65 protein-coding genes (1 of these 65 cut by a window edge) are annotated in these 52,921 nt (G+C 64.3%); 34 read left to right on the top strand and 31 right to left on the bottom strand.

Annotated elements, in window-relative coordinates:
• The 3 genes from DPM33_RS26965 to DPM33_RS26955 all read left to right on the top strand — a co-directional run.
• Positions 1 to 122, top strand: partial view of a hypothetical protein gene (locus DPM33_RS26965; RefSeq protein WP_245442412.1) — the end only. It extends 160 nt beyond the left edge of the window; only the last 122 of its 282 coding nucleotides appear in the window; the start codon falls outside the window, past its left edge; the stop codon is at positions 120 to 122.
• 95 nt (positions 123 to 217) lie between these two features.
• Positions 218 to 1,174, top strand: a complete 957-nt coding sequence (locus tag DPM33_RS26960; RefSeq protein WP_112100441.1) for a DMT family transporter — start codon at positions 218 to 220, stop codon at positions 1,172 to 1,174.
• A gap of 9 nt (positions 1,175 to 1,183) precedes the next feature.
• The gene (locus DPM33_RS26955; protein ID WP_112100440.1) at positions 1,184 to 1,720 is read left to right on the top strand and encodes an imm11 family protein; all 537 of its coding nucleotides are present in this window, start codon (positions 1,184 to 1,186) and stop codon (positions 1,718 to 1,720) included.
• Positions 1,721 to 1,837: 117 nt separating this feature from the next.
• Here the strand turns inward: DPM33_RS26955 and DPM33_RS37515 are convergent, their stop codons facing one another.
• Complete coding sequence (locus DPM33_RS37515) at positions 1,838 to 1,969, bottom strand: hypothetical protein (protein ID WP_281004823.1); 132 nt, start codon at positions 1,967 to 1,969, stop codon at positions 1,838 to 1,840.
• Positions 1,970 to 2,234: 265 nt separating this feature from the next.
• Between DPM33_RS37515 and DPM33_RS26950 the strand changes: the two genes are divergently transcribed.
• Positions 2,235 to 2,429: a hypothetical protein gene (locus tag DPM33_RS26950; RefSeq protein WP_146770331.1), complete on the top strand. Its 195-nt coding sequence runs from the start codon at positions 2,235 to 2,237 to the stop codon at positions 2,427 to 2,429.
• A gap of 75 nt (positions 2,430 to 2,504) precedes the next feature.
• A complete protein-coding gene (locus tag DPM33_RS26945) occupies positions 2,505 to 2,696 on the top strand; it encodes a hypothetical protein (RefSeq protein ID WP_112100438.1) in 192 nt (63 codons plus the stop codon).
• 6 nt (positions 2,697 to 2,702) lie between these two features.
• Here DPM33_RS26945 and DPM33_RS26940 read toward each other — a convergent pair whose 3' ends face one another.
• Entirely contained in the window at positions 2,703 to 2,894 is a 192-nt protein-coding gene (locus DPM33_RS26940) for a hypothetical protein (RefSeq protein ID WP_112100437.1), read from the bottom strand.
• A gap of 457 nt (positions 2,895 to 3,351) precedes the next feature.
• Here DPM33_RS26940 and DPM33_RS37130 point away from each other — a divergent pair, with 457 nt between their 5' ends.
• A complete protein-coding gene (locus DPM33_RS37130) occupies positions 3,352 to 4,911 on the top strand; it encodes a bifunctional AfsR/SARP family transcriptional regulator/alpha/beta hydrolase (protein ID WP_245442410.1) in 1,560 nt (519 codons plus the stop codon).
• A 19-nt stretch (positions 4,912 to 4,930) separates the two neighbouring features.
• Here the strand turns inward: DPM33_RS37130 and DPM33_RS26930 are convergent, their stop codons facing one another.
• The 8 genes from DPM33_RS26930 to eglC all read right to left on the bottom strand — a co-directional run bounded on the left by DPM33_RS26930 (position 4,931) and on the right by eglC (position 13,752).
• Positions 4,931 to 5,404, bottom strand: a complete 474-nt coding sequence (locus DPM33_RS26930) for a MaoC family dehydratase (protein WP_245442409.1) — start codon at positions 5,402 to 5,404, stop codon at positions 4,931 to 4,933.
• Positions 5,401 to 6,678 carry an NAD(P)/FAD-dependent oxidoreductase gene (locus DPM33_RS26925; RefSeq protein ID WP_167449239.1) on the bottom strand — a complete coding sequence of 426 codons (1,278 nt, stop codon included), beginning with the start codon at positions 6,676 to 6,678 and terminating at the stop codon, positions 5,401 to 5,403. Before DPM33_RS26925 ends, DPM33_RS26930 begins: the two co-directional genes overlap by 4 nt.
• 11 nt (positions 6,679 to 6,689) lie before the next feature.
• Complete coding sequence (locus DPM33_RS26920) at positions 6,690 to 7,910, bottom strand: flavin-containing monooxygenase (RefSeq protein WP_112100434.1); 1,221 nt, start codon at positions 7,908 to 7,910, stop codon at positions 6,690 to 6,692.
• A gap of 58 nt (positions 7,911 to 7,968) precedes the next feature.
• Entirely contained in the window at positions 7,969 to 8,547 is a 579-nt protein-coding gene (locus tag DPM33_RS26915) for an OsmC family protein (RefSeq protein WP_245442408.1), read from the bottom strand.
• 245 nt (positions 8,548 to 8,792) lie between these two features.
• On the bottom strand, positions 8,793 to 9,041 hold the full coding sequence (locus DPM33_RS26910) for a DUF1127 domain-containing protein (RefSeq protein ID WP_167449238.1): 249 nt from the start codon (positions 9,039 to 9,041) through the stop codon (positions 8,793 to 8,795).
• Positions 9,042 to 9,236: 195 nt separating this feature from the next.
• Positions 9,237 to 10,556: an HlyD family type I secretion periplasmic adaptor subunit gene (locus DPM33_RS26905; protein ID WP_112100431.1), complete on the bottom strand. Its 1,320-nt coding sequence runs from the start codon at positions 10,554 to 10,556 to the stop codon at positions 9,237 to 9,239.
• A gap of 3 nt (positions 10,557 to 10,559) precedes the next feature.
• The gene (locus tag DPM33_RS26900; protein ID WP_112100430.1) at positions 10,560 to 12,314 is read right to left on the bottom strand and encodes a type I secretion system permease/ATPase; all 1,755 of its coding nucleotides are present in this window, start codon (positions 12,312 to 12,314) and stop codon (positions 10,560 to 10,562) included.
• 13 nt (positions 12,315 to 12,327) lie between these two features.
• Positions 12,328 to 13,752, bottom strand: coding sequence for an endo-1,3-1,4-beta-glycanase EglC (gene eglC / locus DPM33_RS26895; protein ID WP_112100429.1), 1,425 nt, complete (start codon positions 13,750 to 13,752; stop codon positions 12,328 to 12,330).
• Between the two features lie 227 nt (positions 13,753 to 13,979).
• Here eglC and DPM33_RS26890 point away from each other — a divergent pair, with 227 nt between their 5' ends.
• A complete protein-coding gene (locus DPM33_RS26890) occupies positions 13,980 to 14,531 on the top strand; it encodes a hypothetical protein (RefSeq protein ID WP_112100428.1) in 552 nt (183 codons plus the stop codon).
• 88 nt (positions 14,532 to 14,619) lie between these two features.
• Here DPM33_RS26890 and DPM33_RS26885 read toward each other — a convergent pair whose 3' ends face one another.
• Positions 14,620 to 15,345 (bottom strand): haloacid dehalogenase type II, encoded by a 726-nt coding sequence (locus DPM33_RS26885; protein ID WP_112100427.1) that lies wholly within the window; start codon positions 15,343 to 15,345, stop codon positions 14,620 to 14,622.
• Positions 15,346 to 15,404: 59 nt separating this feature from the next.
• Entirely contained in the window at positions 15,405 to 16,349 is a 945-nt protein-coding gene (locus DPM33_RS26880; RefSeq protein WP_112100426.1) for a DMT family transporter, read from the bottom strand.
• Between the two features lie 203 nt (positions 16,350 to 16,552).
• On the opposite strand from DPM33_RS26880, the gene DPM33_RS26875 reads away from it, so the two are divergent.
• Positions 16,553 to 17,443: a LysR family transcriptional regulator gene (locus tag DPM33_RS26875; RefSeq protein WP_112100425.1), complete on the top strand. Its 891-nt coding sequence runs from the start codon at positions 16,553 to 16,555 to the stop codon at positions 17,441 to 17,443.
• 38 nt (positions 17,444 to 17,481) lie between these two features.
• Here the strand turns inward: DPM33_RS26875 and DPM33_RS26870 are convergent, their stop codons facing one another.
• The gene (locus DPM33_RS26870) at positions 17,482 to 18,273 is read right to left on the bottom strand and encodes a pyrroline-5-carboxylate reductase family protein (protein ID WP_112100424.1); all 792 of its coding nucleotides are present in this window, start codon (positions 18,271 to 18,273) and stop codon (positions 17,482 to 17,484) included.
• Positions 18,274 to 18,397: 124 nt separating this feature from the next.
• Between DPM33_RS26870 and DPM33_RS26865 the strand changes: the two genes are divergently transcribed.
• The gene (locus tag DPM33_RS26865) at positions 18,398 to 18,841 is read left to right on the top strand and encodes an SRPBCC family protein (RefSeq protein WP_112100423.1); all 444 of its coding nucleotides are present in this window, start codon (positions 18,398 to 18,400) and stop codon (positions 18,839 to 18,841) included.
• A gap of 84 nt (positions 18,842 to 18,925) precedes the next feature.
• Positions 18,926 to 19,165: a hypothetical protein gene (locus DPM33_RS26860; RefSeq protein WP_112100422.1), complete on the top strand. Its 240-nt coding sequence runs from the start codon at positions 18,926 to 18,928 to the stop codon at positions 19,163 to 19,165.
• 17 nt (positions 19,166 to 19,182) lie between these two features.
• Here the strand turns inward: DPM33_RS26860 and DPM33_RS26855 are convergent, their stop codons facing one another.
• The 5 genes from DPM33_RS26855 to DPM33_RS26835 form a co-directional block, all read right to left on the bottom strand.
• On the bottom strand, positions 19,183 to 19,887 hold the full coding sequence (locus tag DPM33_RS26855; RefSeq protein ID WP_112100528.1) for an SDR family oxidoreductase: 705 nt from the start codon (positions 19,885 to 19,887) through the stop codon (positions 19,183 to 19,185).
• 120 nt (positions 19,888 to 20,007) lie between these two features.
• On the bottom strand, positions 20,008 to 20,373 hold the full coding sequence (locus tag DPM33_RS26850) for a GFA family protein (protein ID WP_112100421.1): 366 nt from the start codon (positions 20,371 to 20,373) through the stop codon (positions 20,008 to 20,010).
• 355 nt (positions 20,374 to 20,728) lie between these two features.
• Positions 20,729 to 21,979, bottom strand: a complete 1,251-nt coding sequence (locus tag DPM33_RS26845; protein ID WP_112100420.1) for a patatin-like phospholipase family protein — start codon at positions 21,977 to 21,979, stop codon at positions 20,729 to 20,731.
• Between the two features lie 113 nt (positions 21,980 to 22,092).
• Entirely contained in the window at positions 22,093 to 23,355 is a 1,263-nt protein-coding gene (dinB, locus tag DPM33_RS26840) for a DNA polymerase IV (protein WP_112100419.1), read from the bottom strand.
• A 262-nt stretch (positions 23,356 to 23,617) separates the two neighbouring features.
• Complete coding sequence (locus DPM33_RS26835) at positions 23,618 to 23,998, bottom strand: cupin domain-containing protein (RefSeq protein ID WP_112100418.1); 381 nt, start codon at positions 23,996 to 23,998, stop codon at positions 23,618 to 23,620.
• Between the two features lie 406 nt (positions 23,999 to 24,404).
• Here DPM33_RS26835 and DPM33_RS26830 point away from each other — a divergent pair, with 406 nt between their 5' ends.
• Positions 24,405 to 24,590, top strand: a complete 186-nt coding sequence (locus tag DPM33_RS26830; RefSeq protein WP_112100417.1) for a hypothetical protein — start codon at positions 24,405 to 24,407, stop codon at positions 24,588 to 24,590.
• Positions 24,591 to 24,745: 155 nt separating this feature from the next.
• Here the strand turns inward: DPM33_RS26830 and DPM33_RS26825 are convergent, their stop codons facing one another.
• Positions 24,746 to 25,033 (bottom strand): hypothetical protein, encoded by a 288-nt coding sequence (locus DPM33_RS26825; RefSeq protein WP_112100416.1) that lies wholly within the window; start codon positions 25,031 to 25,033, stop codon positions 24,746 to 24,748.
• 282 nt (positions 25,034 to 25,315) lie between these two features.
• On the opposite strand from DPM33_RS26825, the gene DPM33_RS26820 reads away from it, so the two are divergent.
• Entirely contained in the window at positions 25,316 to 25,561 is a 246-nt protein-coding gene (locus DPM33_RS26820) for a polymerase (RefSeq protein WP_112100415.1), read from the top strand.
• A 71-nt stretch (positions 25,562 to 25,632) separates the two neighbouring features.
• Positions 25,633 to 25,869, top strand: a complete 237-nt coding sequence (locus tag DPM33_RS26815) for a hypothetical protein (RefSeq protein ID WP_112100527.1) — start codon at positions 25,633 to 25,635, stop codon at positions 25,867 to 25,869.
• A gap of 21 nt (positions 25,870 to 25,890) precedes the next feature.
• Here the strand turns inward: DPM33_RS26815 and DPM33_RS26810 are convergent, their stop codons facing one another.
• Positions 25,891 to 27,108 (bottom strand): TadE/TadG family type IV pilus assembly protein, encoded by a 1,218-nt coding sequence (locus DPM33_RS26810; protein WP_112100414.1) that lies wholly within the window; start codon positions 27,106 to 27,108, stop codon positions 25,891 to 25,893.
• Positions 27,109 to 27,385: 277 nt separating this feature from the next.
• Between DPM33_RS26810 and DPM33_RS26805 the strand changes: the two genes are divergently transcribed.
• The 9 genes from DPM33_RS26805 to DPM33_RS26760 all read left to right on the top strand — a co-directional run bounded on the left by DPM33_RS26805 (position 27,386) and on the right by DPM33_RS26760 (position 34,936).
• Positions 27,386 to 28,648, top strand: coding sequence for a pilus assembly protein TadG-related protein (locus DPM33_RS26805; protein WP_112100413.1), 1,263 nt, complete (start codon positions 27,386 to 27,388; stop codon positions 28,646 to 28,648).
• A gap of 5 nt (positions 28,649 to 28,653) precedes the next feature.
• On the top strand, positions 28,654 to 29,091 hold the full coding sequence (locus tag DPM33_RS26800; RefSeq protein WP_112100412.1) for a TadE/TadG family type IV pilus assembly protein: 438 nt from the start codon (positions 28,654 to 28,656) through the stop codon (positions 29,089 to 29,091).
• Between the two features lie 16 nt (positions 29,092 to 29,107).
• Positions 29,108 to 29,563 carry a TadE/TadG family type IV pilus assembly protein gene (locus DPM33_RS26795; protein ID WP_245442407.1) on the top strand — a complete coding sequence of 152 codons (456 nt, stop codon included), beginning with the start codon at positions 29,108 to 29,110 and terminating at the stop codon, positions 29,561 to 29,563.
• Between the two features lie 235 nt (positions 29,564 to 29,798).
• Complete coding sequence (locus DPM33_RS35935) at positions 29,799 to 30,005, top strand: hypothetical protein (protein ID WP_167449237.1); 207 nt, start codon at positions 29,799 to 29,801, stop codon at positions 30,003 to 30,005.
• Positions 30,006 to 30,237: 232 nt separating this feature from the next.
• Positions 30,238 to 30,543, top strand: a complete 306-nt coding sequence (locus DPM33_RS26785) for a hypothetical protein (protein ID WP_112100409.1) — start codon at positions 30,238 to 30,240, stop codon at positions 30,541 to 30,543.
• 336 nt (positions 30,544 to 30,879) lie between these two features.
• On the top strand, positions 30,880 to 31,689 hold the full coding sequence (locus DPM33_RS36390) for a hypothetical protein (RefSeq protein ID WP_167449236.1): 810 nt from the start codon (positions 30,880 to 30,882) through the stop codon (positions 31,687 to 31,689).
• Between the two features lie 335 nt (positions 31,690 to 32,024).
• On the top strand, positions 32,025 to 32,750 hold the full coding sequence (locus tag DPM33_RS26770; protein WP_112100406.1) for a class I SAM-dependent methyltransferase: 726 nt from the start codon (positions 32,025 to 32,027) through the stop codon (positions 32,748 to 32,750).
• Between the two features lie 196 nt (positions 32,751 to 32,946).
• Positions 32,947 to 34,491, top strand: a complete 1,545-nt coding sequence (locus tag DPM33_RS26765) for a winged helix-turn-helix domain-containing protein (RefSeq protein ID WP_112100405.1) — start codon at positions 32,947 to 32,949, stop codon at positions 34,489 to 34,491.
• A gap of 151 nt (positions 34,492 to 34,642) precedes the next feature.
• Positions 34,643 to 34,936: a hypothetical protein gene (locus tag DPM33_RS26760; RefSeq protein ID WP_112100404.1), complete on the top strand. Its 294-nt coding sequence runs from the start codon at positions 34,643 to 34,645 to the stop codon at positions 34,934 to 34,936.
• A gap of 302 nt (positions 34,937 to 35,238) precedes the next feature.
• Here DPM33_RS26760 and DPM33_RS26755 read toward each other — a convergent pair whose 3' ends face one another.
• Positions 35,239 to 35,781, bottom strand: coding sequence for a DnaJ domain-containing protein (locus DPM33_RS26755; protein WP_112100403.1), 543 nt, complete (start codon positions 35,779 to 35,781; stop codon positions 35,239 to 35,241).
• A gap of 529 nt (positions 35,782 to 36,310) precedes the next feature.
• On the opposite strand from DPM33_RS26755, the gene DPM33_RS26750 reads away from it, so the two are divergent.
• The gene (locus DPM33_RS26750) at positions 36,311 to 36,718 is read left to right on the top strand and encodes a heme-copper oxidase family protein (protein ID WP_112100402.1); all 408 of its coding nucleotides are present in this window, start codon (positions 36,311 to 36,313) and stop codon (positions 36,716 to 36,718) included.
• Between the two features lie 57 nt (positions 36,719 to 36,775).
• Here the strand turns inward: DPM33_RS26750 and DPM33_RS26745 are convergent, their stop codons facing one another.
• A complete protein-coding gene (locus tag DPM33_RS26745) occupies positions 36,776 to 37,123 on the bottom strand; it encodes an exopolysaccharide production repressor protein (protein WP_245442406.1) in 348 nt (115 codons plus the stop codon).
• Between the two features lie 298 nt (positions 37,124 to 37,421).
• On the bottom strand, positions 37,422 to 38,342 hold the full coding sequence (locus tag DPM33_RS26740) for a DUF1236 domain-containing protein (RefSeq protein ID WP_112100401.1): 921 nt from the start codon (positions 38,340 to 38,342) through the stop codon (positions 37,422 to 37,424).
• A gap of 225 nt (positions 38,343 to 38,567) precedes the next feature.
• Between DPM33_RS26740 and DPM33_RS26735 the strand changes: the two genes are divergently transcribed.
• The gene (locus DPM33_RS26735) at positions 38,568 to 38,867 is read left to right on the top strand and encodes a DUF1236 domain-containing protein (RefSeq protein WP_112100400.1); all 300 of its coding nucleotides are present in this window, start codon (positions 38,568 to 38,570) and stop codon (positions 38,865 to 38,867) included.
• 218 nt (positions 38,868 to 39,085) lie between these two features.
• Complete coding sequence (locus DPM33_RS26730) at positions 39,086 to 39,307, top strand: hypothetical protein (protein ID WP_112100399.1); 222 nt, start codon at positions 39,086 to 39,088, stop codon at positions 39,305 to 39,307.
• Positions 39,308 to 39,475: 168 nt separating this feature from the next.
• On the opposite strand, the gene DPM33_RS26725 is transcribed toward DPM33_RS26730, so the two are convergent.
• Positions 39,476 to 39,823: a DUF982 domain-containing protein gene (locus DPM33_RS26725; protein WP_112100398.1), complete on the bottom strand. Its 348-nt coding sequence runs from the start codon at positions 39,821 to 39,823 to the stop codon at positions 39,476 to 39,478.
• Positions 39,824 to 40,091: 268 nt separating this feature from the next.
• On the opposite strand from DPM33_RS26725, the gene DPM33_RS26720 reads away from it, so the two are divergent.
• The 3 genes from DPM33_RS26720 (at position 40,092) to DPM33_RS26710 (ending at position 41,090) form a co-directional block, all read left to right on the top strand.
• Positions 40,092 to 40,391, top strand: a complete 300-nt coding sequence (locus tag DPM33_RS26720) for a DUF1236 domain-containing protein (RefSeq protein WP_112100397.1) — start codon at positions 40,092 to 40,094, stop codon at positions 40,389 to 40,391.
• Between the two features lie 82 nt (positions 40,392 to 40,473).
• Positions 40,474 to 40,728 carry a hypothetical protein gene (locus tag DPM33_RS26715; RefSeq protein WP_245442404.1) on the top strand — a complete coding sequence of 85 codons (255 nt, stop codon included), beginning with the start codon at positions 40,474 to 40,476 and terminating at the stop codon, positions 40,726 to 40,728.
• A 107-nt stretch (positions 40,729 to 40,835) separates the two neighbouring features.
• Positions 40,836 to 41,090 (top strand): DUF2934 domain-containing protein, encoded by a 255-nt coding sequence (locus DPM33_RS26710; protein WP_112100524.1) that lies wholly within the window; start codon positions 40,836 to 40,838, stop codon positions 41,088 to 41,090.
• 231 nt (positions 41,091 to 41,321) lie between these two features.
• Here DPM33_RS26710 and DPM33_RS26705 read toward each other — a convergent pair whose 3' ends face one another.
• The 6 genes from DPM33_RS26705 to DPM33_RS26675 form a co-directional block, all read right to left on the bottom strand.
• Positions 41,322 to 41,528 carry a hypothetical protein gene (locus DPM33_RS26705; RefSeq protein ID WP_112100396.1) on the bottom strand — a complete coding sequence of 69 codons (207 nt, stop codon included), beginning with the start codon at positions 41,526 to 41,528 and terminating at the stop codon, positions 41,322 to 41,324.
• A 202-nt stretch (positions 41,529 to 41,730) separates the two neighbouring features.
• The gene (locus DPM33_RS26700) at positions 41,731 to 42,075 is read right to left on the bottom strand and encodes a hypothetical protein (RefSeq protein ID WP_112100395.1); all 345 of its coding nucleotides are present in this window, start codon (positions 42,073 to 42,075) and stop codon (positions 41,731 to 41,733) included.
• A 356-nt stretch (positions 42,076 to 42,431) separates the two neighbouring features.
• Positions 42,432 to 43,304: a DUF2167 domain-containing protein gene (locus DPM33_RS26695; RefSeq protein WP_112100394.1), complete on the bottom strand. Its 873-nt coding sequence runs from the start codon at positions 43,302 to 43,304 to the stop codon at positions 42,432 to 42,434.
• Positions 43,305 to 43,438: 134 nt separating this feature from the next.
• The gene (locus DPM33_RS26690; protein WP_112100393.1) at positions 43,439 to 45,871 is read right to left on the bottom strand and encodes a tetratricopeptide repeat protein; all 2,433 of its coding nucleotides are present in this window, start codon (positions 45,869 to 45,871) and stop codon (positions 43,439 to 43,441) included.
• Entirely contained in the window at positions 45,781 to 46,617 is an 837-nt protein-coding gene (locus tag DPM33_RS35930; protein WP_146770327.1) for a tetratricopeptide repeat protein, read from the bottom strand. The genes DPM33_RS26690 and DPM33_RS35930 overlap by 91 nt, the downstream gene beginning before the upstream one ends.
• A 348-nt stretch (positions 46,618 to 46,965) precedes the next feature.
• On the bottom strand, positions 46,966 to 47,595 hold the full coding sequence (locus DPM33_RS26675) for a LexA family transcriptional regulator (protein WP_245442402.1): 630 nt from the start codon (positions 47,593 to 47,595) through the stop codon (positions 46,966 to 46,968).
• Positions 47,596 to 47,792: 197 nt separating this feature from the next.
• Between DPM33_RS26675 and DPM33_RS26670 the strand changes: the two genes are divergently transcribed.
• From DPM33_RS26670 to DPM33_RS26645, 6 genes are all read left to right on the top strand, one after another.
• Positions 47,793 to 48,020, top strand: coding sequence for a hypothetical protein (locus DPM33_RS26670; RefSeq protein WP_245442400.1), 228 nt, complete (start codon positions 47,793 to 47,795; stop codon positions 48,018 to 48,020).
• The gene (locus DPM33_RS26665; RefSeq protein WP_112100391.1) at positions 48,017 to 48,328 is read left to right on the top strand and encodes a hypothetical protein; all 312 of its coding nucleotides are present in this window, start codon (positions 48,017 to 48,019) and stop codon (positions 48,326 to 48,328) included. The genes DPM33_RS26670 and DPM33_RS26665 overlap by 4 nt, the downstream gene beginning before the upstream one ends.
• Before the next feature lie 104 nt (positions 48,329 to 48,432).
• Positions 48,433 to 49,275 carry a GcrA cell cycle regulator gene (locus tag DPM33_RS26660; protein ID WP_112100390.1) on the top strand — a complete coding sequence of 281 codons (843 nt, stop codon included), beginning with the start codon at positions 48,433 to 48,435 and terminating at the stop codon, positions 49,273 to 49,275.
• Between the two features lie 271 nt (positions 49,276 to 49,546).
• Complete coding sequence (locus DPM33_RS26655) at positions 49,547 to 50,221, top strand: hypothetical protein (RefSeq protein ID WP_112100389.1); 675 nt, start codon at positions 49,547 to 49,549, stop codon at positions 50,219 to 50,221.
• Positions 50,142 to 50,516, top strand: a complete 375-nt coding sequence (locus DPM33_RS26650) for a hypothetical protein (RefSeq protein WP_146770326.1) — start codon at positions 50,142 to 50,144, stop codon at positions 50,514 to 50,516. Before DPM33_RS26655 ends, DPM33_RS26650 begins: the two co-directional genes overlap by 80 nt.
• A gap of 178 nt (positions 50,517 to 50,694) precedes the next feature.
• On the top strand, positions 50,695 to 51,291 hold the full coding sequence (locus tag DPM33_RS26645; protein ID WP_112100387.1) for a DUF6456 domain-containing protein: 597 nt from the start codon (positions 50,695 to 50,697) through the stop codon (positions 51,289 to 51,291).
• Between the two features lie 270 nt (positions 51,292 to 51,561).
• On the opposite strand, the gene DPM33_RS26640 is transcribed toward DPM33_RS26645, so the two are convergent.
• A complete protein-coding gene (locus DPM33_RS26640) occupies positions 51,562 to 52,827 on the bottom strand; it encodes a DUF763 domain-containing protein (protein ID WP_112100386.1) in 1,266 nt (421 codons plus the stop codon).
• Positions 52,828 to 52,921 lie beyond the last annotated feature (94 nt).

The following is a 52,921-nucleotide window of genomic DNA, read 5'->3' as shown; positions in this document are numbered from 1 at the left end:
TCGAGGCGCTCGTCGACGACGGCCTCGAAGACGTCGAGGCCGAAATCTTTGCTTCGCAGCTCGATGGCCGCGTCGGCTCGGCCTGGGACCTGCTTCATCCGGCCAGCGAAACGCCGCACTGATCCACCCGATCACCTGCCATCGCGGGCCATATGGAACATTCCCTTTGTGAGGTAGACTGCTGCTGAGCTGACGTTCATCGAACGGGGGGCATGCGATGCAGGCGATACCGATAGCGCATCCGGCGGAGCAACCTGCCGCGATCTCGATACCTTCGCTTGGCGGCTATCCCACCGCCGTGCTGTGCTGGCTGCTGTCGGCGGGCGTCTATATCGCGGCCAAATGGGTGGCGCCGGAAATGCCGCCCTGGGGGCTGTGCTTCTGGCGGCTCCTGCTCGCCTGCGCCATCCTGTTGCCGATCGTGCACCGCCATCACGGCGCGATGATTGCGCTGCTCAAATCGCGGCCGCTGGAGATCGCCGCCGTCGGCGCCATCGGCCTGACGCTCTGCCAGGGCATGATCTATCGCGGCCTGAACGACACCGACGCGACCACGGCCGGCATCATCATGGCGATGTCGCCGATCATGACCATGGTGCTGGCGCGCCTGGTGCTTGGCGAGCCGCTCGGCCTCTGGAAGGCGCTCGGCGCGGTTGCGGCACTGGCCGGCATGCTGGTCATCGTCGCGCATGGTAATATCGAGGCGCTGGTGCGGCTGCGCTTCAATCTCGGCGAATTGTGGATCGTCGGCAGCGCCTTCTGCTGGGCGCTCTACACGGTGCTGCTGCGCCGCTCCAAATTCGGCCTCGAACTGCTGCCGCTGGTCGTGCTGCTGCTCGGCGCCGGCGCGCTGGTGGCGCTGCCGTTTCACCTGTGGGAAATCGTCAACGACGAACGCTCCGCCCTGAACGGCAACGGCCTGCTGGCGCTCGCCTACCTGGCCGGCCCCGGCGGCGCGCTGATGTATTATCTCTACAACAAGAGCGTCGAGACGCTGGGCGCCAGCCGGGCAAGCATGCTGCTCTATCTGCAGACCTTGTTCGTCGCCATCCTCGCCTATCTGCTGCTCGACGAAAGCCTGCACGACTACGACCTGATCGGCGCGGCCTTCATCGTCGTCGGCGTCGTGCTGGCGACGGTGATCAAGCCGAGAGCGGCTCTGGCAAAGGTGTGAACGACTACGATGAAGTATTGGCGCGTGGAACAAGATGCTAGAAATTTCGCCATCCTTGCCGATGACGGGAATGACTATGGGTCGCAGGATTTTCTCGAGATGGAAGGTGCGCGGAAGATCGATCCAAGGAAATTACAATTCATCTTTGACGACGAGCGTCCTCTCCCCATTGGAGATTTCGTGCCGACCTTCCAGCTTGGCGTCTTGTTTGCCAAGCGTGAGGTGTTCGATCTTTTTGGCCCCTCTATTCTAAGCGGCCGGCACGCCTTGTATACGGCGCGAACCGATAAGTACGACTTGCAGATATATGTTCCAATGGAAGAAGTTTCCGGATTCGATTTTGAGAGATCGTCATATGATACGTTTGACGACGGAGATGTCTGGCGCATGTATGAATTGAAGCTAGCGGAAGGATTTTTCACCGACTTTGATATATTTCGGTTGAATGATAATCCTGGCACGAGATTTCATGTAATAGTGTCGGATAACTTCAAGGAGATATACGACTCAAACAAGTTGACAGGTCTGCGTTTCACTGCGGTGTGACGCGCCTGAGGCTGGCTACGCCTATTGACGGGTCTAGAGACAGGAACTGTCTGAGGCTGGCCACTGCCGTCCATCAGGAGTGGCCCAAAACGAGTTTCATCGAACAGTCAGGCCGGGTCAAATAAGCCCCGTCATGCTGACGAGATGCATAAGCCGAGTGCCGATCGCGAGGACGAATTGGCCGTCATTGGCGGCTAAATCCCAGCCAAAGAATGCGATCCAGCAGAACATCAGGACGGCGAAGCGCATTAGGAGATTCTAATATTCGTCCGTTGCGCAAATCTTAAGATGGCAATGAAAAAGCCCGCTATCGGTTTGAGGGCCCGCCGGCGGGCTCGCGCGAATGGTCAGCCTCGAGGGGGCTGAGGACTTCATACTCCAACTCCTGACACGGCAGGAGTTTCGAACTGCCTCGCCACCCCCGAGGCGGTAGTGGGTCTGTTTGAAACTTAACCGCCTCATGAAAGCTTCATGAATGTTTGCTAATAACTCACGGATTCGTGGGGAACAATTGGTGGACGAAGACAGCCCGTACCGGGAAGCCTACCGGTTGCAGCGCGTGGTTGATGGCAGCGCCACGACCATAGCGACCTTCCATTCGGCCAAGGAAGCTCTGGCGATCACGCCCAGCTTGGACGAGAGCTATAGGCTCATGCGCGGCGACGAGCAGATATGGCCGAATGAGGCGTCGTCCGGCCGCGCTTCCTAGTCGCCAGCTTAGCCGCGCTCATGAAACCGTCATCAAAAGCGGCTAGCTTACCTGTGAACAGGTAACGACAAGCCCATGTACCAGACTGCGCCATTCGTGCCGACGGAAGTTCATGTCGGGACGGTTGATGACGAAAACGGTGCTCTTCTCGTCCTAACGGTCCGGACAACCGAAGGCCTGTTCGATATCGCTCTCGACGGCGAAGCCGCGGATGCCATCGTGAAGGCCATTGGCACGATCCGTTCCAAGATGGAGCCTGGCACCTAAGGTGCGTTAGTCCAGCTTGGATCGTATGGCTTCGATGGCATGGACCATGGCGTCGGCGGACTCTCGATCGAGCGCAACCTCCACGATTCCTTCCGTGGTTTTGATCGACAGAATACCGAACGCGCCTTTCGCGTCCTCGACCGTCAAGACATGGATTTCGGTCGGCACGAAAGGCGCTGCCTTGTCTTTAGGCTTCATCGTTCACCCGTTCGGAGGCGACGACAATTGCCGAAAGCCGGCGTCATATTCAAGCCCGCCGGCTGGCCGGTGCGCACGGGGTTCTTCTTGAGGGTTTTATGCGGCACCGGCCAATGCGGGTTTAAGGTGGCAACTTTCCTCCCGCGACCGCAATCTAGGCGCGCATCCGCAACCGCTCAATCTGGACCGAGTACCCTATGACTGACGGGCCAAAAGGCTCAAGTAGCCGCGCCATTTTTGTTGGGGGCCGCGCACCAAAGGCTTCTCGGCTTCCTACGCCTCGATCGGCGCAACGATGTCCGAGAAACCGCTATTGTGATCGGTCGGAATTTCAAACTGACCCACTGCCCCCAAGGCACCAAGCTTTCCTAAATTAGCCGATTTTGCTATTGGCTGCCCTTCGGAGCGCCGGCCAGGACCGAAGGGGGATCATGGCGATCGACAAGCGCGTGGACGCATGAACGACAGTCCGCACATCGGAGTGCTGGAACTGCGCGTGCTTGGCGATTTTCAGGTGACGCGCGACGGCAAGCCGCTCGACCTGCCGCCGTCGCGCAAGACGCGGGCGCTGCTCGCTTACCTCGCCGTCACCGCCAGACAGCACCAGCGCGAGCGGCTGTGCGAGATATTCTGGGACATTCCCGACGATCCGCGCGGCGCCTTGCGCTGGAGCCTGTCCAAGATCCGCCAGGTGCTGGGCGCCGACGAATCCGCCCTCGTCGCCGATCGCAACGCCGTCGCGCTCGAGATCGAGACGGACTATGCGCGCCTGGCGCCGTTGGTGAAGGCCGACCTTTCGTCCCTCCCGATCGAGGAGTTCGAAGCCGTCCTGGCCTCGATCCGCGGAGGCTTTCTCGCCGACCTCTCGCTCGAGCGCTGCTTCGAGTACGAGGCATGGCGGCAGGCGATCGCCAGCGAAGTGGAGATCGTCGAGCTCGGCATCCTGCGCGAGCTGGTCGAGCGTCTGGCGGACCAGCCGCGACGGGCGCTGCCCTTCGCCCAGCGCCTGCGCCGCCTCGTGCCCGACGATGATAGGCTCGCCGCCGAGACTGAGGCGCTGGAGGAAAAGGTCCGCTCTGTCACCGCTCGGGCCACCGGCCGGGCGCCGCAGCCTGCTTCGCCAACGCCAGCGCAGGCGCCGCCGAAACCCGCCGCGTCGGCGCAGGATCCCGGCCGTGCCGTGCAATTCTGCCGGGCTCTCGACGGCACCAGGCTCGCTCATGCCAGCACCGGCAGCGGCCCGGCGATCCTGCGCGCCGCGCACTGGATGTCGCATCTCACCTTCGACTGGGACAGCCCGATCTGGCGGCACTGGATGCGGGAACTGTCGCGCCGGAACCGGCTTGTGCGCTATGACGAGCGCTGCAACGGCCTGTCGCAGCGGCACGTCGTCGATATCTCTTTCGAGACCATGTTGTCGGACCTCGAATGCGTGGTCGAGGCAGCGGGGCTAGACCGCTTCACCTTGCTCGGCCTGTCGCAAAGCTGCGCGGTTTCCATCGCCTATGCCATCCGCCATCCCGAGCGCGTCTCGGGCATGATCCTCTATGGCGGTTACGTCAAAGGCTGGCGCGCGCGCGGCGATGCCGGCGAGATCGCGACGCGCGAGGCCGCCGCGACGCTGATGCGGGAGAACTGGGGCAAGCCGAACCCGATGTTCCGCCAGGCCTTCTGCTCCATGTTCATCCCCGGCGCCACGCACGAGCATTTCGCCTGGATGGATGATCTGATGCTGCGCACCGTCTCGCCCGACGATGCCTGGCGCCTTCAGAACTCCTTTTCGGTGATCGACGTCAGCGACTTGCTGGAGAAGGTGAGCGTGCCGACGCTGGTGCTGCACGCGCGCGACGACAACGTCGCGCCCGTCGAATCCGGGCGCACCATGGCGGCCGGCATTCCGGGCGCCCGCTTCATCGAACTCGAGAGCCAGAACCACATCCTCCTCGAAGGCGAGCCCGCCTTCGAGGAGTTCATAGACCATGTCCGCGCCTTCATCGCCGAGACGGCGCGCGCGTAACCAAGGCGCCGAGAAATCCTCAGCCCCTGGCCAGCGGCACGGTGAACACCGTCGCGGTGCCGGTCAGGCAAAGCTCGCCGGCTTGGTTGCGCACCGATGTCTCCAGCTTGGTGATCGGCTTGTCGGCGCGCACCTCCTTGACCTCGACGCGGCCGGTGATCAATTCGCCGACGCCGACCGCCTTGACGAATTTCCACGACACTTCGAGGAACACCGAGCCGGGGCCGGGGAGGTCTTCCGCCACCACCGCGTTCAGGATGCCGGAGGTGACGCCGCCCTGCACGATCAGCTTGCCGAACACCGAAGCCTCGGCCAGCGCCTTGTCGTAGTGCAGCGGGTTGCGGTCGCCGGTCATCTCGGCGAAGGCGTCGATATCCTGTGGCTGCGTGCGCCGCGAACGCTCGGCGAACGCGCCCACCTGCGGCCGGCCCTTGATGACGCCGACCCAGCCGTCCTGCATCAGATGTCCATCCTTCCTCAACTGCAAAGTCATGGTCTTGCTCCGGTTCGGTTGCGGGAAAGATCGGCCGGCGGCTTGTCCTGGTTGGCCGGCGCCCGATAGGTCGCGGGTTTCGACTTGGCCGCGCGGCGGGCCGGCATCGGCTGGCCGGCCAGCGCCTGCACCTCGGCCTTCAGCACGGCGCTGAAGCGGCGATGCCGTTCGCCGATGTCGTCGAGCGTCCAGTCGAAGCCGGCGACGGCGTCGGTGATGTCGAGGATCTGGTTGGCGATCAGGTCGCGATGCTGCTGCCAGACCGCGAATGCCGCGTCCGAGCCGCCGAGGATGGCGCGCGCCAGGCTCTCGGCGTCACGCAGCGCATCGGAAATGCCGTGCGAGGTGATCGGGTCGCGGAAGAAGCCGGCGTCGCCCACCAGCGCCCAGCCAGGACCGTGCGCCTGGCGGATATAGCCCAGCACGCCCCGGAAGGCCTGCAGGCGGGCATCCTTCGGCGCGCGCGCCGCCTGCGCGGCCAGCGCCGGCGACAGCGCCTCGAGCACATCCATGCGGGCCCGCGCGTGGCCGAGGCGGAAGCGCTGGTCGAACAGGCCCGTCGGCACCGAGGCGACGATGCAGGCGAGGCCGTCATTGGTCGGGATGAACGAGCCCGCGATGCCGTCGCGGAAATACCAGTGGTACCCTTCGCCTGGCTCGACCGGCGCGTAGCCATAGACATGGGCGGCCGACACGGCGCCGCGCCGCAGAAGCTGGGCGTCGACGCATTTCGCCACCAGCGAGCCGATGCCGTCGGCGCCGATCACGATATCGGCGCTGACCCGCAGCGCTGCGCGGCCGGCGGCGCGGATTTCGATGCCGCGCACGCGGCCGTGCGTGTCGGCGAAGAGGTCGCTGACCGCCATTTCGTGCAGGATCTCCGCGCCGGCCTTGCGCGCCGCGTCGACAAGGATACGGTCGAGCACCGTGCGCCGTGGCGCGATCAGGCCGGGAAGGTCCGAGCCGGAGACGAGCGGGATGGTGATCTCCTCCTCGCCATAGTGGAAGGTCGTCGTCTCGACGAGCGGCGTGCCGGCCTCGAGCAGCGGCTCGAGCAGGCCCCAGCGCCACAATTGCAGCACGGCGGGCCGCATCAGCGCATGCGTCGACAGCGTGTCGGAGCCATAGGGCTTGCGATCGATCGCCAGCACCTCGAGGCCGGCGCGGGCGAGCAGCATCGCGGTCGCGGCACCCGCGCAGCGCGCGCCGACGATGATGGCGTCGTAATGGCCGCGCCTGGGCGCGGCCATGAGGGGAATCGGGTTGCTTGCCATGGTCATGATCCTCAGGCCGCCTTGCGACCGCTGCGTTCGAGATGACGCGAAACTTCGCCGGCGATCGCTTCCGCGTCCGCGCCGACACCGCCTATGAAGTTGGAATCGCGCTTGCGCAGGAAGCGGAAGCCGAGCGCGTAGAGGCCGGGCACGCTGGTGACGCCGCCCTGATGCGCCAGCTCGCCATCGGCGCCGAGCGCCAGCGGCTCCAGCCAGTCGAACGAGCGCGCATAACCGGTCGCCCAGATGATGGTGCGGATCGCGCTCAGCGGCAGCCGCTCCATGCCGGCCGCCGGCACCGCCACCGGCTCGGGCCGGTACGGCGTCGTCATGCCTGTGAAACGGTCGATCTGGTCGAGCAGGCGCGCCTGCTTCGCTTCCGCCGCCGCGATGTGCTGGCCGAGATCGCCGGCGAAGGCGATCTCGCGGTCGCCGACGCCGCGCACCCGCCCGGCCAGTTGCACGCCGAGCGCCTGCAGCGTGGCGAGGTCGACATCGGCCCTGTCCGGCCGGCCGGCGAGCTGCAGCGAAGGCTGGCGCCGTGCGGCTTCCGGGTTGGCGAGGTCTTCCTGGCGCTGCGCCATCAGGCCCATTGCGCTGAGCCAGAAGAAGATATCCTGGCCGCGCCATGTTCTGGGCAGCCGCGTATGCTTGCCGACAGAAAGCACGACGCGCCGCCCGGCGCGGGCGAGCTCGTCGGCGATCTGCACGCCGGAGGACGAGGCGCCGACGACCAGCACGCCGCCGCCCGGCAGCTCGCCGGGTGAGCGATATTGCGAGGCGTGAATACTGAGCGGTGCGCGAATGGTTTCGGCCCCAAACGGGATGACCGGCCGGTCGCAATGTCCCGTCGCGACGACGACCGCGCGCGCCGCCCAGTCGCCGGTGTTGGCGCGCAAGGCAAAGCCGTCGGCGGTCCGCTTGGCGGAAATGACCTCGATATTGGTCTCGACCGGCGCATGCCATTGCCAGGCATAGCGCTCCAGGCTTTCCACGAACGCCGCTTTGCTCATGAAGCCGTCGGGGTCGCCGCCCTTGTAGGGCGAGCCGGGCAGGGCGTTCAGCCAGTTGGGCGTCAAGAGCCGCAGCGAGCGCCAGCTCTGCGAGCGCCAGCGCTCGCCGATGCGGCCGCGCTCCAGCACGACATGGTCGATGCCGGCCTGGCCGAGGCAATGGCTGAGCGCAAGGCCGGCCTGGCCCGCGCCGATGATGACGACGTCCGCGCGTCTCATGGTTCTGTTCCGTGTGGGAGAAGGAGGCGGCCCGGATCTGATCCGGACCGCCAGCGGCCTACTGGATGGTCTTGATGCCGACGGTGACCGGCACACCCTTGGTCAGCACGTCGAAGACGGCCGAGCGGCTGCGCGACTGCTCGACCAGTTGCTGGAGCTTCTCGGCCGGCGCATCGCCTTCGATTTCGAACGACACCTGGATGTTCTGGAAGCCGTTGCGGGCCTCGTCGGAAATGCCGAGGATGCCACGCAGGTCGATGTCGCCGTCGACCGAGCATTTCACCCTGCTGAGCTTGATGCCGCGCGCGGCGGCGATGTTGGCGACGCCCGCCATCAGGCAGCCCGCCAGCCCGTGCAGCAGCCACTCGACCGGGGTCGGCGCATTGTCGGAGCCGCACAAGATTGCCGGATGATCGGCGTCGGCATAATGCGGCTTATCGTGCTTCTGCTCGTTGCCGGCGCCGAAGAAGCCGTTCATGACGGTCTTGCTGTGCGTGCCTTCGATCCACTCATTGTGGGCGCGGAACTGGAACTTGGCGAGCTCCGGCTGCCCGGCGACGAAATTGATCGTCGCCATCAGGTTCGGCGTGTCGACGCCATTGAGCGGAAGCCGTGCAGGTTTGGTGTTGGGTTGCATCTTCATCTCCAAGGTTGGTTTTGCGGCTTGGTTGCCGTGACCCGCTTTGTTTGCCGGTCGAACGTTTGAACGAGAGTGGATGCGAGCGTGGAATTTTTCATACGCCGACCGTGGAAATGGCGTTGGACGTATCGTTTGAAACGGCTGGCCCAGCGCCTGAGCCGAATGCGCCGGAACGAAAAAACCCCGGGCCTTGGGAGGCGCGCGGGGCTTGTCGACGGCGTGGCCGCGATCGCCATCGGCGGTCATCCGATGGTGCGGATGTCCGTCACGTCGGTATCGGGCGTGGCGTAGCGCACCGAGGTGTAGTAGTCGATTCCCGAACGGGTGATGCCCATGTCCTTGAGCAGATGGTCGGGCATGGCCCGCAAGGCGGCGCGATCGCTGCGCGTCCTCATCGCATGATTGAAAAGCCTGAGCGCGCGGCCGGCAAAGCCGATCGGGCCGAAGCCCGCGCGGCCAGTGTCATAGGCGCTGTGTTCCAAAGTCGTCATCGTCGTCTCCATCCATTGCGGCGCGACCATTTCGCGTCGTCGATGGCGGGACTTGTGGCTTACGACCGGGGGAGCCAGCGTTGGAGCGGGCGTCGAAATTGCCGTGGAAATCGCGGTATTCGGCCGTTCCCACGCCGATGCGACAAAGACGGACTGGCCGCCCGAAATACGGCTACGCGAATGGGCGCAAAACCCCTACCGCTCCCTGAACGCCCGCGCGAACGAGTCCATCATCGGGCGCACCAGATACTCGAAGAAGGTCCGGTCGCCGGTGGCGATGAAGGCGTCGACCGGGGTGCCGGGATAGAGCTGTTCGGCTTTCACGCCGGGGGGCAGGGGATCGGCGATCTTCAGCTTGGCGCGGAAATAGGGTTCGTGGGTGGCTTGGTCGATCAGCCGGTCGGCGGAGATCTCGCTCACCGTGGCCGGGACTTCCGGCGTGAGCCGCGTGTTGAGCGCCGAGAGACGTAGCTTTGCCGGCTGACCGACATGCACCGCGTCGATGTCCTTCGGCTTGAGCTTGGCGTCCACCACCAGGCCCGATGACGTGGGCAGGATCTCCATGATCTTTTCACCGGGCGCGACCACGCTGCCTTGCGAGTTGTAGATCGAGGAGACGACGACGCCCGCCGCAGGCGCGGTGATCGTCGTGCGCTCGAGCACCGCTTGCGCCGCGCGCATCTGCTCCTCGATGTCGGCGAGGTTGGTGCGCACGTCGTCGAGCTTGGTCAGCGCTTCCTCGACGCGCTGGGTGGTGGCGCGTTCGGTCTGCGCCTGCGCCTCCACGATCTGCGTGTTGGCCGAGGCGAGGTACGCCTCGATCGCTCCGGCCTGGCCGACCAGGTCGGCCTCCGAGCGCAAGAGCTGCGAATACTCGGTGCGGTTGGTGAGGCCCTTGCCCAGAAGATCGGTCTTGATGCCGAGCTCCTTCTTCACCACCTCGGTCTGCTGCTCGATTGCCGCCTTCTGCGCGTTCAGGCCTTTGACGGACTCGCGATGCATGGCGACGCGCTGCGCCAGGATCGACTGTTCAGTGCGGAAGCGCGCCAGCCTGGCGTCGAACTCCTTCTGCTGTTCGCGGATCAGGGTTTCGAAGTCCTGCCGGAACGGTACTGGAGCGGGCTCGGCGATCGGCGCCAGCGTGGCGAGACCGTCGCGCTCGGCTTCCAGCCGCGCCGCACTTGCCTTGAGCGCGATCCATTGCCTCGTCAGCCGGTTGAGATCGGCCTCCGGCGCGGTCCGGTCGAGCAGGATGAGCTCCTGGCCCTCGCGCACGCGGTCGCCCTCATGCACCAGCAACTGCCTGATGATGCCGCCCTCGCGATGCTGGATGAGGATGTTGCCGCCGGTCGCCGCGATCGTGCCCTGCGTGATCACCGCGCCGGCGAGCGGCGCTCGAGCCGCCCAATAGCCGAAGCCGCCGACGAGAAGCGCGATTGCCGCGTAGCCGGCAAAGGCGGTGCGCCGGAAGTCGGTGCGCGGCCGGTCGTCGAAGGCGAGGGATGGCGTCGACATCGGCTAGGACCCGTGGCGGATGGTCTGCGAGGCGCGGATGGTCGGCGCGAACGATCCGGTCACCACCGTGCTCCGCAGCGCGCCTTTGCCCTTGTCGACAGTCGACTGCCGCAGCACCTCGGCGCTCGGTCCGAACGCCTCGATGACGCCGCCGCGCAGAACCATCACGCGGTCGCAGGCCGAGGCGATCGCGGGCCGATGCGTGATGACGATCGTGGTGACGCACGCGGCGCGCGCGGCCGCCAGCACCGCTTCGAGCGCGGCTTCGCCGGCGCCGTCGAGATGCGTGCTCGGCTCGTCCAGCACCAGGATGCGCGGATTGCCGTAGAAGGCGCGCGCCAGCCCGATCCGCTGCCGCTCGCCGCCCGACAGCGTCCCGGCCACCATCGTCTGGTAGCCGTCGCGCAGCGAAAGGATCAGCTCATGCGCCTCGGCGCGCTTTGCCGCTTCGACGATTGCCGCATCGTCGGCGTCTTCGTCGAAGCGGGCGACATTGTCGGCGATGGAGCCTGGAAAAAGCTCCACCTCCTGCGCCAGATAGCCGATATGCCGGCCAAGCTGGTTTGCGTCCCAGGTCCTGAGCTCGCCGGCGTCGATCCGGATCGAGCCGCCGCTCGGCTGCGCGGCCCCGACCAGCAGCCGCGCCAGCGTCGATTTGCCGGCGCCGCTCGGGCCGACGATCGCCACCGCTTCGCCGGGCTGAATCGCAAAGCTCAGCCGCTTGAGGATGGGCTCGGCGCCGAAAGTGGCATTCGGCGCGATGAAGAAAAGATCCTGCGCTGAAATCGCGCCGGTCGGGTCGGGCAAGGTGAGCTTGCGCGCTTCTCCCGGCTGCGCCGCAAGCGTCCCCCGCAGCCGCGTCCAGGCGTGCCTGGCCTCGCCGATCTGCCGCCAGGAACCGATCAGCTGGTCGAGCGGCTGCAGGGCGCGAGACGACACCAGCGAGGAGGCGAAGATCATGCCGGCAGTCATCTCGCCTTTCAGCACCAGCCAGGCGCCGGCCCCGAGGATCGCCAGCTGCAGCATCATGCGCAGCGCCCGGGAAGCGCCGCTGAAGATCGCATTGGCGCCGGCCGAACGGTCGTGCAGGACGAGCGCTTCCGCCACATGCCGGCCCCAGGCGCGCGCGGCGTTCTCCACCATGCCCATGGCGCGCAGCGTCTCGGCGTTGCGGGCAAAGGCCTGCTCGGCATTGCTGGCCAGAGCCGAGCGCTCCGCCGAAAGCGCGTCGTTCCTGCCGATGGCGAGCTGGTTGGCCACGACCAGGATGACAAGCAGCGCGGCACCGCCGAGCGTCACCCAGAACAGCACTGGATGGATCAGATAAAGCAGGCCGAGGAAGGCCGGCGCGAAGGGCAGGTCGAACAGCACCGAAACACCGCGCGAGCGGATGAAGGCGCAGACCGAGGCGAGGTCGGTGAGCGGCGACTGCGCACTTTTGGCGCCGAGCGAAGCGGCGAATGTCGTGGCACCCAGCTTGCCGTCGACGGTGGCGGCCACGCGCTGCGTATAGACGGCGCGGATGGCGTCCAGGAAGCCGAGGAAGCCGAGTGCGGCGACGGCGATCACCGACAGATAGATCAGCGTCTCGACGCTGGAGGAGGGCAGCACCCGGTCATAGACCTGCAGCAGGTAGAGCGGGATCACCAAAAGCAGCAGGTTGATCAGCAGCGAGAACAGGCCGACATCGGTGATGGCGCGCAGGAACACGCCGCGCAGGGAAACCGACGGTTCGGTCGGAGCGCTCTTCCGCAACATCGCCCCGGCCCGCCTAGGCCGTGTGCTCGCTCGTGACGTTCAAATGGCTTTGCTGCACTTCGTTCAGCGTGTAGGCGTGGATATAGTCGATCTTCATCTGGGCCGGTGTGGCGAGGTGGTCCGGCGGCGCGCCGGCCTGGCCGCCGATCGCAAGATCGACCAGCATGTACATCGGCTTGTCCATGTCGGACGGCGTCGCCGCTTCCGCGACCTGCACGCCGTCATAGGTCCAGACCAGCTTGTCGGGCGTCCACAGCAGGCCATAGGTGTGGTAGCCGGCGGTATCCATGACGTTCACCGTGGATCCGACCGTCGTGTGCTGTCCGGTCTCGTTGGTATGCGCGGTCATCAGCAGCGAATTCGGCTTTTGGCCGTACATTTCCATCACGTCGAGCTCCGGCGGCCATGAACCGTCTTCCGGCAGCAGCCAGAAGGCCGGCCAGGCGCCGGCGTTCTCCGGCAGGTCGGCGCGCATTTCGAAATAGCCATAGGTTTGCGAGAACGAGTCATGCGTGGTCAGCATGCCCGAGGTGTATTCGTAGTTGTTGATCAGCGGCTTGATGTCGGCCGGGGTCTGCGCCGCGGTGATCGTCAAAACGCCGTTGTCGATGCTGAACGGATGCACCGAGCTCGTCGGCGCGTAACTGGGGTTGATGTACCATTGCAGCTCGTTGTTCTGGGGGAGCGAGCCGCCACTGGGCCCGTTCCACCAGAAATTGGTGTTCCAGGTGCCGCCCTGGCTATCGTGCAGGTTCAACGTGTTGAACTCGTCGCTGAAGGACAGCGTCATGCCCGACTTGTCGATCGGCAGCTCGAACTGGCTGGGCTGGAACTTGTCGATGGTCGTGTTCTTGAATTCGAGGATCTCGCCCGATCCGAGGTTCAGCACCACATTGGGGCCTGCCTGGATCATGCTGTCGTGGACGGCGGCGAAGGAAGTGAACCCGTAGCCATCGAGGCGCACGGCATCGTTCGCGGCGAAATTGATGATCGAGTCGCTGCCGTTGCCCTTGGCGATGATGAAAGTGTCGGCGCCGCCGCCGCCGTCGATCAGCACATCGTTGCCCGCGCCGCCGTCCAGGGTCTGGCCGCCCGCCGTGGCGGTGATGATGTTGTCCAGCGCATTGCCGAAGGCATAGTTGTGGGCGTTGGTGACGACGAGGTTCTCGACATTGTTCGGCAGCGAGTAGCTCATCCAAGTGTTGATCGTGTCGACGCCCTGGCCACCGTACTCGACCACCTTGTTGCCCGCCGAATAGAGGTAATAGATGTCGTCGCCGGCGCCGCCATACATGGTGACGTTGACGCCGCTGGCGGCCCAGATGGAGTCGTTGCCTGAGGTGCCGTTCATCGTCCCGGGCGAGGACGCCGAAAGCCAATGGTTGGAAGCGCCGCTATAGTAAAGAGGAACGCCTATCGCGTTGACGACGAAGCCCATCGGACAACTCCTTCCTTGGTGGCGGCTGATTTTCAGGCCAACCTGCAAGCCGGCCTATGGTTCCAAGGATTCGCTTCACAGTACAGATAAAAAATTACCGCTCATCGATTAATGATTAGAAATGAACATAATAAGGGGTTTCTAATACAATTTAAGCGCGATAATTACACCTTGAATTACTCAATTTTACTCAATATTGCGAAGCTCATGCTGAAATATTGGGCAAGATGCTGGGCGTGACCGCAATCGGCCGGCGCGGCGTCAGCGAGGGGCCGAGTCGCCGCAAGCGCGGCGGGTGGACATTCGAGCCGGAATGCGATTTCGCTTTGTTCGTCGCCGGCGGGAAGAATGCGATGCGAGTTGAATTTCACGGACTGCAGTTCGAGCTTCCGCAAGGATGGGAAGACATAACCGACGACCTGGATGACAAGTGGCCGCCGACATTGGCTGGCCCCGCGGGTGTCGGCGCACTCCAGTTCTCGGTAGGCCGGTATAAGAGCGGCAAGCTACCCAATATTATCATCGGCGACTTGCGTGAGATGCTCGCCAATTTCTGTGCGAACTTGCCTCATGAGTTCGATGAGCCGGTTGAGCGCGCCGGACCCGTCAACGCGGTCGGATGCGCGGCCCACGGCCCAGAACAACTGGTCGCGGTGTGGCTCCTGTCGAATGGACGCGACGTAACTTTGGCTACTTACACCTCCCTGAGTCCGGAGGACCCGGAAACCGGAGTGGAGTTGCGCCAAGCTCGGCAACTGGTGGAGTCGATCGAGTTTTGATCCTTTGGGCGACAAGGCGGCCAACCGTAACGGATTGCGCGCCACCTCGGCCATCGAAGTCGCGACAGACGACCTGGCGGCTCGCCGATCAGCCCCCGCGCAAGACTTCGCTGTGCGCCTTTGCGAGGTCCGCCATGCTGTCGAAGCGGAAATCCACCTTCGGCATGTCGCCGGGATGCATCGTGGCGCCAAAGCCTTGATCCGCGTGCCGCCGATAGATCCAACATGATTTGAGACCCAGCCGGCTGGCGGGGACGTGGTCATGGAACATGCTCTCGGCTGTGTGCAGGACCTGCTCGGCCCCGATCCCGAGGGTCGCGAGCTTTTCGAGCATGTAATTGAAGTTGCGCTCGGAAGGCTTGTAGGAGCCGATGTCCTCCGCCGTGTATATCGCGTCGAAATCGACGCCGAGCTTTTGGTTGCTGAACGAAAAGCTTCTGTTGTCGACGTTGGAGAGGACCACCAGCCTGTAGTGCTGCTTGAGATATCGCAGCGCCGCCGCGGTGTCGGCGAAGGCCGGCCAATCCTTCACGCTCTCGCCATAGGCGACGCACTCGTCTCGCGTGGCGGTGACGCCCCACTCTTCCGCCAGCCGCTTGTAGACGGTCGACAAGAGGTCGCTGTAGCGCTTTTGCGGGGTCCATTTCTGCTGACTGGATTCGTGCCGGGCGTGCGCCTCCAGTATCTCGTTGCGGCTCAGGTCGCGGCCGGCCCGCTCGATCAGCGGCTTCAGCCCCTCGATCATGCCGGATTCCCAATCGATCAGCGTGCCGTAGCAGTCGAAGGTCAGCGCTTTGAAATCTGTAAGCTTCATGGGGATCTCCTCCTTCAAGTCCATGATTGGATCGGCGCTGGCGTCGATCTCGATCGGACCTACCCGACGGGCAGTTCGGCCGAGCCCAAACCTGCCCCGTCCTTCGATACGGTGTCCTTCGATGCAGTCATGCGGCGCGACGATGTCAGCCAGACGCCGAACAGCGCCACCGCGAGCCCGACGAACATCACCGTCGAAAGCGTTTCGCCGAAGATCAGCCATGCCCACAGCATCGTCACCGGCGGGCTGAGATAGATCACGCTGCTGACCTGCGTGGCCGTGTAGAGGCGCAGGCTCATATAGTAGACGCCGTAGCAGAAGAAGGTCGAGAACAGCACCAGCCAGGCGATGCCGAAGCCGAAGCGGCCGTCGTCGGGCGGCGCCAGCGTGCCGTTCCATCCGGCGCAGGCGGCAAAAAGGACAGCGGCCGTCAGGCATTGGATGCACAGACTCTGATGTATGGGCATATCGATCGTGCGCATGCGCTTCTGCACGACCGTTGCCAGCGCGAAGACCATCATGGCGGCGACCGTTAGGACATAGGCCCAGGCCGGAGCCGTCCCCAGCGCCAGGCTGTCCAGCGAGACGATGAGCACGCCCACTACTCCGACGGCCGTCCCGGCCCATTGTCTCCCCGTCAGCCGGTCGCCGAGGACCGGCTGCGACAGCGCCGCGATGGCAAGAGGGACGAGATCGGAAATGAGCGCGACGAGCCCCGTCGGCACGCGCTGGCCGATGGCAAGGGCAAATCCGCCCAGATAGAGGAACATCGTCGCGACGCCGAAGATCATCTGCTGGATCAGGGCACGCGCGCCGATGCCCGGACCGACCAGCAGGGCGAACGGCAGCAGGATCAATCCGGATATCAAGGTCCGCCAGAACAGGACCAGCATGACGTCGGCGTTCCCGCTGGCGTAGCGGATGCCGACGAAGCCGGAGCTCCAGCTGACGACCAGCGCGGCTGCGATGAGCGGCCATACCAGGCGATGGGCATTGGTCTGCATATGGTCAGGGCTCTCTTGGCTCGGCGATGCTTGCGCCGAGGAAGCGGATCACGGGCAACCTATGGCGGCACCAAGGCAGGTTTGCACATGACAAATTTCGATGAGATCATGAATTTGGCGAAAAAATTGGCATGGCTATTTGCCTTTCACCGCCTTTCGCGTCAGATGATGGCGTGCTGGCTCGGCGCGGAGCGAGGATTGTCATGCCTGGAGTGATGAACCGTCGGCTGGATGTCGATGCCTTGCGGGCGATGGTCGCGATCGACCAGCATGGCGGCGTCACGCGCGCGGCCGAGATTCTGGGCCTGTCGCAATCGGCCGTCAGCCACAAGATCCGCAGGCTGGAGGCGAGCCTCGACTGCGAGATCCTCAGCCGCAAGGCCAACGCGCCGATGTTCACCACTGCCGGGCAGGATCTGCTGGGCTACGCCCGGCGCATCCTGGGCATTCACGACGAAGCGGTGCTGAGCCTGTCGAAAAGCACGCTGCAGGGCAAGATCGCGCTGGGCATGACCGAGGACACCACCTGCACGGACCTCGCACGCATCCTCGGCCGGTTTCGCCGGCTCTACCCCGAGGTGAGCGTGCGCACGAAGGTTCGCATGAGCCTCGTCCTGCAGGAGCAGCTCAGCCTCGGCGCCCTCGATGCCGCCATCGTCCAGGTGTTTCAGCATGAGGTCCGCCCTGCTGACGTTCTCTTGTACCGCGAGACGCTGCACTGGGTTAAATCGCCCGAACTGATCCTTCGCAAAGGCGAGCCGGTTCCGTTCCTCTCATTCGACGACGACTGCTTCTACCGGCGCTGGGGACTGGACCTCGGCCAGGACGCGGGAGCCGTGTTCGAGACCGTGTTCGAATGCTCCAGCGCGGCCGGGATCATCGCCGGCGTGACCTCGGGGCTCGGCGTCGCACTGCTGAGCCAGCGGCATTTGCAGCCCGGCATGGAGATCGTCGACAAGGATTTTCCAAAACCCCCGGACCTCGCCTACGTGATCAGGCGCGCGCGCAATTCCCGAAATCCCGCGCTGGAGACGTTGGTCAGGGAAATCGAAGCTGAAGTAAGACGTTACGGCACGCTTCAAATTGCCGTCTGACGCGGCGCATGGCGGGGCGTACGACTGTCGAAACCCGCTTACGCCTCGCCCATCGCGATCGACTTTTCGAACGCCGCCGTCAGTCCCTTTGCGACCGCCTGGTCGAAGCCGCCTGCGCGCATCGTCTCGATCGCGGCGGCGGTGGTGCCGCGATAGCCGAGGAAGGTTTTTACCGTGTCGGCCGGCGAGGCGTCCTTCAGCTCGAGCAGCCGGCCGGTGCCGGTCAGCACCGTGTTGACGGCGCGCTGCGCCACCTCGGGCTGGAGCCCGAAGGCAATGGCGTGGCGCATCATGGCGTCGGCCAGAAGCGCGGGGAAGGCCGGGCCTGATCCGGTGAGGCCGGTGAGATAGTCGATGTCGCGCTCGCTGCCGACCTCGTCCTGGCTCCCGCAAGCCGAAAAGATCGCGCGCACGACGGCGCGGTCTTCGCCGGTCGCGTCGCTGCTTGCGATCCATGGCGTGTAGGACCGCGCGACCTCGGCCGCGGCGTTGGGCAGCGTCCGCGCCACGCGGCGCGTGCCGTGCCTGGCGCCGATCTCGGCAAGGCGGATGCCGGCCATCACCGAGATCACCAGCTTGCCCTTGGCGTCGATGGCGAGCGCGGGCCAGTCCCGCGGCCGCACCGAAAGCACGATCACGTCGCAGCGGTCGGCGAGCGCTTGGTTGTCGTCGGTCCAGAACGCGCCGGCAAAACGATCCGGCCTGGCGCTGCGGTGGGAGAGGGCGAGGTTCTGCGGCTGCACGATGCCGGCTTGCAGCGCCGCATCCGCGATGGCGCCGCCCAGCCAGCCAGCGCCACCGACGATGCCTAGCCTGATCGAAGCGCTCATGTCGTTTGCCTCCGTTGCAAGACGGCACGGTAGCGGTCGAGCGAAAAATTTGACAGCCTCTGTCGGATCGGCTGGGGGCTGCACGTCCTTCGGGCATCGATCAACTAAGAGAGGATATCGAGACATGCCGAGCACCATCCACCTGCACCGCGTCCTGACGACCAAGCCGGAGAAGGTCTACCGCGCTCTCACCGAGGCCGATGCGCTGGCCAAGTGGCTGCCCCCGAACGGCTTCACCTGCACGGTCGACCATCTCGAGGCAAAGGTCGGCGGCACCTACAAGATGTCCTTCCGCAATTTCGCCACCGGCGACAGCCACGCTTTCGGCGGCGAATATGTCGAGCTCGTCCCGGGTGAGCGCCTGCGCTACACCGACCGCTTCGACGACCCCAATTTGCCGGGCCAGATCGAGGTGACCGTGATCCTCAAGAAAGTGTCGGTCGGCACCGAGATCAACATCACCCAGGCCGGCATCCCGGACGCTATCCCCGCCGAGGCCTGCTATCTCGGTTGGCAGGAATCGCTGCGCAACCTGGCCAAGCTCGTCGAGCCGGAAATCAACCAGTAGGACTGCCAAGGCGGCGGCCGTTGCTCCGGCCGCCGTCTTACCCAAGGTAAGCAATATTTCACCAAGCGCTGTTAAAGCGACTTCATGGATCGCAACAAGAACAACGACCTGTTTGTCCTGATGGCGGCCCTCGCCGCCATCGCGATCTACAACATTGCCTGCGGCGTCAAGATGGGCGAAGTCCGGGGCAGGTTGAATTGGGTCGCGCTCGCGGACGATCCGACACGGTTCTGGAACATCGTGGTCGGCAATTCGATTGTCCTGGTTGGCTCGGTCACCTTTCTGGGGGTGCTGTGGGTGCTCAATTCCCGCAAGCCCGGATGATCTGAGGCTTTTCTACCTTACACCGCCCGCGTAATGCCGCCGTCGACACGGATGTTCTGGCCCGTGATGTAGGCCGCCCCGTCGGAGGCCAGGAACGAGATCGTCGCGGCGATCTCTTCCGACGTGCCGTAGCGCTGCATCGGGACGCTGCCGCGCCGCTCTTCGGTCTTCGGCAGGCTGTCGATCCAGCCGGGCAGCACGTTGTTCATGCGGATGTTGTCGGCGGCATAGGTGTCGGCGAAGATCTTGGTGTAGGCGGCAAGCCCGGCGCGCGCCACGGCCGAGGTCGGGAACATCGCGCTCGGCTCGAAAGCCCACGCGGTCGAGATGTTGATGATGACGCCCGACTTCTGTTTCTGCATCACCGGCGTCACCAGCCGTGTCGGCCGCACGGCGTTGAGGAAATAGGTGTCGATGCCCTTGTGCCAGTCCTCGTCGCTGATCTCGATGATCTGCGCGCGCGGTCCATGGCCGGCGCTGTTGACCAGCACGTCGATGCGGCCCCAGCGTTCGAGCGCGCCGTCGGTGAGGCGCTTCAGATCGTCATTCGACTGGTTGGAGCCGGTGACGCCGAAGCCGCCGAGTTCCTTGCCCAGCGCCTCGCCCTTGCCGGAAGAGGACAGCACGCCGACCTTGAACCCATCCGCCGCCAGGCGGCTGGCCGCCGCCGCCCCCATGCCGCTGCCGCCCGCCGTCACCAGAGCTACTTTTTCGCCTGCCATGTCCTGATCCATCCATTGGAATTGCGGGAAGCGCCTCTGTTAGCATGGGCCGGGCAGGGCACGAACCGGATTGGGTTGCGCCAAGGTGAGATGATTGGCGGTTCGCGCGCCGGCTCCTCCTTATCCCGCCACCCACCCATGCCTTCGCTCCTCCCACGCCACGCGCGCCGGCGCGGGAAAATCCGGATCGCCAAAGCACCCCACCGCCACCGCGATCGCGTCCGGTTTGCGCTCCGGCTCCCAGAACACGCTGGAGCCGCACGCTGGGCAGAAGTGGAACGTCACCGCGTGTCCGCTGTGCGACGATCGCCTGAAGGTCTTGGCGTCGCCTTCAACCTTCACCGCCTCGCGCGGAAAGAAAGCCGCGATGCCATAGTTGCTGCCGGTGCGCCGCTGGCAGTCGAGGCAGTGGCACTGCGCAACGAGCTGCGGCTCGCCGTCACAGGTGGCCTTCAGTTGCCCGCAGGCACAGGATGCGGTTCGCATGGGCTGCCTCTTGGTTCAAAAATGGATCGTCCACCTGCCTTGCGGCGGTCAGGTATGTTCAGGTTTTCGGGGGAGGTAGGCGCGGCGTGGCGCTGCGATAGGTCTTACACTGCTTTGGTGGTTGGCGAAAGCGAAGGTGCTGCCAATCTCCCCCATGAGGGGGGAGATGCCCGGCAGGGCAGAGGGGTCGCTGTCCCGCCAGCATGCGAAAGCTGGGGTTCCTCGCCCCCGCCAGAGGCGGGGGAGAGGTGGCCGCGAAGCGGACGGAGAGGGGGTCCTCGTAGGGCGCTCCCCCTCTCCGTCTCGGCTTCGCCGAGCCACCTCTCCCCCATTTCATGGGGGCGAGGAAAAGAGCTCAAACCTTGAACGCACCCATCACCTTCTTCGAAACCCTCGCGCAACGCCCCGGCTTCACCGCGCCCGGCTTCAGCGGCACGCCCTTTCCCGCCGGCACAGCCGGCTCGAACCAGCCGCGCAGCGCCTGGTCGGCGGCGCAGTAGCCCCAGTTCACCAGGTCGACCGTCTCCCTGGCTCCGAGGAAATGCAGCGAGGTGCCGATGTCCGCGGGCGCAGTGGCGGCGGTCTGCGTGAAGGTCGGCTCGGTCGCGTCCGGCTTGCTGGCGATCGACCAGAAGACGCCGCGCGTCGCCGCATAGTCGGGCCGTGTCGCGTCATTGGGCAGGCCGCGCTCGTCGGCGTCCTTGGCCGCCTGGAATCGCGCGACGAGATCGCGGCGCCTGAGCGAGCGCACCTGGTTGTCGGTAGTGTCGGCGACGCGCTTCAGCTGCGAGAACCAGTTCCAATAGCCTGCCTTCGAGGCCTGCCACGGCGCGCCGGCGTCACTGACCAGCAGCCAGCGGCAGCGCTTCAGCGCCGGCTCGATGCCGTGATTGTCGTAGACGCCGCCGTCTGTGAGCACGGCGCGGGCAGGCGTCACCGGCGCGCCGACCGAAGGGTCGAGCTTGTCGTTGGTCCATGTGAACGGCGTGAGGTCGAGCCGCTGCGGCGACAGGAAGGGCGGGAAGGCCGAGGAGGCGGCGACCGCGAGAGCCACCGGCAGGTCGGCCTGGTAGGCGACACCGATGCGGTAGTCGGCGATGTAGCGCCGCGACAGGCGAAACAGCGAGCCGGTATCGAGGTTGCTGGAGCAGAACACGAACCAGGGTCTTTCCGGCAGGCTCTTCAGCATCGGCCTGGAGCCGTGGAACAAATGCCGCTCATAGCAGGCGGCGACTTCGCGCGCCGCGCTCGAAAACGGGTTCAGCAGGCCTTTGACGATCGACGGCGCGTCGAGGAAGACCTTCGAGAACTCCAGTATCCTGTCGAGATAGATGTCGAAATTGCTGGCGACGCCGTCGACGAAACTGAAGCGCGGCCAAAGCACCGCCAGCAGTCCAGCGGCGATCGAGCCGCCCGAGACCGAGCTCACCATGTCGAGTTTTTTAAGCAGCCCGGCCTCGTTCAGGCGGCAGAGCGCGCCGGCATGGAACAGCATTGCGCGGTAACCGCCGCCGGACAGGCAAAGCCCGAGATCGTAGCGCTCGGCCTTGTTGTCGGAACCAACTGGCGCCGCCTCGGTATCCGGCGCTGCCGTCTCACTGGCCATGAAAGACTCCGATCGTTCGGCTGGGGCGGGCTGTTTCGGCGCACAATCCAGCCCAGCGTGGGGCTTCTGGCAAGCTGCGGAATCGCGGAATGTCGGGGGCGAGGAACCCTCTTCTACAACTCCTTCTCGGCCAGTTCCCGGAACCCGTCCGGCACCGAACGCGTGCCTTCCAGCGCCACCGTGCCGTAGCCGACGGCTTCCTTGCCGAAGCGCTGGCGGATCTTGTCGATGGCGCTGTCGGCGCCGAAGCGGGCGAGGCCCTTGCGGCTACCGGGCTTGAGCTTCTCATCCGCCAGGCCGAGCGGCAGTTCGAGCTGCAGCTCGGCATGTTCCTCCAAATGCGAGACCGAGATGGCGAGCAGCGAGATGTCGCGCTCTGCCGGATGGGCGGCCAGCACGCCGCGCACTAGCTCCTCGGCGATCTCGGCCAGCATCGCGGTCGCCTGGATCGGCTGGTCGAGCGTGATCGAGCGGGTGACGGCGCGCAGATCGGCGAAGCGCACGCGCACCGTCACCGTGCGGCCCGGCCGGTCTTTCGCACGCAAACGGCTGGCGACGCGGTCGGCAAGATGCAGGAGCGTCGGCACGAAGACGCGGGGTGTGGCAGGTTTCCTGCCCAGCGCCGATTGCGCGCCGGCCGAATGCGCGCGCCGACGCGTCTCGAGCTTGCGCGGGTCGCGGTTCCAGGCGAGCGCGGCAAGCTTCTGGCCGGCGGCATGGCCGATCAGCCGCTCCAGCGCGCCGCTATGCGTGCGCGCCAGTTGCCCGATGGTCTCGACGCCGATCTCGGCGAGCCTCGCCTTGGTCGCCGGGCCTACGCCCCACATCAGCGTGACGGGCAGGTCGTGCAGGAATGAAAGCTCGGTGCCGGGCTCGACCACCACCAGCCCGTCGGGCTTGGCCACCTGCGAGGCGATCTTGGCGAGATGCTTCGTCCGCGCCACGCCGATCGAGATCGGCAGGCCGAGTTCGGCCTTCACCCGGTGGCGGACTTTTCGCGCGATCTCTTGCGGAGAGCCGAACAGATGCGTGCAGCCGGCGACGTCGGCGAAGGCCTCGTCGATCGAGATGCGCTCGACCACCGGCGTGAAATCGTCGAGCACCTTGATCGCGGCGTCGCCGAGGCGCTGGTATTCGGAAAAATGGCCGCCGACGAAGATGAGCCGCGGGCAGAGCTCGCGCGCCTTGCGGCCGGGCATGCCGCCGCGCACGCCAAACACCTTGGCCTCGTAGGAGGCGGCCAGCACCACGCCGCCGCCGACGGCGATCGGCTTGCCGCGCAGCGACGGATCGAGCAGTTGCTCGACCGAGGCGTAGAAGGCGTCGAGATCGGCATGCAGGATGGTGGCGGCGGCGGCGGCGTTCGTGGCGGGCATCGCGCGCTCCCAGGGCCATTTGTGTGGCATTGCAGCATTAGCTGCGCCTTTTGTAAGGGGAATTACTAGAACATAAAGAGAACAAAAGAGGGCCTGTGTCAAGCCGCCACGTGCCAAAGTGCAGGTTTCCACAACCTGGGCGTAGCGCCACGAAAAGGACGCTAGTTGTGCTCGTCCATCGTTCCCCGGCGGGGATACAGCGCAGGCGACAGACAGCCGCCTGCGCGCCCAGTTCCTGAAAGTGAGTGGGCGCCTGCTTTCGCTATGCCGGCTTGGCGTATTGCTCGGCGCTCAGCACCTCGATGCACTGGAACGGCTGGTTGCCTTCCACCCAGGCGTCATGGCCGGGCGGAATGGTGTAGGAAGAGCCTGCCTCAAAGGTCTTTTGCGTGCCGTCGGTCATCCGCACGGTGATCGACCCGGACACGACATAACCGACATGCGAGACCTGGCAGCTGTCGGTCTTGACCACCGGCTTCACGCATTCGGACCACCGCCAGCCCGGCTGCATGTTCATCCGCCCGAGCGTATAGCCCGGCAGCCGCACGATCTCGACGCGTGTCTTGGCGGGCGCGCGGACCTCGTCGGGGTTGTTGTGCGATTTGGATTCGAGTTTCGTCACCTTCACGGCAGTTTCGGCCATGGCATCCTCCCTGGTGCAAGCGGAGCCAGACGTTGCGATCGTCGGCGACCGCCGGCGGGATGATACGCCTTAGCATGAGGTATTGCTAATATAATTGGGGACGACCGCCGCACCGCGTGGATTTTTGACCCGCTATGTCGGAAGTTAGTGCGGTCCCCGATTGTCCGGTGCTTTCTGTTCTTGCGCTGGCACGACGGTGGTTGAGGGATCCATCCGTTCTCGCCCAAAAGGGAGAATTCGATGCAACCCTCGGCAATGGCTCAGGCGATACCGCCGCTGCTCTCGCAACTCCCATCAGGATCATTCCAGGCTTGGTCGAGCGCGCAGCTCGCCGCGCCCGGCGCAACGTAGCCGGGCAGGGGAGGAGTTGGGCGGCGTAATCGACAATCACCAAGGGAGGAAACCGATGCTTGATCAAGCCGTGAAAGGCGCTTCGCCGGTCGTCGCCGCGCGCCGTGACTCGCCGGCGCTTCGCCAATGCTGCGACAGCTATGTCTGTCCGGTCTGCAGCCAGGTCGTCGAACTGACGGATTATCGCCAGGTGGTATGGCACCAGCAGCCTGGTCACCGGCCCATGGACGCCGATGCCTGAATATCCGTTTTGAATTCTATCGATGACACCTGGAGCGGTTCGACGCCATTTGCAGAGGCGGAACCGCTCCGAGGGCGACCCGCGCCTCCCAAGATCACGCGGGCCGAGGAGCGGCAACCAGGGCCCTCAAGGGCGGCTGGTTGCGTTCGCCAGGGTCAGCCGCCGCTCGCCGGAGCAGGGGCAGGCGCCGGGCCCGGTGCCGGAGCAGCGGGTGCTGTCGACGGCGTCTTGGCCGGCGGCGTGTCGGTCTTCGGCGCCTCGATCTTGGGCGTGTCGATCTTGACGTTCACGTCGGTCGATCCGCCGCCACCGCCGCCGCCGACATTGATGATGCCGGTGAAGAACAGCAGCCCGACGATCACGATGATGGCGAGAACGATCGCGACCGCGGTTCCGCCGCCGCCGCCGCCGCCCGTGTTTACAACTGTAGGTCCGTCGGCCATGGCTTCCTCTCCTTTCGCCGATTTCGATTGCCGGGCAACGGCAGCGGGAGGCGATTGTTCCGGCCCTCGGGCGACGGTCCGAGACTTCGTTCAGACTGAAGTCGCACCCCTTGAACGCAGAGGCCCGAGGCGCCGATTTCGAGGCAACAACAGCGCCGTCAATTCATTTGCCTAGCAAGCCGCCGGACAAAGTCCCTTCATCGGCGGTCGACCACGGCGTGCCCGCCATTCCTGCGATATGGCGGGCACCCCTTTCTCTCCAGAACTCTCGGAGTGCCGGCCATGCAACCTGGCAGGATCATCGCGAACCTGTTTGCCACGCTGCTTCTGGCGGGTTTGGTTGCCGGCGCCTTCATCGTCTTTGGCAGGCCGCTCTGGCCTGAACGCCGTCCCAGAATGGTGATCCTCCTCCCCATCGACACGATGGCGACCGGATCGGTGCGCAAGGCCTGTGTCGAGCCCTGCCTGCCCGCCCGCTTCGATCTCAAGCGCGCGCCGGCGAGACCGCGGGCGAGACCGCGGGGATGAAGCGGGTGCGGGAACCAGTCCGCGGCTCACGCCGTTTATTGAGCGAAGGGATGCGCCGGGCGGAGGCCGCCATGGATAATTTCGAACTCATCGATCTCTTATGCGTCATCGACGCCTGCACGAGCGACCGTTCCGCCGGACGCCTCGTGCCGATGTCGAAGGCCGTCGAGGAGCTGCGCGTGCTGACCGGCGATTTCGTCTCGTCGGACGAGGATGCGACCAACGCCCTGACGCATGTCGCGCTCGAGCGCGGCTGTGCGGTGCTCTTCGACGAGCAGACCGGCGCCGACATCATCGCGGAATTTTAGGGGCGGCGGCTATGGCCGCCGCTACTTCACCAGAGTGATCATCCGTCCCGCATACATTTCGCGGTTCCCGAGTTCGGCAGTGCAGTTCGATTTCACCGCCGAGTTTCCCGTCATCGTGATCGTGTCGCCGACCAGCCGCAGGCAGCTGCCCTGGCCGCTCATGTCCGAATTTCCGGCGTAGGTGATGACGGCGTCCGGGGCGTAGATGAAGCCGCTCACCAGCGAGCCGGATCCGCCGTTCAGAGTCAGTGCCTGCGTGTTGCCGTGTGCCTGGTAGATGGTGATGCCTTGATAGGTGCCGCTGGTCGGCGGCGAAAGGTTCACCTGCTCGTTGGCGTTGATGTAGATCTGCGAGTTCTCCATCAGGAAGATCGTCACGCCCTGGCCGCTCAGGCTGCCATTGCCGCCCGGCTTTATGGTGACGTTGCGCATGATGTAGGTGCCCGGGTTGAGCGTGATCTTCCCCGACAGGGTCTTGTCGCAATAGGTGCCAGGCGAGAGCGTTATCGTCTTGCCGTTGGGCACCGGCAGACAGAGCGTGTAGGCGGGCGGAACGACGTCGGCCAGCGGATCGAACGAGGCATACTGCTTTTCATGCGGGGTGCCGCAGGAAAGCGTGGCGTTGGGCGGGGTCAGCCCTTGCGTGCCGCCGACCGTCGAGACGCAGGCGGCGCTGACGATCGCCGAGCCACCCCGGTTGACGGAATCGGCGGCGTCCGAATTGGCCGCGATCACGCAGCCCGTCATCGCCACGTTGGTCGAGCCCTGCAGATTGACCGCATCGTCGGCATGCGGGTCGAGCGCCAGCACGCAGGCCTGCGCTCCGGGCTTGATCTTGACCTGGGCGGAGCGCGTCGCCTGCCAGGCCGGCATGACGCTGACCACGGGCGGCCGGGTGATGTTCGACGACAGCGAAAGGAAATAGGCGCTCGGATCGCCGCTGGCGGCAACCTGGAAGGCGGCGAGGCTGCCGGAATACTCCTGCGCGTCCGCCGCGCTCATATTGGCCGCGAAGAAGGTCTGGCCGAGTTGCTGGACATCGTTCGCCGACATGCTCGGCAGGTATTTGGTGCCGATCGCAAGGCCGGCCGCGTCCAGCGAGTTCTGCAGCTGCGCGGCGTCGTCGCTGGTGCCCGTCAGGTCGATGGAGGCCGCCACGCCAAGCATCAGCGGCACCATGGCGACCGCGGTCGCGACCGCGAAATTGCCGCGCTTTGAAGCCCAAAACCGTCCAAACATGGAGCCCGCCCTTGCCGTCTAAGCAAGAGTGATAGGCGCGCCGCCTCAACGACCGATTTGCAAAATGGTTAAAATGCAGAAGGTGCTAAAATATATGGTTTTACGGGTACTTACACCTTAAGTCTGAGATTGGTTAGGCCTTAAGTCTTAATGCATGCGGCACAAGGTGGGGAAGCGGCCCGCTGCGGTCCTACCGGCGCAAGTCGACCGAATTAATTAGGCATTCATTCATATGGCAATGATGTCGTCACGGCCGGGATAGCTTGGGCGCGCGGTCATGGCCTTTTCAGGTCGGTTCTTCAGACAACTTTTTTCTCGGATCGCCTCTTGGCGCTTTTGCGAAGGCAGGGGTGGCAATGTCGCGACCATCTTCGCGCTCACCTTGCCGGTCGTCGTCGGCGGCGCGGGCTTCGGCGTCGAGACCTCCTATTGGTACTATTCGAGCCTGAAGCTGCAGGCGATCGCCGACGCGGCCGCCTATGCCGGCGCGCTGGAAAAGATCGCCGGATCCGACACCGCCACCATCACCAGCGCCGCCACCTCATCGGCCACCTCCAACGGGCTGGGCGCCGGCACCATCGTCGTCAACACCCCGCCGACGTCGGGGCCGAACACGGCCAAGAAGGCGGTGGAGGTGATCCTCAACCAGAATCTCGACCGCATGTTCACCTCCATCTTCACGCAGACCAAGGTGCCGGAGCAGGCGAGGGCGGTGGCGCTGATCACCGACGCGTCGAAGGCCTGCGTTCTGGCGCTCAATCCTTCGGCCTCGCAGGCAGCGCTGTTTTCCGGCAGCACCAGCCTCAAGCTCAGCGGCTGCTCGGTCATGTCGGATTCGCTCGCTTCCGACGCCATCAAGATCCAGGGCTCGGCGGCGGTCCAGGCCGACTGCCTGATCACGGTCGGCGGCGTCGTGCTGAACAATCCGCCGACGATGGTCTGCAAGTCGGCGATCACCCAGGCACTGCCGGCCTCCGACCCGTTCGCCAGCCTGCCGGCGCCGGCCGCCACCAATCCGTGCAAGAACGTCAACGGCAACAAAACGTCGCAAACACTCCAGGCCGGCACATATTGTAGCGGCATGAACCTCAACGGCAATGTCGCGCTGTCATCCGGCACTTATGTCGTGCAGGGCAGTTTGAAGATAAACGCCGGCGCTGTAGTCACCTGCGCCTCGCCCTGCACCGGCGTGACCATCTTCATGTCCGGCAGCAACACCGTCAGCATCAACGGCAACGCCAGTGTGACGCTGAGCGCGCCGACCTCGGGTACCTATTCGGGTGTGCTGTTCTACGGCGACAGGACGGGAACGGCGGCGCAAAGCACCTTCAATGGCACCGCGGACTCGCTTCTGACCGGCGCCATCTATTTTCCGAGGCAGCAGGTCAACTATCTCGGCAACTTCTCGGGCGTGAACGGCTGCACCCAGGTCGTTGCCGACACCATACAGTGGTCCGGCAATTCGACCATCAACCAGGACTGCACGAGCCTCGGGATGAAGAACATCCCGGCCGCGCAGTCCGTTGCGATCGCCGAGTAGCGGCCATGGGGCTACAGCTAATCCGTTTCCGCAGAGACAGCGCCGGCGTCGCCGCCGTGGAACTCGCGCTGGTGATGCCGGTGTTGTGCGCCGCTCTGCTCGGCATCCTCGATGGCTGGTCCTACGTAACCAACTCTCTGGCGATGCGGGCAGGGGTCAAGACAGCGGCGAACCTGGTGATGGCTGGTGGCGACGACACCGCCACGCAGGCCGCGGCGCTGGCGAGTTGGGAACAGAAACCGACCGACGCCGCGGTGACCGTCACGCGCAGTTATCAATGCGGAACGACCGTCGTCACCTCGACCACCATCTGCAGCGGCCCGAAAGTGCCCACGGTCTTCGTTCAGATCCAGGCGTCGGGTACCTGGAAGCCGCCTTTCACCTTCGGCGTCTTCCCGCACGACACGGTGATCGGTCATGTGCAGGTGGTCCGTGTCCGCTAGAGCAATTCCAGGAAAAGTGGGCAGCGGTTTTCCGTCCGGAATTGCGGCAAGCAAGAGAGCAATTCCACATAGGCAAAAGCTTTGGGCATTCGCCGGTAATATCGAGGGCGGCTCCGGGCTCGAATTCGCGCTGATCGTGCCTTTCCTCGTCATGCTGCTGTTCGCCATCTTCGCCTTCGGCTGGTCGATGAACAGCATTTCCAGCGTGCGCTACGCGCTCGAGGCCTCGGCGCGTTCCTTGCAGCTCAACAACACGCTGACCCAGGCCGACATCCAGGCGATCGCGACGCAGAAGCTGCAGGCGCTTGGCCTGCAGAATGTCAACGTCACCGTCACCACCGATCCGGCGAGCGGGGGCTTCGCCATGGCGCATGTCAATGCCAGCTATGCCTTCGTCATCAGCTTTCCCTATTTCAGCAATTACCCGATCAGCTATTCGACCTCGGTGACCGTGCCGATGATCAGCGGCTAGAAGGCCGCGCGCGGCATTTGAAGCTTGTCGCTGTGGCGGCGGGCTCTCGCGATTTGAAGCGGCCTACTCCCGAAGATCGGCCATTGGCACCTGCGGCTGGTAGGGCGAAACGCGCAAAGTCCACCGACCAATGGCCGGCTTGCTGGGCAATATCAGTTAACTCTAATCTGGATCGGGGGTCGAGCGGAGGAGTTCAATGTCGGGTAAACCAGCCTCATTCCCTATACCTGTCGACGTGCTCGACACGCTGCCAGATCAAGCAAAGGGGCACCTGCCGCCGACCGGTTTCGATGCCGCCCTCACGGCCGCGGCCCCGGATCATCCAACGGCCGGCGACCATTTCGCGCCGCATGCGGATGTCGTTCTGCCGGACGGTGCGACCAGCGCGATCGACCAGCACGCCGCGCATCTTCCCGGTTTCATAACCGACTGGTTGCTATAACCGACCGGACTTGGCGGTATTCCATCTCGAGAGTGCCCGTCGTCCTTCGGCGGCGGGTGTGATCGTTTGGGCCTGTCAGCAGCAGGCTGACGGCGCCCGGCGGAAACGTTCCTTGCGCCCGCTTTGGTTCTCGCCCGGCGCAGTCCATTATCTTAGAGACCTCTAAAGTCGCAAGGCTGGCGCCAGCCAGGAATGCTAGGGACCTGCTGTCATCCACATCAGGAGCACAGCCATGACCTCTCCCGTTGGAAGCCAGCACGGCGCTGGCGCGGTGCATCATCATGCGAGCAAGCCCCAGGCGCCGTCGGATACCTTTCCGGGCAAAAGCGCCGACAGCATCGGCCATCTTGCGAAAGCCTCGGTCCTGGAGACTGGCGACGGCGAGCCGAACGCACAGGGAAAAGCGGCGTCCCGGATTGCCCGCATGGACCTGACGGTGCTTTCGTCCGGCGATTCAGGCGATGGACAGGCGGCGGATGGCGCGGCGCCGGCGGATCAGGACGCGGGCGATACGGATCCGGCGGTTCCTTCCGCTTGAACCAGCCCAAACGCGCTTTTTTGCCTGCCGAGTCCTCCTGGCGGGTGGCGTCGACATTGCTGGTCGGCGCGCTTTCCCATGGTCACCTTTCAGACCATGGTCCGGCAGGATAAGGGCCCTCTTTGTTTCAAACGGCCCAAGGCAGTTCAGCCTTTTGTATTTCTATTGAATTTCAATGCGTTACCAGAGTATTCGGCGGTGATCTTCATGTGATGCGAGGCCTCCTCTCATTTCGCAACCGCAATTGCTTAAAGTTTATCCAAAGCCATTAGGAAATTCTCATAAGAGGCTGCCTAGCGGTTGGGCCTGCAGACGATTCCTATGCGGAGAAGCACAATGACAATGCGCAAAACACTTCTGGCATCCCTCGCTATCCTGGCGCTCGCGGCGGCCCCCGCGCTTGCCGGCGCCGGCGGTAATGGCGGCGGCAATGGCGGAAGCCATGGCGGCGGCAACGGCAATGGCGGCAACGGAAACGGCGGCGGCAATGCTGGTGGCAATGGCAAGAGCGGCGCCTCGCATGGCAAGTCGGCTTCCGCCGCGGGCCACAACAAGAGCACTGACGACAGCGCGTCCGAAGACACTACGACCGACGACACGACGACCGATGACACGACCACATCCGCGGCGCCGAAGGATAAGAACCTCCACGCCAAGCTCGGCCGGCTGAATTCGCTGCAGCGCAACATCAACGCCTATATGAATTCCAAGAGCAAGAAGTTCGCCGGCGTCCAGGCTTACGTGACGCAGGCCGCGGCGGCCAAGAACGCGCAGGCCAAGCTCGACGCGGCAAATGCCCAACTGACGGCCGACCAGAGCAAGCTCGACGCCCTTACTCAGCAGCTCGCCGACCTCAATGCGACTGACACGACCGGTTTCACGCCCGAACAGCAGGCGGCTCTCGATGCGCAAAAAGCCGATGTTCAGGCGCAGATCGACGCCCAGAACACGGCAATCACCGCCGACAACCAGGCAATCACCGATGCCCAGACCGAGGTTACCAATACGCCCGCCCCGGACGACGCGACGCTGGACACCGCCTTGCAGGACATGGCCAACAAGCCGGTCGACCAGGAGGTGACGGACTGGGCCAAGGGCGTGCTGGCCGACAAGATCGACCAGGCAGCCGCCGCGGCGACGCCATAAGGCGCGAACGCGGCAACCTGTCAGAGGGTGAAACTGCCAAGCCGCCTGGCCTCGCCCGGCGGCTTTTTTCTTTTGGTCGGCAGGAGAAGTGGCAGCTTCACCGCCGCCGCTTCCTTTTCGGCGTTGAAAATTGGCGAAAGCCGGCACGACGGCTGATCTCGCACTCGTGGGGGAGATGCCCGGCAGGGCGGAGGGGCGCTGTTCCGCCAGCACTCACATCGGTCAGGCCAATCCCGCCTCGATCGCCTCACGCCGATTTCAGCCGAATTTCAGCCGGGCATCATGGCGGCGGGCAAGGCTTCAGGCAGCATGGCCGAAAAGAAGGAGCGGCATTCATGCAGGGCGAGCAGCACTGGAGCGACAACAATTCCCGCAGCTTTCTCGATTACGGTCGTTACTTCGTGCCCGAGCGCGAACGCCAGATCGACATGATCGCCGACCTGATCCCGGCGGCACCCGGCGGCCTGCTGGTCGAGCTTTGCCCCGGCGAGGGGCTGCTCAGCCGCGCGCTGCTGGAGCGGTTCGCGGACTGCCGGGTGCTGGCGCTCGACGGTTCGGAGCCGATGCTCGAGCAGACGCGGGCGACCTGCCGCGATCATGCCGGCCGGCTGGCCACGGGCACGTTCGAACTGGCCGATCGCGACTGGCGGCGTTTTTCCGAGCCGCCGCACGCGATCGTCTCATCGCTCGCCATCCATCACCTCGACGGCCTGCAGAAACAGACGCTTTTCGCCGACCTGGCAGCGGCGCTCCGCTCCGGCGGCGTTCTTGTGGTGGCCGACATCGTGCGGCCGCCGAGCGCGGCGGGCCTCGCCATCGCCGCAAGGCAGTGGGACGAGGCGGTGCGTTCGCGCGCGCTCGCCATCGACGGCGACCTGGCGGCCTTCGCCGAGTTCAACCGCCTCGGCTGGAACTATTTCCGCAATCCAGACGGCGAGCCGATCGACAAGCCGTCCTCGCTGGCCGAACAGCTTGCCTGGTTGTCCGAAGCCGGGTTCACCGCGGTCGACTGCGCCTGGCTGTTCGCCGGCCACGCCATCTTCAGCGGGCGAAAGCCTTGATATCGCGAGTCGGTCATGATGTCTTCAAACGTGCAGGGATGTTGATCGACGACTAGCGCAATTCCAGGAAAAGTGTGCAGTGGTTTTCCGTCCGGAATTGCGTCAAAACAAAAAGATAGAGCGGTTCGCGGTTTCCGTGAAACGGGTGAAACGTTCTGGCGGCCGGCGTGGCCGTATTGTCTCCTCGAGGGGCGACATGACGACGTTCGAGTTCTCAGGCCACCGGCTCGATCTGCGCAAGGGCAGGCTGCAGAGGGGCGGGCACGACGTCGACCTGCGCGCCAAATCGCTCTCGCTGCTCACCTATCTCTTGGAGAATGCCGGCCGCGTCGTCGGCAAGGACGAACTGGTCGAGGCCGTGTGGCCCAACATCGCCGTCTCCGACGATTCGCTCACCCAATGCATGAAGGATATCCGCAAGGCGCTCGGCGCGGATGCGGACGGCCTGATCCGCACCGTGCTGCGGCGGGGCTATGTGATCGACGAGGATCGTGTTCGTCGCATCGGTGATCGCGACGTGTCGGCTGCCGCCGGGGCGGGTGAGGGCGCCGGCGACGCGCCTTCGATCGCCGTGCTGCCCTTCGAGAATCTCAGCGGCGACCCGGCGCAGGACTATTTCGCCGACGGCATGGTCGACGAGATCATCACCGCGCTGTCGCGCATGCGCTGGCTGTTCGTCATCGCCCGCAATTCGAGCTTCGCCTACAAGGGGCAGGCCGACGGCTTGAAACGGGCCGGAGCCGAACTCGGCGTGCGCTATGTGCTGACCGGCAGCGTGCGCAAGGCCGGCGACCACATCCGCCTAACCGGGCAACTGATCGACCAGCCGTCCGGCAAGACCATCTGGGCCAACCGCTATGATGGAACCATGGCGGACGTGTTCGACCTGCAGGACCGGTTCGCGGAAAATGTCGTCGGCGCCATCCAGCCCTCCATCCTGTCGGCCGAGATCGAGCGTTCGCGACGCAAGCGGCCGGAAAGCCTCGCCGCCTACGACTACGTGCTGCGCGCCTTTCCGCTCGCCTGGTCGCTCGAGCGGGCGCAGAACGAGGAGGCAGGCACGCTGCTTGATCGTGCGATCGCGGTCGAGCCGGATTATCCGCTGGCGCTTTCGCTGCTCGCCTGGTGCCATCTGCAGCGCGCCGCCTACAATTGGACCGAGACGCCGTCGGCAGCCCGCACGGAAGGCCTGCGCCTGGCGCAAAAAGGAGCGGCGCTCTCCGGTGACGACCCGATGGTGCTTGCGGTGCTCGGCGCCGCGCATTCCTTTGCCCGCGACTACGATGTCGCCGACATGCATCTGGCGCGGGCGCGCACGCTCGATCCGAATTCCGCCTGGGCCTGGCTGCGCAGCGCCTGGCTCGACGTCTATCGCGAACGGCCCGAGGCGGCGATCGAGAAGTTCGAGCATTTCGAACGGCTGAGCCCGCGCGACCCGATGGGCTACATGGCCGAGATCGGCATCGGCACCGCCCATTTCGTCGCCGCGCGCTACGAGGAGGCGTTGGTCATGATCCAGCGCGGGGTCAGCCGGCAGCCGGGCGCTTGGTGGGGACTGCGCCAACTGGTCACTGCGCTGTCTCATGCCGGTCGCAAGGACGAGGCACGGCGCGCTTGCCTCAGGCTGCTGGAAGTCTATCCGGGGCTCACCATTGCCAGAATCTGCGACGCGTCGCCCTTCGAAGCGGACACGAGTGAGCGCATCGCCGCCGGCTTGCGCGAGGCCGGCCTGCCGGAGTGATTATCGCGTCGGGCAACAACCCTGCGCCCGCCCGCCGATTTCGTCGCAATTTCCCCGAAGTTTCGCCGGGCCTTCACGATCACCGGCCAGGCCGCGCCTACCCTCATCCTTGCTGTCGTTCAAGGACAGTTCCGAGGATGGAGACAACACCATGACCACGCTGGTCCCTTTCATCGGCCTCGCAGCCGATCGCCGGTCGCATACTTCTCCCTCGCGGCCTTTCCGGCTGCTGGCCGCCGCAACCTCGGCCTTGCTGTGGCTGCCGCGCTTCTGGAAGGCCCGCAGGGATCTCGCCGTCCTTGCCGGCATGAGCGAATGCGAGCGTCGCGATATCGGCGTCACCGCCTTCGACATCGAGAACACGCTGGCGCTGCCGGTCGACCGCGACCCCACCGACGTGCTCGCGCGTATCGTCGACGATCGCCGTCGTCGCCGCGAATCCTGAACTCAGGCGGCCGGATCATCGTCCGGAAGATGCTGGAAAGCCGGGCCAATGCGCCTGCGACTCCGACCTCAGTCGCCTTGTATTCGATCATACGCAACGCCAATGTAATCCTGCGCTCCCTGTCCTTGCCCGCCATGGTGCATGGCTTAGACTCCGCCGCCCCCGGCGACCCGAGCCGAGATATGGGGAGTTGCGAAGACGACAGTCGATTCCTCAGGGATGTAGCTGTTCCTTCATCGAGCCCGCCACTGGTTCAGGCGCCAGTAGGCGGGCTTTTGATGGGGCAGCACCAGCAAATCTGCCTACTCTGCGTGATTGAGCAGGCGGGTGGCGTCGGGGCGATCCTTGTTGCTCATGGTCCCGGCGTGATCGATGCCTTCCACCGTGATGGCGAACGTCCCGTTCTCGGTCCTGCCGATGAAACCCTTCGCCTTCAGGTACCAGAGGTGAAATTCCAGGTGCTCGCGCGGGCACCCCGACAGGCGTTCGAGCTCTTCGTCGCCGATACCCGGACTGTTGACGTCTCGCCGACGCCGCACATAGAGAAGGTTCAGCAGATTGGCCTGGATGACGGAATCCCTCGCCAGGCCGCGGGCGTCGCGCGCTTCCTCGGTAAGTTCGTGGCGAAGGCCCAGATGCTCGCGGTAAAGGATATCGTACTGCGCCCGTTTGACCGGGTCGCGGAGCGTATTATGGGCTTCGACGATCTCGCTGAAACGCGTTTCGTTACCGGTTTCCCGATTGTCGGGGTGGTAGCGCATCGCAAAGTAGCGGAAAATCCGCTCGATCGTTTCTGAATTGGCCTTCGGGCTAATTTCCAGAGTTTCGTAGTAGTCAATGAACATGTAACTGTGATTCCGAAATTACGGAAACCACGCCCCCAGGCCAGAGCATTGCTCAAATGCCACGCGCATGCAAGGCGCAAGGCCGGGCTTTGAACAGCTATGGTTACGGCCACAATTGCGGAAGGTTTCCAACCAAGGTTAGTCATCCTCCTCCGACCTATTCGGCAATGGCAAGACGCGCTTTGTGCACGGGGGAATGGATGATCCGCTGGCCAAAGGAGACGATGCGCTAAGACCCCACCGGGTCTATCCGCTATTGCTATGGAATAAACCCCAGCCTCTGATACGTTAACCAAATTCGATATTCAGGTGGCAACCTGGATGGGGCCGACCTCAAGCCCGGCTCCCTTTCTTGGCTCGCTTCGAAAGAGGCGAGCCATTTTTTTGCCGAGCCCGGTGCCTGTCGCCCCGATCACCTCGCGGCTTTCGCCCCAGGGCCGCACCGACTTGGGTGCGTCGTGGCCAATGCGGCTTCCAGGATGTAGACTTGCGGAGTCGGGTTTACAGAGGCATTGGGAGGACAAGCAGAATGCCGCGTGTATCGGAACTCTTCTTCAAAACGGCCATCATCTTTTTCCTGCTGGGCATCGCCATCGGCATCAAGATGGGCATTTCGGGCGATCACGGGGCCTTCCCGGCGCATGCGCATTTCAACCTTCTGGGCTGGGTCACCAGCGCCATCTTCGGCGGCTATTACGCGCTCAATCCGGCCAAGGCCGAGAAGCGTCTGGCCATGATCCACTACGGCCTCTACACGCTTGGCCTGGTGGTGATGCTGCCGCCGCTTTACCTGAAATATGCCTATGGAATGGACGCCGTCGAGCCGCTCCTCGGCGTTGGCTCGCTGATCGTCGCCGCGGGCGTGCTGGTCTTTGCTATCCAGGTGTTTTCGTCCGCGCAGTCGGCACGCTCGGTCGCGTCGGCCAGCGCGCGCTGAAACAGGTCATTCAAAGCCGAGCGGCGTTACGCGCCGCTTGGCTTCTCACGTTCGGGTTCAGGGAACCTTTGGAAACAGGCGCGACAGCAGCGCCTGGATGATGCCGTCCCGCTCGAACGGGCCTGGCAGTTTGGCCGGCGAGGCGGCGCCCTCGCTCGGCTTGGCCTGGTCGGCTGCGTGGCCTTCGCGCTGGACGAGCCAGAGCACGGCCACGAAATAACCGGCCTGAAGAAGAACGGCGGCAAGGACTGTCCAGCCCAATGCCTCCCAGGCCGATCCGGTGGACATGAATGTCCAACCCAGGATCACCAGAAGCGTAGCCACCATTCCCACAAGGAACTGCGGAAAATACATTTGCCCAACCGAGCGCCGCGACCATGTCCGGTCGTCAACGATCTCGCCCATATCTCTACCCACCATGACCCATGCACCTTTTCCTGTGGCGCCGCAAGCATGAACGGGCCGCCGGCGGCCTCGTTCGCCCTTTCGTCCGACCCGGTTGGGACCACGGATGCAGGACTTCTGTGTGAGAACCGGGAGTTGCGTCAAATCGTTCCCGACGAACCTGCATTCTAGCAACACCTAATGGAGCGCGACGCGTGCCAGGCGCGGGCAGGGGCGGCGTCGTTTTCGCTTGCCATCGTCTTCGCAACGAAAAAAGGCCCGCCGATCGGCGGGCCTTTACTTCGTCGTTCGTCCCGGATCAGGTCAGGATCAGCACGATCTTGTAGCTGTCGGGGTCGACGATGACGATGCGTCCGTCGGCCAGCACGAAATACTCGTAGGTTTCGTAGGCAGGCACGATCTTGACGATGCGGGCCGGCAGGCGATGCAGACGCACCTTGTGGCGCGGCACCTCGATGCCGACCGAGATGTCGAAGCTGACGTCCCGCACCGGCTCGACCTTGGTCTCGTGGATGATCTGCGTGACCTGCGTCTTCTGCTCGACCGTCACATTGGTGATCGAGGCCGTCTTGTTCTGGTCGGTCTCGACATTGGTGTTGCCCTGGGCGTTCTGCTCGGTCTTCATTTTGGTCGTGCCCTGGGCATTCTGCTCGGTGGTGGTGCCGGTCTTGCCCTGGGCGTTCTGCCCGGTCTGCATCTTGGTCGTGGCCTGAGCGTTCTGCTCGGTGCTGGTACCCGTCTTGCCCTGCGCCTGCTGCTTCTTCTTCAACTGCGTGTTGTCCTGGGCATTCTGATCGGCGCCGGTCTTGCCCTGGGCGTTCTGCTCGGTCTGCATCTTGGTGCTGCCCTGAGCACTCTGCTCGGTGTTGGCGCCAGCCTTGCCCTGCGCCTGCTGCTTCTTCTTCAACTGCGTGTTGTCCTCGGCATTCTGGTCGGTGGTGGCGCCGGCCTGACCCTGGGCCTGTTGGTCGGTCTTCATTTTGGCCTTGCTCTGGGCCTGCTCCTGCGTGTCCGCACCGGCCTTGCCCTGGGCCTTCTGCTCGGTCTGCGACTTCATCTTGCCCTGGGCCTGCTCGCCTGCCTTGCCGCCCTTCTGACAGTCGGCCTGGCCGGCGGCACAGCCATTGTCGCCGCTGGGCTGCACGGATTCGGTCTGCGCCATCGCGGCGCCGCAACCGACGCCGAGCGCGATCATGCTGGTGATCAGCAGATGTTTCATGAGATTTCTCCTTGGAAAAGTCGGTCCCTTCGCTCTGGAAAACCCCGCCCGAAAAGCATTGTTCCGAAATTGTTTCTTCGGATGCCCTGCGACCGTTTGCGCAGGGCGGACGCAGCAATTTTTACCGGAACAACGCCCGGGCAATGGCGTTACGAACAATGCCGACCGGCTGTGAAATCGCAGGCGCAGCGTGAGAGGCATTCATGCAAAAGGAGGAGAATATCGATGAAACTGCACCTCACAACCGCTGCCGCGGGCCTGCTGCTTCTGACCGGTATCGGCGCCGCCGCCGCTCAGGACGTCATCATCCAGCCCGAACAGGAGACGGTCATCCGCGAATATGTGCACAAGCAGCCGCTGGCCTCGGTGAAGGTTCCGGGCGTGGAGCTCAATGTCGGCACGGCGCTCCCCGACACCGTCGAACTGCACGAAGTGCCCAACGTCAAATACCGCTACGTCGTCGTCGACAACCGTACCGTGATCGTCGATCCCGGCACCCGCAAGATCGTTCAGGTGCTCGAGTAATCTGTCGCTCGACGACAATCGATGGCTCGTCGCCGGCTTCAGCGGCGGGCCATTAACCGATTATTATTTTGTTACCATATGCTAACGGAACCTTCCCCCTGCGCTTGAGTTAGCCGCTCTGGGTCTGGGCTGTCTCATAGACAACACAAATTCATGCCAGCATGAAGATTCGGGCGGCGGCGAATGGATACGGGCGGGCGAGGAGGAGACTAACCGATATGTCGAAACGAGAAATCGGAACATCCCGTTCGCTCGGGATGCGGGTGGCCGATCTAAAGGCCAGGATGCGGGATGCCCGCATCACCGAACATGAGATGAAGACCTTCCAGAAGGTCGCTGCCATCATGGGGGATGGCAATGGCTCCCTACGCATAGACGCGGACGACTTGATCGCCGCGTCCTTCGTTACCGAGGCGCTTGGCGAACCGACGCCGACCTGACAGCGCCACCAGCCGAAAATCACCAATCGACCCAGTCGACCGTCAGCCGGCAAGGCAGGACGGTCGGGCAGCGAACGAGTGTGACCGGCGTCAGGCGGCGCTGGGTGCTCCAGGGTCCAGCGGCTATTTCCTGAACTCGTGAGGCAGGGCTGATGCGCATGGCACTCGTCAGTGCTGCGCTCCGCGCTGCGCGCGGCTCGCGCGCGCCCGGTTGCGCCTGATCTTTGCAGCCCGCAGCACCGCCACCGGATCGGCGCCGGTCCACTCGATCCTGGCCTTCCGTGCGAAGACCAGGAACGCCTGCCGCGCCTTCTCGAGATCGATCTCTCCGGCCCGCGCCGCCTCGCAGGCACGCAGCGCCGTGGCGTGGCTCTCGCTGCGCGACGCCGTCGGCCATTCCTTGAGAAAGTTCTGCATCCCGGTCAGCGAGGCGATCTCGCGCTTGAAGCCGGCGCCGACCGCGATCGCCACCGGGGTTCTGAGTTCGATGTCGCTTCTGATGAGACCTTCCTGCATGACGACGGCATCCTATACATTTCAAAGTCTTGGGCAGTTTCAATGCCTTCCAATGCGGAGCCGATGCGAAGGTTCCGCCAAATCAATTAGTCTTCGCTGACGGAACAACACCCTGCCGGGGGCGTTTGCCCCGGGAGCTCAAATCATACGCCCTGCCGGTGTTTCCGCCCCCGCGGAGGCAAGGCGGAGCTCGCCAATACGCGATCCGAAGGATCGTCGTGAATAACGCGATCCCGAAGGATCGTCGTAACGCAACAGGAGAGAAACGATGAAAACCATCCTCATTCCAGCTGTCGCCGGCCTGGCTCTGATGGCCGGCATCGGCATTGCGGCCGCGGACGAGGTGATCGTCACCCCCGAGCAGCAGACCGTGGTCAAGGAATATGTCCACAAGCACCCGATCGCCTCGGTCAACGTGCTCGGCCTCGAACTTGGTGTCGGTTCGACGGTACCTGATACCGTAGAACTGCAGCAGGTTCCGGACGTGCAGTACCGCTATGCGGTCGTCAACGACCACACGGTGCTGATCGATCCCGGCACGCGCCGGGTCATCCAGGTGATTCAGTAACATCTGGTTCCGAGGAGCCCGATCCTGCCGCCGAAGCATCGGGGGGATCGGGCTCTTCTCGTGTCGAAACATAACGCATAGAATGGGCAACGGTTTGGGAGGCAACGAAGCGGAAGGAGTCGTTGCCATGCATCATCCACATGTCGAATCACCTGATATCGCCCGTCAGGTCGACAAGCTGCTGGCCGAGCACAGGACTGGCCTGCTGTCGATGCAAGCGGCGATTTCCCTGCTGCGGGAGCGCACGGGAACCGACCGCTCTGACGCGGATTTAGCCGGATTGATTACAAAGAAGGCAGCGCATCTGGGCGTCGCGGTCGTCACCGACGGGCATTGAGCGAAATCGCCGTTTAACTCGGTCGGTTCTGCGTGATGCCGAAGACGCAGGCCGAAAATTCGGCTAAGGTTCGCGCCGGGGAACCGTCCCAACATCAGGAGGCGACAGTGACGGACGACAGGCACGAACGCATTCGCCAGCGGGCACACGAGATCTGGGAGCAGGCCGGCCGGCCCGAAGGTGCTCACATGGAGCATTGGGACCAGGCGACCGCCGAGGTCGACGCCGCGGGCAAGCCGAAAGCGAAGAGCCCGAAGAAGGCTGCCGCCGCGAAAGTCGAAAAACCGAAAGCCGCCAAGGCTGAAAAGCCAGCCAAGGCCCCCGCCAAGGCCAAGGCGACCAAACCCAAAGCCAAGGGCTGAGCCATTCGGCGGCGGTGCCGCCAGGCTCATCTCGCCAACGATCTCCGATACCGATCGAGAAGACGTGGCCGGCCCGCGCCTGAGGTTTGCGGCGTGGAGATGCTCGAACTCCCCGGTGAAGGCGCCGGCATGATGAGATTAGCGATTAATAAAATTAGAAATTACTAATAGATAAGCTTCGCACCCTCGCGCGTTGCTGAATAGACCGGGCAATCCGCCAAACAAAAGACTCTAGCGCGCCGTCTTCCTTGCGTATTGCGCGACCGCGCAGATGAGGGCCAGCGCCGCCGTATCGCAGGCAGTCCGCGACGGCGACGGTCCGCGGGCGAAAAGCACCGCGTCCGCGACTGGCATCGTCAGGCCATGCTTCCGTGCGAATGAGGCGACTTCGTAGGGCTGATCGTCGGGTTGTATACCGATGTCGATTTGCTGGTCCATCAAAACGAGTTCCTCCCTTGTGTGCGGCTTGACCCTCCTTCGCCTGAGAGGAATTTAACCACCGGCCGCTCACACGCGTCCACCAATTGGCAATTGTGTGAAACGATGCATTTTTCGACGGGCGGCCTAAGGTTGTAATGGGCGGCTCAGGGGGGCGGGAGTTTCTTCCCTTCTCCTACAAGGGGAGAAGGGAAACGGCGCCTCACCACGCATCGCTCGACTGCGCGAACCGAACCCCCGCGGTGATCATCGCGGCTTCGCATTCGCTGATCAGCCTGACGTTCCGCAGATACCGCACCACAGTCTCCGGCAGCCAGGCGGCGCAGGCTTCGACATAGGCGCGGCCATGCACCAGCGTACCGGTCGAAAGTCGCTCCTCCTTCTCGGCGATCACCTTCAGATATTGCCGGATGAAGCGGATGTCGTCGGCGATGTCCTGGCTGGCCATGCGCCACGCCGCGGCGAGGCGCTCGCGCTCGGCGAGCGGCAAGGGCGACAGCAAGGGACGGGAGAGGTCGGCGAAAGCGGCATGGTTCGCGGTGTTCAAGGATGTTCCCCAAGAGAAGGGGAATATCGTACTTTATGTACGAAACGCGGTCAAGGCGTCTTCGTACAATTTGAACGATTGTCGATTATAAGAAATCCGCGAAATCTTATAACGCAGTCATGCCCCCCGAGGGGGAGGCTTCCTGGGCCAAACAAAAACCAGGTCTCCGTCGCTGCAAACAGTGCTTACCCGCCCATCCACAGGGGTGCTCCGTGCGGTCGGGGCTGAGATGGGGCGGCAAGCCTCCGGACCTAAAGCTGGTTTCTGCGGTAGGGACATCGCCGCTGCCAATCGGCCCCAAGAAGGGGGAGATTGATCTCTCCGGCGCCCTCGCTAATCAGCCTTGGCGCGAAAGCTCAGCCGTCCGCCTTCTTGCGGCTGAACAGCCGTCTCAGCCACACCAGCGGCAGCAGGACAAGGAACGCGCCCTTCTTCAGCACCACCAAGGCAAGCGCGATCAGCCCGGCGCTGGCGGCCCCGCCATATTTGACGCCGAGCATCGTCGCCAGCACCCCCAGCGCGCCATAGCCCGCCACCTTGTCGCCGCTGGAGAATTCGAAATAGGACGAGCCGGCCTGCGGCTTGTAGGCGGCGGCCGACGCCGCGACGATCTTCTGCACGTCTTCGCCTGTGATGTTGCCGTTCACCGGCACGATCTTGATCGGGACATAGCCCTGACGGTCGAAGATCGAGACCGAGATGTTGATGGTCCGGTCGCCGCCCCAGTTGAGGATGTTGGCGTAGTAGAGGATGTTCTTGCCTTTATCGATCTGCGGATAGACCAGCCAGCCGTCGAAGCGGATGTCCTGCCCAAGCCGCTGCGACTGCGCCTTCACCGAATCCTTGAAGCTCTCCTCGATCGAGCCGATTTCCTCGCTGCGGTCGCCGCTGTCCCAGTCGGCGAGGCTGACATAACCATCCGAAACCGGCTTCTCGACGGTCAAATTGTCGATCTCCGGCGTGAAGCCGAAGATCAGCTGATCGATCGAGCCGCATTCGCCGCGGTCCCAGCCGAATTCCTTCACCACCAGATCGCAGCGGTCTTCCGGCTTCAGATAGAAGGCGCCGCTGCCGGCCGGAGTGATCGTGCCTCTGGCGGCGCTCAGCGGCTGGGTAAAATTCTGCGGATGATAATTCGCATCCTCGGCATGCACGATGGCCGGCTGCGCCAGCAGGCAGCCATGCGCCACCAGGATGAAAATCAGCTTTTTCCTGATCGATTTGTTCATGACCCCCTCCCGTTAACGGGACCCCAACCTCACGCGGTCGTGATCTAACGGTATTTCGAAGGCAAGTACAAGTCGGAAAGTTCTTTTTTTGTTCTTTATGCAGACTGTAACGTTCCGGCATTGCTGCGGCGCGCCTAATTCTTCACGATGGCGTAGAGCAGTGCGGTTTTGACATGTCGTCCAGGTTCGCCCGACAGCGAAAGGGCCGCTGCAAACAATTTCGCGGTTGCGGGGCACAGGCCCGCGAAATCCGGGTTGGCATTCGCGATAGCGTCCATCTCGGTCGGCGTGCCGCCGCCTCTGGTAAAGGCCTCGGCGACGAGCGACCAATCCTGATCGGCAGGTTCGGCAGCCGGTAGGCCGCTTCTTTTGGCAGCCCCGAATGCGCGGAACAGTGTTGCGCCGATTTTGTCCTGATGCACCAGAAATTCACTATCAGGCGCGCTGACCGCGTCCGGCCCTTTGCGCAGGTAATTGTTGCAGGTGGCTGGCGTTTGTCGCGTCATCAGGTAGTTGAGCATGCCAAGCTGAGCCGAGAGCGCCTGCGAAGCTTCGTTGTCCGGAGTTGAAGGCAACAGCGGCGCATACCTACGCCGCAGTTTGGCGACCGTAACCCGGCTGGTGTCGCGCACCGCCCGCTTGCCTCCCAAGCGCGCCACGACCATGACGTTGTCGATCAACGCGCTGTAGTCGTCTGGGAACTCCTCGGCGATTGCCTTCAATATCTGCGAGTCCTGCTTCTGAATCTCGGCGTCGATGTCGGCATGGGTCAGCGCTTGGGGCGCGGGCGTCTGCTTGCCGGCTTGGCTGGCGAGCCTGCCTGACTTCTTCGTGACCAGAGCTCTTTCTTTCGCGGCCATCGCCAATTTTCGACCCTGACGGGCCATGTCTGATTTGGGATCGAGCTCGAGCGCCCGGTCGAGATCGGCGGCGGCACGGTCGAAGTCGCCCATAGAGTACCAAGCGCTGCCGCGCCCGAAATAAAGCGGGGCATAGTCCGGTTTCATTTCGATTGCGCGGTTGTAATCGGCGATGGCCTTTTCCGGCTCGCGCTTCTTTATCAGTATAAGAGCGCGGGCATGATAGGCTGTGATGTAGGATGGATCGATCTCAAGCGCTCGGTTGATGTCGGACAAGGCCCCGTCATAGTCGCCCTTTTGCATGCGCGCCCTGGCGCGCGCCGAATAGGTCGACGGTTCGTTTGGCGCTAACGCCAGGGCGCGGCTGTACTCAGCGACGGCGCGATCGTATTTGCGTTTCGCATAGAAGGCATCGCCGCGCTTCAACAATGGCATGGCAGTCCGCAGATCGGTGCCATTCGCAGCGTCGGCCCCATCGCTTTGTCCGCTCGCCGTCGCCGCTGCCTTGCGGGCTACCGCGTAATCGGCATTGCCGGGATCGAGCTTGAGCGCTTGGTCGAAATCGGCAATAGCGCCGGCATAGTCTTTCCGGTCGGCTCGGGCCATGCCGCGCGCATAGAAGCTGGCGTCATCCTTGGGATCGATGCCGATCGCCACTGAATAGGCGGCGATGGCGCGTCCGGCGTCGCCCTTGGCGTGCCAGGCCATGCCTTTGCAATAGTGAGCCTCGCGCGCTTTCGCGTCGAGCTTGGCAGCCCGGTCGCAGTCGGCAAGCGCGCCGTCGACATCGCCGGACGTCACCTTGGCGAGGCCCCGGCGAAAATACGCCGCGGCAAAATTGGGGGCGAGCTGAGTGACCCTGTCGAAATCGGCAATCGCCTGGCCGTACTCGGCTCTGGCGGCTCTGGCCGTGCCACGGCCGAAATAGCCGAACCGGTTGTCGGGTTCGAGTGCGACCACCACGTCATAGGAGCCGATCGCCTTGTCGTATTTGCCCATGTCCAGCCAGGCATCGCCACCCAGGATCGCTTGGAGCGCGCGCTGGTCTTTTGTCTCCAAGGTCTTTGCGGCCAGTGTGTCGTCCGTAGCCGTCAAATTCGGACGGACGATTTGTGGCTTTGGAGCAGCGGCCGCCGCCTTCGGCTGCTCAGGGTTCTGCGCCGGTCCAGTTTTGCCCTCATCGCCGGCAGCCCTGCGCTTGCTGATCTGGACGCTGAGCCTTTCCTTCCGGTAGTCGCTGTTGGCCGGATCGAGCGCGATCGCTTTGTCCAGGTCAGCAAGTGCCTTGTCGGGATCGCTCGCCTCCCAGACAAGTGCCCGCTCGAAATACGATTTTGGATCGCCGGAACTGATGGAAATCGCTTTGTCGAGGTCGGCAAATGCCTCCCGTGAATTACCGATCTGCGCCATGGTCATGCCGCGCACGCGGTAAGCCTGAGCGTTGGCCGGATCACGGCGAACGGCTTCATCCAGATCGGCGATAGAGCGGGCATAATTCTTCTTCAAACCCCAGCTCTTGGCGCGGTTGAAGTAGAAAGCGGAACTTGCTGGATTAAGCCGGATCGCCTCGTCGAATGCGGCAATGGCGCGGGTATGATCACCCTTTTCCTGCCACGCTATTCCAATCGCATTTTGGGCGGAGCCGGGCTTAGAACCGGTCGCGCCGCTGCTGCCGTCATCCGACCCTCGATGATCCGGCGCGCACAATCGCGCCCCTTATCTGCGTCGAGGCCTTCGACATGCTTGCAATCGGCTTCCGCGCGCTTACGCTCGCCCTTGGCGATCCATGAGAGGGCGCGGTCGTGGTAAGGTGTGATGGGGTCCGCGCGAACGCTCTCCGCTTTGTCATAATCGGCTTGGGCCTGCACCGCGTCGCCCTTGTCCTCCCAGGCAACGCCGCGCACGCCATAGGCCATCTCGTTGGCGGGATCGATGTCGATCGCTATGTCGCAATCGACAATGGCGCGATCGTGCTCGCCTTTCTTGTTGAGTGCCCGAGCGCGATCGACATAGAGGCTGGCGTCGTCGGGCGTGAGCGCGATTGCGCTTGTGTAGTCCACGACGGCTTGATCGAAATCCCCCTTGCTCTCCCATCCAATGGCGCGATTGGCAAAGGCGCGCATGTATGTCGGATCGAGCGCGAGCACCTCGGTCATGTCGGCGATGACATGGTCGATATCGTTCTTCTGGGTGTAGGCCAGCCCACGCCAGAAATAGGCGTTCACGCGAAGATCGGGAATCTCCCCGCTGTCTTCGGCGATGGGGGTGCAGGCGGCAATCTGCTGGTCGGCAGAGACCTTGCCGTCGCTGAAGCAGGTAGCGTAGTCCTTGCTCTCGGCGGGCGCCGGACTGCTCAGGGCGCCAAGCACAACCATCCCTGCCAGCGCCAAGAGTGGCTCGCGCGGAACCCAGGCAACAAACGCGCGCATCAGCGCGCCGGTGCGGCGTGACATGGTTTTGATCCTCCCCCCGGAGTTACCGCGACTGCTCTCGCGTATACTTATATAGTTCCGTTTTTGTTCCTTAATGCAAGCAGAAATTGCGGTGGCTGCATTATGGGCTTGCGGTGGGCTATACGGAGGAGCTCCAAAGGAAGGCTCGGCGGGACAGCGCCCCCCTCTGGTCTGCCGACCATCTCCCCCACGAGGGGGGAGATTGGCAGTTTCGCTGAAGGCGCCATTCCTGCAGCGTTGGCGATTGGCGAAAACCGGCGTGCCATTCGATCTCCCACTCGTGGGGGAGATGTCCGGCAGGAGAGAGGAGGCGCAAAGGAATGCTGCCTCTCAGCCCCGCCACGCCAATCACATATCGATCATCGACCTTTTCACCCGCCCGATGATGGTGATCGCGCCTTCGAGCTCCGGCGGGGGGATATCCATATAGGACGCCGGCTGGAACGGCGGATTGTCGTTGGGCCGGTAGCGCTTGTAGGTGGCGCGGCCCGTCTCGTCCGAAATCACGTAGCAGCCATTGGTCACCAGCCGCTTGTCGCGCAGGTTGACGAAGATGATCGAATCCGGCGGCGAGATCTTGTTCATCGACGGGCCGTCGACGCGCAGCGCGATCCACTCGCCTTCCTCGAGGTCGGCGGTGGGGATGGTCGGATAGTCGGAAAGGTTGACGACGCTGTCCTGGCTGCCGAGCTCGCCGGCGCTGATCCACGACACGATCGGCACATCGACGGTGACGGGCGAGGAAGCGAGGCTGACCGGCGCCGATTCGCTGCCGTCCGCATTGAACAAGAGCCAGCCGGGGTCGACGCCGAACAGCCGGCCGTATTTCTCGGCGGCTTTCCGGGACAGCGGCCGGTTGCCGTTCTCATGGCTGATCAGCGTGTTCTTGTTGATGTCGCGCAGCGCCCGCGCCGCATCGCTGGGCGAGGCATAGCCGGCCTGGGCGCGCGCCTGCTGTAGTCTGTGCCGAGAATCCATCATCGTACAAAATGCCTGAAATTTATCGTCCAAAGTGTACGATTTCGCTTGCGCGTTATTCGTACATAACGTACGCTTAGCGCATGAATGAGCATCCCGCAAGCGTTTCCGCACTGCCGGTGATTCCGGCGCCCACAAAGGTCTCGGCGCTGCCGACGAACATCTCAGGACTGCCCACGAATATTTCGGGGCTGCCCATGAGTATCTCAGGGCTAATCGATCGCTGGCACAGCATCGGCGCTTTCGCCGCCGATGTCGGTTGCGGCTACGAGGCGGCGCGCCAGATGCGCCGGCGCGGCCGCATCGCGCCGCAACACTGGCCGCATGTGGTGGCGGCAAGCCGCAGGCTGGGCATTGCCGGCATCAGCTACGAATGGCTGGCCGGCCACCGTGCCGTTGCCGCCATGCAAGGGGAGGCGGCATGAACGCGTTGCCCCAATCCTTCCAATTCAAGTCACCTCTCGAATTCCAATCGTCCGGACTGTCCTCCTCCCCGGTCCGGGCGCATTCCGGGGCGCTTGCCCCGGATCCGGTCGAACCGCCCGCACCCCGGTTCACCGGAACGGCCGGAGCCGCTCCTCCCCCGGCTCCGGCCGCCAATTCGGCCACGAGCTGCATCCGCACCGAGGACGGCACCGTCATCCTGTTCGACCGGATGACCGGCCGGGCGGTGTCGGGCCTGACGCGGGCCGCCGCCGAAGCGGCGCTGCTTCGACTGACCGGCGCGGCCTGAACCCAAGCCTTTCGCCGACCTGCCCCGCGGCCTCGCGGCCGAACCCTGGCGCTTGGCTGCAGCCGAGCCCTTCGCACGCTCCTAACAATCAACGGAATGAGAAGATGGCAGCCGCCTATACTGAAAAGGAAATCGACGAGATCGCCGCCTTGCTGAAGGAGGGGCTTTCGGCCTCGCGCATCGCCGGCCGCTTCAGCACGCTGCGCGGCAGCCCGGTCTCGCGCAACGCCATCATCGGCATCGTCCACCGCAACGCAGGCTTACGCGCCATCGGCTTCGCCAATCCGAAGGGCGGCCGCGCCGGCGGTCGGCCGAGGAAACATGGTCTGCCGGACCGGCCGGGCAGGCGGGGCAGGGTGGCCGCTGGGGGCGTGACGCTCTCCGAACCGGCAGCGCTTTCGCGGCATGCCGAGTTGATGGAGCGCGCAGGCGTGGAAGCGCTTGATCTCCCCCCAAGTGGGGGAGATGTCCGGTCCACCCTCCGGAGCTGCAGCGCAGCTGCCGCGGAGGACGGGCAGGACAGAGGGGGGCGCTGTCCCGCCGACCTGTCCACTGATGGCATTCCCGCGAAAGCAGACCGGACGATCGACACCCCCAAGCCCAAAAAACCCAAGCTTCGCAAACCCGCGCGCACGATGCCGCCGGCCTGGCTCGCGCCCGGCGAGCGCGAGAAATCCGAAGCGCATCTCTACAAGCTCCCCGCGCCGCCGCCACCGGTGGCGCCCGGCCGCCAGCCGCATGTGGCGGCGATGCGCTTTCTCGACTGCCTGTTCGGTCGCTGCCGCGCCCCGCTGGATTTGGCGCTGCGCGAAGAGCCGGAAGCGGACCCGCTCGGCGCACGCCCCGGACCGGACATGCTGTGCTGCGGTTTGCGCACGATGGGAACACGCAGCCACTGCGCGCACCACCATGCAAGGTTTCACGGCCGTCGCGGGAGGGGGATGTGAGAGGCGGGGCATATCCAAGCGTGGGTTCCTCGCCCCCGCCGGAGGCGGGGGAGAGGTGGCCGCGAAGCGGGCGGAGAGGGGGCCTTCGTAGGGCGCTCCCCTCTCCGTCTCGGCTGCGCCGAGCCATCTCTCCCCACGAAGTGGGGCGAGGAACCTTGATCCTGGTGCGCCGCGATCCTTCGCGCCCCTCTCTGTCCTGCCGGACATCTCCCCCTCAAGTGGGGAGATTAGCCAATCACCGCTGCCCCGCCGCTCGCCCGGACCCATCTCCATGAGCGGCACGATCTGGTCGAAATTCTTCTGGTCGGATTGGGAGTCCGATCCGAACCTGCGGCTCTGCTCGCTGGCCGCGCAGGGCCTGTGGATGCGCATGCTGTGCATTGCCGCGGCGCACGAACCGGTCGGCTATGTCGCCATCGCCGGCAAGGGGCTGGACGAGGCGGCGCTCGCCCGCCTTTCCGGCTGCCCGGAGGCGGAGCTCGGCGCGCTGCTCGGCGAGCTCGAGCAGAACCGTGTCTTCTCGCGCGACCGCCATGGCCGCATCTATTCCCGGCGCATGACCGCGGATGCCCGCAAGGCGCGTGTGGCCCGCCGCAACGGCTTGAAGGGCGGCAACCCAGGCCTTTCCAAGCAAAGGGCTTTTTCGGCTTCGGATAAGCGGCGGGCGCGGGCAGGGGATAAGCCCCAGAGTCCAGACTCCCAGAGTCCACGAGCCATCGATCCATCGGGAGAAAAAGCTCCGGCTTTTTCTTCCCGGGCTTCGCGGGATGGAAACGGGAAGGCAGCTTCAGGGCTCTCATCCGGACAAAAATGGCATCGCCGCAAAACCCATGTCGATGCCGCCAACGCAATCATCGAGGAGATCAATGACCGCAGCCGAATTGCAGCAGGCAGCGAAGGCTCTGGCCGCGATGTTCAGTTGCTTCCCGCAATCCGCGCAGGCTGACGCCGAGATGCAGCTGCGCGGCTATCTCGCCGCCGTGCAGGATGCCGAGCTCGAAGACGTCGAGGCCGCGATCCGGCGCTTCATCCGCGGCGAGGCCAAGATGAGCAACGCCCAGTTCTGCCCGTCGAGCGCGCAGCTTTCGATCGAGGTGCGGGAGAGAAGGCTGATGCGGGACTTGATGGCGAAGCGGGCCTCGCTGGGCGCCAGTTCCTCGCCCCCGCGCAGCGGGGGAGAGGTGGCGCGGCGAAGCCGCGACGGAGAGGGGAGCACCCTCCGCGAAATCAAAGCCGGCTGAGAACCTGGCTCCTCGCATCACATGCGATGCCGCAACAAGGGGCGCCCGCAACTTCCTACGCCATTGGCTTCGCGGAGGGCGTCCCCCTCTCCGTCCGCTTCGCGGCCACCTCTCCCCCACCGTTGGTGGGGGCGAGGAACCCAAGTTCTGGAACGCCACAACCCCAAGGACCCCACCCATGCCCCGCAAAGCCGCCAAGAAACCGCAACCCCCGAAACTCCCCAAGGGCGAGGCCGAGCAGGTGCGCATCCGCCGTGAGGTCGGGCACGACTTCGCGCTGAAGCAGGACGCCTTCGGCCGCCAGCGCCTCACCGCCGGAACCGCCGAGGCGCGCCGCGTCTACGAGGTCTCGAACGGCGGCTACACCTCCACCGGCGGCGTGGTGCGCCTGCGCAACGTCGATCCGCTGGTCGGCATCACCTCGCTCAGCCGCCAGCAACGCGAGGCCGGACAGCGCTTCCGCGACGATTTCGAGCGCAACCAGCGCGAGGGCCTGCAGCCGCAATCCTGGAGCGAGCGCGTCGACGGCGGCCGCGTCGGCGGCGGCATCCCCGACCACGTGCTCTCAGCCGGCCGGGCGCATGCCCACGCCGCGGCGGCGCTCGCCCATTGGGAGGTGGCGGACGCGGTGCGAAAGATCTGCCTCGAAGGCCAGTCGGTGAAAGCCATCGCCGAACGCACCGGCGAAGGGCGTGACGTGGTGGTGAAGCTGCTGAAGGTCGGGTTGGATCTGCTCGCGGTGCATTATGGGATGATGGGGAGGAAGGTGGGGTGAGATTGGATTACACGGAAATCGGGGAGCTTGGGGCAGCGAGGTCAATCACGATGTGAAGTGGCTGGCGTGAACCTTCAGAGGCATGGCGCTGCCCCTCATCCGCCCTTCGGGCACCTTCTCCCCGTAAACGGTCCGTAAACGGGGCGAAGGAGAGGCGCGGCGCCGACGACAGCCCTTTCTCCCCGTCACTACACGGGGAGAAATGCCCGGCAGGGCAATGAGGGGCGGCGCCGACCGACAGTCTCTGTCAGCGCGTTTCGCCACGCCGCCTCAAGCATCCTTCTTCAGCTGCTTCGGCTCGACTTCTGGCCCCTTCTCCCACCCAAACACGCTCCGTCCCCCCAGCAGATGCGACTGGTCCATCTCCCCAGCCACGATCTCCTTCAAGCTCGGCCCCGTCACATAGCGCTCCATCCTCCGCGACTCGCCATCCAGCCTTCGCAGCGCCTGCAACTCCTCGTCGCGCCCGAGCTTCGCCTTCCCCACCGCCGATTTCAGCACCGCGATCGTCTCGTCATAGACTTTCAGCGGTACCGGGAAAGGGTGGCGGTCCTTGCCGCCATGGGCTAGCGAGAAGCGCGCCGGGTCGGAGAAGCGGTAGGGCGCGCCATGCACCACTTCCGAGACCATCGCCAGAGCCCGCACCGTGCGCGGGCCGACGCCGGGGACGAGCAGCAGCTCCGGAAAATCCTTCGGGCCGCTTTCGATGGCCGAGGCGATGTTGCCGTGCAGGCGGCGCATGACGATGTCGCTTTCGCGCACGTCGTGATGCGCGGGCATGACGAGGTTGGGCAAGAGCGGCTGCGCGGCCGGTTCCGGCTCAGGCCGCGGCTCCAGCATGGCGAGCTCGCTCAAAATCTTTGCCGGGCTCATCGTCTTGAGCAGCTCGATCTGGCCGCCCCGGGCTTTCTCGGCGCGCCGGTCGGTGAGGTTGACGATCTCGCCCTGGCGCTCGCCCTCGATCGCCGCGTGCGGCTGGTCGACGAAGCTTTGCAGCCCCTCCGACAGCCAGTGGTAGCGGCGCGCCTGGCGGGCGCCGCCGTTCATGCCCTGCTGCACCACCACCCAGCGCCCGTCATCGGTGACGATGAAGCCGTGCAGGTAAAGGTCGTAGCCGTCCTGCACCGCGGCGCTGTCCACCTTGGCGACGAGGCGGCTGGCGGTGGCCAATGCATCGCCGTTCAGCCCGACGCGCTCGCCGATGGCGATCAACTCGCCCGGCGTTTTGCGCGAGTGCGCGCCGCGTCCGCCGCAGACATGGATGCCGAGCTCGTTGCTGAGCGGGTTCAGCCCGCGTTTCAGCGCGCCGATGACCGAGGTGGTGATGCCGGAAGAATGCCAGTCCATGCCCATCACGGCCCCAAAAGACTGGAACCAGAAGGGATGCGCCAGGCGCCGCAACAGCTCGTCGCGGCCATAATGGTGGATGATCGCTTCGCAGAGCACCGCGCCGAGCTTGGTCATGCGCTCGCCCAGCCATTTCGGGACCCACCCGCCATGCAGCGGCAGGTCGGCGCTGCCGCTTCGCTGCGTCACGTGTGCTTCTCCGTGGATGCCGGTGAGTTAGATGGCATGTCGGGAAGGATTTGCAAGGCGCCGGAGCTGCGATCTCCCCCCTTGTGGGGGAGAT

The organism is Mesorhizobium hawassense (assembly GCF_003289945.1).
Classification (GTDB): Bacteria; Pseudomonadota; Alphaproteobacteria; order Rhizobiales; family Rhizobiaceae; genus Mesorhizobium; species Mesorhizobium hawassense.
This window is presented reverse-complemented; position numbering and strand designations above follow the sequence as displayed.

Coding starts and splice junctions, on each gene's coding strand:
- DPM33_RS26960 (WP_112100441.1), top strand. CDS start 218: ATGCAGGCGATACCGATAGCGCATCCGGCGGAGCAACCTGCCGCGATC.
- DPM33_RS26955 (WP_112100440.1), top strand. CDS start 1,184: ATGAAGTATTGGCGCGTGGAACAAGATGCTAGAAATTTCGCCATCCTT.
- DPM33_RS37515 (WP_281004823.1), bottom strand. CDS start 1,969: ATGCGCTTCGCCGTCCTGATGTTCTGCTGGATCGCATTCTTTGGCTGG.
- DPM33_RS26945 (WP_112100438.1), top strand. CDS start 2,505: ATGTACCAGACTGCGCCATTCGTGCCGACGGAAGTTCATGTCGGGACG.
- DPM33_RS26940 (WP_112100437.1), bottom strand. CDS start 2,894: ATGAAGCCTAAAGACAAGGCAGCGCCTTTCGTGCCGACCGAAATCCAT.
- DPM33_RS37130 (WP_245442410.1), top strand. CDS start 3,352: ATGAACGACAGTCCGCACATCGGAGTGCTGGAACTGCGCGTGCTTGGC.
- DPM33_RS26930 (WP_245442409.1), bottom strand. CDS start 5,404: ATGACTTTGCAGTTGAGGAAGGATGGACATCTGATGCAGGACGGCTGG.
- DPM33_RS26925 (WP_167449239.1), bottom strand. CDS start 6,678: ATGGCAAGCAACCCGATTCCCCTCATGGCCGCGCCCAGGCGCGGCCAT.
- DPM33_RS26920 (WP_112100434.1), bottom strand. CDS start 7,910: ATGAGACGCGCGGACGTCGTCATCATCGGCGCGGGCCAGGCCGGCCTT.
- DPM33_RS26915 (WP_245442408.1), bottom strand. CDS start 8,547: ATGCAACCCAACACCAAACCTGCACGGCTTCCGCTCAATGGCGTCGAC.
- DPM33_RS26910 (WP_167449238.1), bottom strand. CDS start 9,041: ATGACGACTTTGGAACACAGCGCCTATGACACTGGCCGCGCGGGCTTC.
- DPM33_RS26905 (WP_112100431.1), bottom strand. CDS start 10,556: ATGTCGACGCCATCCCTCGCCTTCGACGACCGGCCGCGCACCGACTTC.
- DPM33_RS26900 (WP_112100430.1), bottom strand. CDS start 12,314: ATGTTGCGGAAGAGCGCTCCGACCGAACCGTCGGTTTCCCTGCGCGGC.
- eglC (WP_112100429.1), bottom strand. CDS start 13,752: ATGGGCTTCGTCGTCAACGCGATAGGCGTTCCTCTTTACTATAGCGGC.
- DPM33_RS26890 (WP_112100428.1), top strand. CDS start 13,980: ATGCTGGGCGTGACCGCAATCGGCCGGCGCGGCGTCAGCGAGGGGCCG.
- DPM33_RS26885 (WP_112100427.1), bottom strand. CDS start 15,345: ATGAAGCTTACAGATTTCAAAGCGCTGACCTTCGACTGCTACGGCACG.
- DPM33_RS26880 (WP_112100426.1), bottom strand. CDS start 16,349: ATGCAGACCAATGCCCATCGCCTGGTATGGCCGCTCATCGCAGCCGCG.
- DPM33_RS26875 (WP_112100425.1), top strand. CDS start 16,553: ATGCCTGGAGTGATGAACCGTCGGCTGGATGTCGATGCCTTGCGGGCG.
- DPM33_RS26870 (WP_112100424.1), bottom strand. CDS start 18,273: ATGAGCGCTTCGATCAGGCTAGGCATCGTCGGTGGCGCTGGCTGGCTG.
- DPM33_RS26865 (WP_112100423.1), top strand. CDS start 18,398: ATGCCGAGCACCATCCACCTGCACCGCGTCCTGACGACCAAGCCGGAG.
- DPM33_RS26860 (WP_112100422.1), top strand. CDS start 18,926: ATGGATCGCAACAAGAACAACGACCTGTTTGTCCTGATGGCGGCCCTC.
- DPM33_RS26855 (WP_112100528.1), bottom strand. CDS start 19,887: ATGGCAGGCGAAAAAGTAGCTCTGGTGACGGCGGGCGGCAGCGGCATG.
- DPM33_RS26850 (WP_112100421.1), bottom strand. CDS start 20,373: ATGCGAACCGCATCCTGTGCCTGCGGGCAACTGAAGGCCACCTGTGAC.
- DPM33_RS26845 (WP_112100420.1), bottom strand. CDS start 21,979: ATGGCCAGTGAGACGGCAGCGCCGGATACCGAGGCGGCGCCAGTTGGT.
- dinB (WP_112100419.1), bottom strand. CDS start 23,355: ATGCCCGCCACGAACGCCGCCGCCGCCGCCACCATCCTGCATGCCGAT.
- DPM33_RS26835 (WP_112100418.1), bottom strand. CDS start 23,998: ATGGCCGAAACTGCCGTGAAGGTGACGAAACTCGAATCCAAATCGCAC.
- DPM33_RS26830 (WP_112100417.1), top strand. CDS start 24,405: ATGCTTGATCAAGCCGTGAAAGGCGCTTCGCCGGTCGTCGCCGCGCGC.
- DPM33_RS26825 (WP_112100416.1), bottom strand. CDS start 25,033: ATGGCCGACGGACCTACAGTTGTAAACACGGGCGGCGGCGGCGGCGGC.
- DPM33_RS26820 (WP_112100415.1), top strand. CDS start 25,316: ATGCAACCTGGCAGGATCATCGCGAACCTGTTTGCCACGCTGCTTCTG.
- DPM33_RS26815 (WP_112100527.1), top strand. CDS start 25,633: ATGGATAATTTCGAACTCATCGATCTCTTATGCGTCATCGACGCCTGC.
- DPM33_RS26810 (WP_112100414.1), bottom strand. CDS start 27,108: ATGTTTGGACGGTTTTGGGCTTCAAAGCGCGGCAATTTCGCGGTCGCG.
- DPM33_RS26805 (WP_112100413.1), top strand. CDS start 27,386: ATGGCCTTTTCAGGTCGGTTCTTCAGACAACTTTTTTCTCGGATCGCC.
- DPM33_RS26800 (WP_112100412.1), top strand. CDS start 28,654: ATGGGGCTACAGCTAATCCGTTTCCGCAGAGACAGCGCCGGCGTCGCC.
- DPM33_RS26785 (WP_112100409.1), top strand. CDS start 30,238: ATGACCTCTCCCGTTGGAAGCCAGCACGGCGCTGGCGCGGTGCATCAT.
- DPM33_RS36390 (WP_167449236.1), top strand. CDS start 30,880: ATGACAATGCGCAAAACACTTCTGGCATCCCTCGCTATCCTGGCGCTC.
- DPM33_RS26770 (WP_112100406.1), top strand. CDS start 32,025: ATGCAGGGCGAGCAGCACTGGAGCGACAACAATTCCCGCAGCTTTCTC.
- DPM33_RS26765 (WP_112100405.1), top strand. CDS start 32,947: ATGACGACGTTCGAGTTCTCAGGCCACCGGCTCGATCTGCGCAAGGGC.
- DPM33_RS26760 (WP_112100404.1), top strand. CDS start 34,643: ATGACCACGCTGGTCCCTTTCATCGGCCTCGCAGCCGATCGCCGGTCG.
- DPM33_RS26755 (WP_112100403.1), bottom strand. CDS start 35,781: ATGTTCATTGACTACTACGAAACTCTGGAAATTAGCCCGAAGGCCAAT.
- DPM33_RS26750 (WP_112100402.1), top strand. CDS start 36,311: ATGCCGCGTGTATCGGAACTCTTCTTCAAAACGGCCATCATCTTTTTC.
- DPM33_RS26745 (WP_245442406.1), bottom strand. CDS start 37,123: ATGGGCGAGATCGTTGACGACCGGACATGGTCGCGGCGCTCGGTTGGG.
- DPM33_RS26740 (WP_112100401.1), bottom strand. CDS start 38,342: ATGAAACATCTGCTGATCACCAGCATGATCGCGCTCGGCGTCGGTTGC.
- DPM33_RS26735 (WP_112100400.1), top strand. CDS start 38,568: ATGAAACTGCACCTCACAACCGCTGCCGCGGGCCTGCTGCTTCTGACC.
- DPM33_RS26730 (WP_112100399.1), top strand. CDS start 39,086: ATGTCGAAACGAGAAATCGGAACATCCCGTTCGCTCGGGATGCGGGTG.
- DPM33_RS26725 (WP_112100398.1), bottom strand. CDS start 39,823: ATGCAGGAAGGTCTCATCAGAAGCGACATCGAACTCAGAACCCCGGTG.
- DPM33_RS26720 (WP_112100397.1), top strand. CDS start 40,092: ATGAAAACCATCCTCATTCCAGCTGTCGCCGGCCTGGCTCTGATGGCC.
- DPM33_RS26715 (WP_245442404.1), top strand. CDS start 40,474: ATGGGCAACGGTTTGGGAGGCAACGAAGCGGAAGGAGTCGTTGCCATG.
- DPM33_RS26705 (WP_112100396.1), bottom strand. CDS start 41,528: ATGGACCAGCAAATCGACATCGGTATACAACCCGACGATCAGCCCTAC.
- DPM33_RS26695 (WP_112100394.1), bottom strand. CDS start 43,304: ATGAACAAATCGATCAGGAAAAAGCTGATTTTCATCCTGGTGGCGCAT.
- DPM33_RS35930 (WP_146770327.1), bottom strand. CDS start 46,617: ATGTCACGCCGCACCGGCGCGCTGATGCGCGCGTTTGTTGCCTGGGTT.
- DPM33_RS26675 (WP_245442402.1), bottom strand. CDS start 47,595: ATGGATTCTCGGCACAGACTACAGCAGGCGCGCGCCCAGGCCGGCTAT.
- DPM33_RS26670 (WP_245442400.1), top strand. CDS start 47,793: ATGAGTATCTCAGGGCTAATCGATCGCTGGCACAGCATCGGCGCTTTC.
- DPM33_RS26665 (WP_112100391.1), top strand. CDS start 48,017: ATGAACGCGTTGCCCCAATCCTTCCAATTCAAGTCACCTCTCGAATTC.
- DPM33_RS26660 (WP_112100390.1), top strand. CDS start 48,433: ATGGCAGCCGCCTATACTGAAAAGGAAATCGACGAGATCGCCGCCTTG.
- DPM33_RS26655 (WP_112100389.1), top strand. CDS start 49,547: ATGAGCGGCACGATCTGGTCGAAATTCTTCTGGTCGGATTGGGAGTCC.
- DPM33_RS26650 (WP_146770326.1), top strand. CDS start 50,142: ATGACCGCAGCCGAATTGCAGCAGGCAGCGAAGGCTCTGGCCGCGATG.
- DPM33_RS26645 (WP_112100387.1), top strand. CDS start 50,695: ATGCCCCGCAAAGCCGCCAAGAAACCGCAACCCCCGAAACTCCCCAAG.